This is a genomic window from Caulobacter sp. DMC95 (genome assembly GCF_056313785.1).
In genome coordinates, this window is sequence record NZ_JBQUZP010000008.1 from 54674 (window position 1) to 107565 (window position 52892).

The window sequence follows — 52892 nt, forward strand, 5'->3', positions numbered from 1 at the left end:
ACCGAGGCGCCGTTCTGCGGCGGCCTGCTGGGCGAGAAGAGCCCCGGCGCCTATTGCTGCCGGCTTTGCGGCCTGCCGCTGTTCAAGCACGAGACCAAGTTCGAGAGCGGCACCGGCTGGCCCAGTTTCTACGCGCCGTTCGCCGAGGATCATGTGGTCGGCGTGCGCGACACCTCCTACGGCATGGTCCGCATCGAGACCCGCTGCGCCCGCTGCGACAGTCACCAGGGCCACGTCTTCCCGGACGGCCCCGCGCCGACGCGGCTGCGCTACTGCATTAACTCGGTGTCGCTGCAGTTCGTGAAGGCCGGCGATCCCCTGCCCGACCCGCTGCATCGGGGCGACAAGATCGGCTGACCCAAAGGGAAGTTTGACGACGTCGCCCTTTCGGCATTCCCTCTGCCAAAAGCTCCTCGATGAGCGACGGCGGAGGGAACATGTCCAAAGCGGCTTCAGCGCCCCTGGCCCTGCTGGGCGCGGCGGGATCACCTTACACCCGCAAGATGCTGGCGTTGCTGCGTTTTCGGCGCATCTCGCACGCCATCCACTGGGGCAGCCACCGCAACCCGCCGCCGGGCCTGCCCGCGCCGAAGGTCAAGCTGCTGCCGACCTTTTACTTCCCCGTCGCCGACGGCTTTGAGGCGGTCACCGACTCCACGCCGATCATCCGCCGGCTCGAGCGCGAGCACGCCGGCCGCTCGGTGATCCCCGACGATCCGGTCGTGGCCCTCCTCAACGACCTGATCGAGGACTACGCTGACGAGTGGCTGACCAAGGCCATGTTCCATTTCCGCTGGGCGCACGTGGCCGACATCGAGAACGCCGGGCCGATGCTGATCTACTGGCACGACCCCACCCTGCCCTCCGCCATGGCCGAAGACGCCGCGCGCGAGATTTCCAAGCGCCAGATCGACCGCCTCTATGTGGTGGGCTCCAACCCGATCACCGCCGCCACGATCGAGGCCAGCTACGCCCGCTTCGTTGACGTGCTGGACGGCCTGATCGAACGGCAGGGCTATGTGCTGGGCGCGCGTCCCTCTGCGGCGGACTTCGCCATCCAGGGCCAGCTGTCACAGCTGGCGATCATCGAGCCGACCTCGGCGGCGATCACCGTCCAGCGCTCGCGCCGGGTCCGCGCCTGGCTAGACCGGGTGGAAGACCTGTCGGGCCTGGAGCCCGACGCGACGCACTGGGCTTCGCGCGCGGATCTCACAGACACCCTACGCCCTCTGCTGACCGAGATCGGCCGGGTCTATGCGCCCTTCCTGCTGGCCAACGCCAAGGCTGCGATGAGCGGCGCCGAAACGGTCGAGGCCGAGATCGACGGCCGCCCCTGGACCCAGCCGACCTTCCCCTATCAGGCCAAGTGCCTGATGGCCCTGCGGCAGGCGCACGGAGCGCTGTCAGCCGCCGACCGCGCGGCGGCTGACGGGGTGATGGCGGGGACGGGGTGCGAGGCGTTGTTTGGGGCGGGGTGAGCGCCAGACTAGATGGGCGGTACCCCGGTCTTACTCGGCGACGGCGGAGGGGGCGGGTCAATCCTGCAATAAGGGAAAAAGCAGCCTTCCGATCCGCCGAACGCAATCCAGACCCGAACGCTTTTCTTCTGCTCCAGCGCGACCTTCGCATCCGGTTTGCCCAAGCGAAACTTCGGGATCAAGGTCTGTGCGGCGCGGCGAAAGCCCAAATCCGACGGCTGTTCGCTAAAGGCCTTGCAGTCCCTTAGCGAACCGTTCGGGCGGACGGCGCAATCAAAGCCCACCACGCCCCGCATTGGGCTCTCCGGCTTGACCCGCGCGAGGTCCTGGCGCGTCGGCGCCTTCGCCCACCTGGCTTGGGCAAAGGGTGGAAACAGCCAGGCTACGCCCGTTGTGCCTTCGTCGATCGGTCCTTGCCCCGCGATGACTGCGGCAAGCGCCAAGGCGATCATGCGCCCCTCCACAACTTTGAAGACACTTACACACCAACCGCTAGGCGCGACAAGGCCCCAGGCAGCTCATCAGCTTTCCTTAAATCCTACTCAATTGATATGAATTGAGCACAACCCTCGCCCCGCCCTAGAGATCGCCCATCAGCGCTCAACCTCCGGCGGACCACCATGCCCCTCTCAGACCGAGACGCCACGCCGCCGATCCTGATCGTGCCAGGGCTCTACAATTCAGGGCCGGGTCACTGGCAGTCGCACTGGGAGCGCCCCCTGCCGGGCGCCGAGCGCGTCGAGCAGCAGGACTGGGAACGGCCGCTGCTGGGCGACTGGACGATCAGCCTCGCCGAGGCGGTGCGCCGCCGGCCCGGCGCGATCCTGGTGGCCCATAGCCTTGGCTGCGCCCTGGTCGCCCACTTCGCCCAGGTGACGGGCGGACGGGGCGTCGCCGGGGCCATGCTGGTGGCGCCGGCCGACGTCAATCGCGAGGGGCCGGCGGGTCGCCTCCTGGTCGGCTTCTCGCCGATCCCCCGTCAGCGCCTGCCCTTCCCCAGCCTGGTCGTGGCCAGCCGCAACGATCCCTATGTCGAGATCGAGCGCGCCGAAGCGTTCGCGCGGGGTTGGGGGTCGGAATTCATCGACCTGGGGCGAGCGGGCCATATCAACGTCGCCTCGGGCCACGGCGCGTGGCCGAGGGGGCGCGTCCTGCTGAACCGACTGGTCCGGCGGATTACGGAAGACGCTCAACATAAGGAAAGGAAGTTGGTGCGGGCGGTCGGGGTCGAACCGACACTCCTTTCGGAACCGGATTTTGAGTCCGGCGCGTCTACCAGTTTCACCACGCCCGCACATCTTCGCCGAAGCGAAGGGTGGCCTTCCTAGCAGGCGTTCGCGGCGAATTCCAGAGGCGCGATGGACGGTTTAGCATCGCTCCACACGGAGATTCCCGATGCTGAAGCCTGGCCGCCGCAACCTGATCACCGACGTTCCCGGCCTCAAGGTCGGATGCGTCGAGGACGAAGCCGTCCGCACCGGCGTGACGGTGGTGCTGTGTCCCGAGGCCTGGACGGCTGCGGTCGACGTGCGTGGAGGCGGGCCGGCTGTGCGTGAGACCGATACGCTGCGTCCCGAGAACAGCTTTTCCAAGGCCCATGCGATCTGCCTGTCTGGCGGCTCGGTGTTTGGCCTCGGCGCGGCGGACGGCGTGGCGTCGGTCCTGTCGAACCGCGACGTGGGTCTGCGGATTACCGCCGGCACGCCGGCCATCCCGATCGTGCCCGCCGCCTGCCTGCATGACCTCTCGAACGGCGGCGACAAGGCCTGGGGCCTGACCCCGCCCTATCGCGATCTGGGCATGCGCGCGGTCGAGGCCGCCGCCGAAGACTTTCCGCTGGGCCCGGTCGGCGCGGGGCGCGGGGCGATGGCGGGCCTACGCCCCGGCGGACTGGGCTCGGCCTCGATCGACCTGGGCGGCGGCCTGATCGTGGCGGCCCTGGTGGCGGCCAATCCGGTGGGCTCGGCCTATATGGCCGATGGCGAGACCTTCTGGGCCTGGCCGTTCGAGATCGACGGCGAGTTCGGCGGGCGCCGGCCGGGGACCCTGCCGCCGGCGATCGAGCCGCTTCCGGACGATTCGAAACTGGGCGCGCGTCTTGTGGCGGGCGCCAACACGACCCTGGCCCTGGTGGCCACCACGGCCGACCTGTCCACCGCCGAGGCGCAGCGCATGGCGATGATGGCCCATGACGGCATGGCGCGGGCGGTGCGTCCTATCCACACGCCGTTCGACGGCGATGTCGTCTTTGCTTTGGCGTCAGGCGCTTGCGCTCTGGGAGACGACCCTATGCGCGGCGTGCTGCGGACACGGATCGGATCGGCGGCCGCCGACTGCCTGGCCCGCGCGATCGCCCGGGCGGTCTATGAGGCGAACCGTCGCCCCCTCGTTTAAGGCGGCGTGATGGTCTCGCCGCCGGCCAACTGGATGGCGGCGGTCTCCAGGTGGTCCAGCAGACGCTTGAACGTCGCCACCTCGCTAGGGGCCAGGCCCGCCAGCAGCGTGGCCTCATAGGCCAGGGCCAGGGGCGCGATCTCGGCGAACAGGCGCCGGCCCGCCGCCGTGAGCTCCAGCGTGTGCGAGCGGCGGTCCGACCGAACCGTGGTGCGGGCCACGAGGCGACGCACCACCAGCTCCTGGGCGGCGCGGCTGACGCGGACCTTGTCCATCGCTGTGCGGGTCACGGCCGTGTGCTGGGTCAGCGAACCTTCGGCCAGAACGGACATCAGCCGCCATTGCGGGATCGTTAGCCCGAACCGGTCTTCATAGGCGCGCGCGATCAGGCGGCTGACCGCAGCCGACGCCGTGGCCAGGCGATACGGCACGTAGTCCGAGAGGCTGACGTTAGCCTCGGGCGCCTCGGGCGCGCCAGACGTGATCGGAGAGACCGTTGCGGTCATGTCCCTACCCTTCGTCCTCCCGGGCGCGGCCGCCTTCGGAAGAAGCGACCTTTCGCCAATCCGTTGCGCCCGATCGCGACCGTCGTCAGGTCTCGTGAGCACTGCTTGTTTGGGCTCTGGCGTCGTCGCAGCTCAACGCTCGTCGACTCCAGCGCCTAAGACGCGTCACAATCGCACGTCGCGTGAGCAGAAAACAGTCATCTCGCCTTCCTGAACGGCGATCTGTCAGTGATGAGCGGCGGCGGCCAGCTTGTCCTTGGGCGGCTCCGGCGTGGTCAGCAGCGCCTTTTGGCAGGCGCGCAGCTCGTCCAGGCAGGTCTTGCGGTTCCAGAAGTCGGAGAAGTCGGCGACGGCCAGACGCAGAAGCTGGATATGCTCCTTGTATTCCAGCGGCTTGGGACCGTCGTCGTGGTGATCGTGATCGTCGTGGCCAGGCTTGGCGTCGGTCAGCAGCACCGTCTGCGAACCGACGATCGTCACGTTGCGACTCAGGACCTCGACGCCGGCCTTGGCGGGCGTGGCCTTGGGATCGTCGTGATGACCGCCGCCGGCGTGGTCGTGATCCTTGTCGTGGCCTTTGTGGTCATGACCCTTGCCGTGACCGTGCTTGTCGCCCTTGCCGTGCTCGTCCTTCTTCTCTTCAGGGCGCTCGCCCTTCATGGCCTTGTTGAGCTGTTCGAACGTCTTGCCGCAAGGACCGCCGAACGCCAGCACCGGGCCGATGCGCAGCTTGACCTCGTCGATCAGGTCCTGGGTCTTGGTCACCAGTTCGCCGGAGTGGGCGCTGCTGGCGGCCACACACTTGGCCTTGATGGCCTCGTGGATGATCTTGGGCGTCTCGGCGTGCTTGTCGCCCTTGTCGCCGCGCCCGGTCAGGCGCCCTGCGAAGAAGGCCAGGGCGATGATCGCCAGGCCGGCCAGCACGAGAAGAAAGACCAGCGTCGGATCAAAAACCGGCACCGGTTGATCGACCGGAAATTCTGACTGGTACACCCGACTTCTCCGCCCCACGCGACGCGTCATTTGACGACGCACGCTATGGTTAACGCAACAGCGTTATGGATGCACGGCCAAGGTGGCTAGGACGGGCGAGAAATAATGGCGGAAACCCGAGCGCCTTGCTCGTAGCGCGACGGCCCGCCATAGACAGCGACCTCGCACAGGATGTCGCCGCCCTCGCCTGCGGCCCAGATGTAGCTACGCTCGACCTCGACATGGCGACCTGCGGGGGAGATTCCCTCGAAGGTGTCGCCCCACGGCACGACGCCCTTCAGGTCCTGCCAACGCAGCGTCATAGCGCGCGAAAGCTCGTCGCGCGCCATCGCTTCAAGGTCTGGATCGCTGGTCGACAGAGCCTCAGCCCTCGGCCGTGTCGCGGAAATAGGCCTCGACCTCGCCCTGCAGCTTGATCGTCATCGGATTGCCCTTGCGATCCAGGGTCTTGCCGGCCGCGACCCGCACCCACTTCTCGCTGATGCAGTACTCCTCGACATTGGTCTTTTCGACACCCTTGAAGCGGATGCCGATGCCACGCTCCAGGAGGTCAGCGTCGTAGTGGGGGCTATCCGGATTGACGGAGAGGCGGTCGGGGGGCGTGTCGCTCATGGTCTTCAGCTTTCGGTCTGGGCCGCGCGGCCCGTGTCTTAGCCGGGGGTGATAGCTACGAAACGCGCAAAGTCCAAATTCTCTGGCCCAAAGGGGCTGACATCCTTGCGGACAACCGCCGCGCCCCCTGCTAGCTAGGCTGGGTCACGACATCGGAGTTCGCATGCTGCGTCGCCTCTACGACTGGGTCATGGGCCTGGCCGCTTCCCGTCACGCCTCCAAGAGCCTGTTCGCCGTCTCGTTCGCAGAGAGCTCGTTCTTTCCGATTCCGCCGGACGTGATGCTGGCCCCGATGTGCCTGGCCAAGCCTGAGAAGGCTTGGCATTACGCCACGCTCTGCACCGTGGCGTCGGTGCTGGGCGGCGTGCTCGGCTATGCGATCGGCTTCTTCCTGCAGGATCTGGGCATCTGGATGATGACCGTCACCGGCCACGCCGGCGGGCTGGAAGAGTTCCAGTGCTGGTACGGCAAGTACGGCGTCTGGCTGATCCTGGCCAAGGGCCTGACGCCCATCCCCTACAAGCTCGTGACCATCGCCTCGGGCCTGGCGGCCTTCAGCTTCCCGATGTTCATCGCCGCCTCCGTGATCACCCGGGGCGCGCGGTTCTTCCTGGTGGCGTTCGTGGTCAAGAAGTTCGGCCCGGCTCTGCTGCCGGTCATCGAGCGTCGCCTGGCGCTTTTCGCCGGAATTTTGATCGCGCTCCTTGTCATCGGTCTTGGCGCCAGCCACCTCCTGGGCGGAAGTGGAGACGCGGGAGCCTGCGTGGCATGACGAACGAAACGCCCAAGCTCGAGCCCCTCGACACTGCGGGAGAGGCTCCGACGGCGGCGACACCGGTGCGCGGACCTTCGCCTGTCCAGCCGGTCCAGCCTGTCGAGCGCACGCTCGTCAGCACGGCCTATGATCTCATCACGCGCCACTGGCCGCTCTTCGCGCTGTTGGCCAGCGCGCTGCTGCTCGCGACCGCCCACGCCTTCGAGAAGTTCGGCGGCCTCGCGCCCTGCCACCTGTGCCTGAAGCAGCGCGAGGTCTACTGGGTCGCCGGTACGGTCGGTCTGGTCGGGGTGATCCTGCAGCGCACGCCGCTTTGGCCGCGCCTGCGTATGCCCGTGCTTCTGCTGCTCGGCGCGATCTTCCTCTACGGCGCGGGCTTGGCGGCGTATCACGCGGGCGCCGAGTGGAAATGGTGGCCCGGACCCAAGACCTGCTCGGGCGGCAGCGCAGCGGCGGCCGCAAGCCTGGAAGCGATGCTGAAGGGCGCGGCCGCCATTAAGGCGCCGGCCTGCGACAAGGCCGCCTGGGTGTTCCTGGGCCTGTCGATGGCCGGCTGGAACGTGCTGATCTCGCTCAAGCTCGCCGTCTGGTCCGTCCTGGCGGCGCTGCGTAAGTCGGAGACCCCGGCATGACCCGCCCCGTTCCGCCCCGCCCCGGCTCCGCAGCCTCCAAGGCGCGCCTGGCTGAGATCCTGCGCGTCGATCAGGCCGGCGAGCTGGCGGCCGTCCATATCTATCGCGGTCAGGCGGCGGTGATGCGCGCCGCGCCCGGCCGTGAGCGCATCGCCGACCAGTTGCGCGAGATGGAGGGCCACGAACAGGTCCACCTGACGCGGTTCAACGACCTGCTGACCGAGCGCGGGGTGCGCCCCACCCTGATGTCGCCAATCTGGCGCGCGGCCGCCTTCGCCCTGGGCGCGGGCACCGCCCTGCTGGGCGACAAGGCCGCCCACGCCTGCACCGAGGCCGTCGAGACGGTGATCGAGAAGCACTATGCCGGCCAGATCGAGGAGTTGAAGGACCGTGATCCTGCGCTCGCCGCCGAGCTCAGCCAGTTCCGCGACGACGAGCTGGCCCACCGCGACCTCGCCATCGAGGAAGGCGCGCACGAGGCGACCGCCTACCCGCTTCTGACGGCGGTGATCCAGGCGGGCTGCCGCGCGGCGATCAAGATCAGCGAAAAGATCTGACACGGCGGCGCGCACCGCCGCGCCGACTCCATTTTCGGGGCGGGGCGCTTGGCGCCCGCAGCCTGCGCGCCTACCGATATCCCCTCAGTTACGACCGAGGGGGAGTCGTTCGTTGTCGCGCCGTATCCGCGTTCTCGCCGCCTGCGCGGCTTCCGCCTTGGCGCTGGCCGCCAGTCAGACCTCAGCTCAGGCCCTGAAGACCAGCGCTCTCACCTTCGAGACCGGCGGCGCCATGCCCGCCGAGCAACGGGCGCTGACCTTCGATCATGCCGACCTGAAGCTCAAGATCCTGCCCGAGAAGAAGGCCATAGAGGGCGAGGCCACCCTCACCTTCACAGCCCAGTCGCGACTGGACAGGCTGGTGGTCGACTTCGACCGCGTCTTCACGATCCGCAGACTGATGATCGACGGCAAGGCGCTCAAACCCAGCGCCTGGAGCAATCCCGAAGGCCAGCTCACCATCGCCCTGCCCACGAAGGTGGCCAAGGGCAAGCAGATCACGCTCTCCGTCACCTATGACGGCGCGCCCCACGAGGCCAAGCGCGCGCCGTGGGACGGCGGCTTTGTCTGGGGCAAGACCGAGAGCGGCGAGCCGTGGATCGCCACGGCCGTTCAGGGGGACGGCTGCGACCTTTTCTGGCCCTGCATCGACTATCCCATGGGCGAGCCTAAGCGGGTTGACCTGCACATCACTGTGCCCGCGCCGCTGGTCGCGCCGGCCAATGGCGTCTTCAAGGGCATGACCGAGAAGGACGGCTGGCGCACCTACCACTGGCGGGCGCGTACCCCGAACACCTACGCGATCGCGCTCAACGTGGGCCCGTACGAGGAGCTGAGCGCCACCTACAAGAGCCGGTTCGGCGACAGCATTCCCATGTCGTACTGGCACCTGAAGGGCCGCGCCGAGAAGGCCAAGAGCCTGTTCGCCGAGTTCACGCCGATGGTGGACTTCTTCGAACAGATGATCGGCCCCTACCCGTTCCGGGACGAGAAGATCGGCGTCGTCGAGACCCCGCACCTGGGCATGGAGCACCAGACCATAAACGCCTATGGCAACGAGTACCGGCTCGACGGCTACGGCTTCGACTGGCTGCTGCAGCACGAGTTTGCGCATGAGTGGTTCGGCAACCAGCTCACCAACGCCGACAATGACGACATGTGGCTGCACGAGGGATTCGGCACCTATATGCAGCCGCTCTACTCGCAGTGGCTGCACGGCGACATGGAGTATATGAGCCGGCTGAACACCCAGCGGCTGGCGGTGCGCAACAAGTTCCCGATCGTCTCCGGCCGTCCGCTCAAGGAGGACGCGGTCTACAACGGCGATCGCGGTCCGGGAAACGACATCTACTACAAGGCCTCGAATGTCCTGCACACGCTGCGGACGCTGATCGGCGACGAGGCGTTCTTCAGGATCACGCGGATCGCAGTTTACGGCCGCGACGATCCAAGGCCTGGAAACTTCACGCCGCGCTACCTGGGCACCCAGGACTTTGTGAAGATCGTGGGCCAAGTGACCAGCAAGGATCTCGGCTGGTTCTTCGACGTCTATCTGTACGACGCCGCCGCGCCTGAGCTGATCGAGACACGCGATGGCGGCGACCTCGTGCTGGCCTGGAAGACCGCCAGCAACAAGCCCTTCCCAATGCCGGTGGAGGTGAAGGTCGGGGACCGGATCGTCGCGCTGCCGATGACGGGTGGAACAGGCCGCTTGCCCGTAGGCGACGCCATGCCGATCATCGTCGACCCCGCTTCCAAGGTCTTGCGACGTCAGCCCTATGTCGAGGCTTATCAGGCCTGGCGCGCCGCCGCCGACAAGGCGGCCGCCGAAGCTCGCAAAAAGGCGGCGGAGGAAAAGGCGGCGGCGGAGAAGAAGTAGTCTCCAGAGGCGACGGGGGCTTGGTGATCTCTCGCTAACCCTGTCGCTTTACCGAATGGCGCGATCTTTCCCTCAGGATCAGCAAGTCCCGAGGAGAACGCGTTCTTGCTAAGGCCCACCCACTTCGTCGTCGCCGCCCGCGTCACGCTGGTGCTGGGCGCCCTTGCGGTCGCGGTGCTCGCTTTGGGCCCTTTCCAGGGCGCTGAACGGATCGTCGGCCTCAACGACAAGGCGGCGCATGCGATCGCGTTCGGGGGGCTCCTGGCCGTGTCCTTCCTGGCGTTCCCGCGCATGCGCCGAAACGACCTGGCGATCGCCGCCCTGGTGCTGGGCGCCGGCGTGGAAGTCGCCCAGCTGTTTGGCGGCCGTAGCGCCAGTCTCCTGGACTGGCTGGCGGACGCCGCCGGCGTTGTCACGATCTATGGGGCGAGCATGATCGAGACGGTCCGCAAGCTCGTTCGGGAGCAAGGCGATATGACCTTCGCCGAAATCACCGCCTTGGATCGCCGACAAGGCCGCCGTCGCCCGGTCGTCGCTTTTGCGCCGACCGAGGAGGCGACCTCAAAGGTGCTCCCCGCGCGGCCCAGCTTCGCTCAGCGGGCCGCGCGACACTTCCCGGTCAGGTGATCCGCTTCACGCTGACCGGGTCGCTGCCCGGGAAGCTTTCCTCAAGCCCCTCGTCGAGCAAGGCCTCCTGCCGGCTCTCGGACTTGGCCACCTTGCCGGCCAGCTGATCGTGCTTTTCATCATCGGCCAACGGGCGACGGGCTTCACGCGCATGGGGCGCGTCGAAGTGCTTGTCCTCAGGCCGGATCTCGCCCTCAGCCGCCATGTCGGCGGTTGAAGACGAAGTGCCGTGGGTGAAATGGCGCTTATCGGCGTCGTTCGCGGGGTTCTGGCTCATCTGGGATCTCCGGAGCGGCTACCCAGACAAAACCCCTTCGGAGCAGGTCGGGTTGCATGCTGCGGCGAAGCTTTCCAGACGATCAGGCCTCCAGTTCGACGTCCCAGTAGAGGTAGTCCAGCCAACTGACGTGCAACCGTCCCGGCGGGAACCTTCGCCCACGCTCCTGAAGCTCGTACATCGAAGGACGGCGCGCGGTGTGGAACGTCTGCATGCCCGCCTCGCGAGGCGTGCGTCCGCCCTTGCTGAGATTGCACGGCGCGCAGGCGGTGACGATGTTTTCCCAGGTGGTGCGACCGCCGCGCGAACGGGGGATCACATGGTCAAACGTCAGGTCCTCCGGCGAACCGCAATACTGGCAGCTGAAGCTGTCGCGCAGGAACAGGTTGAAGCGCGTGAACGCCGGCGGGCGCTCCTGAGGCACATACTGTTTGAGCGCCACCACGCTGGGCAGCTTCATCTCGAATGAGGGTGAATGGATGACCTGGTCGTAGCTGGCCACGACGTCGACACGGTCCAGGAACACCGCCTTGACCACCTCCTGCCAAGGCCAGAGGGACAGCGGATAGTAGCTCAGCGGCCTGAAATCGGCGTTCAGGACCAGAGCGGGCATGCCCGAAGGCGGGCGCGTGAGGACCTGCATCAAGTCCTCCTCACGAGGCCAGCAGGGCCTCGGACGATGGGGTACGCGACAGGACTGAAGACGGGCCTCCTTCCTACGCTATTCAGGGAATCGCCATTCATTCCCGAACGCAAAGGAAGGATGATCCGACTCAGCGACAGAACCAAGACATCCTTGGCTCGTTTTCAGAACGGCGCGATTTCGCGTCGTTTGACGGCGCCGTAGCAGGCCCAGAGCAAATGCGCGGCGACGCCCCGATAAGGTCGCCAAAGCTCAGCGCGGGCGTAGGCCTGTTTCTCGGTCGGACGAAGCTCGGCGCCGTCGACCCAGCGCATGGCTTCCTGCAGCGCCACATCGCCGCCGGGGAACAGGTCCAGTCGCCCCTGGGTGAACATCAGGAAGACCTCGGCCGTCCATCGGCCAACGCCCTTGATGGCGGTCAGCGCCGCGATGGCCTCTTCGTCGGGCAGCGCCCGCAAGGCGTCCAAATCACAAGCTCCGGAGAGGTGGGCCTCGGCGATGGCGCGAGCATAGCGGGCCTTGGGTTGCGAGAGACCCAGCGTGCGCAGATAGGCCTCGTCATGAGCGGCGACGATGGCCGGAGTCATCTCAGGCAGCCCCGCCTCGACCCGCGCCCAGATCGCCGCCGCCGAGGCCAGCGAGACCTGCTGCTGCACGATCATCTTCAGGAGACCGGGAAAACCGCCCAGGCCGACCCGCCAGGCGAAGGGCGGGGTCACGGCCTCAATGGCCGCCAAGGCGGGATCAGCGGCGGCCAGCGCCTCGCGCGCGGCCAGGATCGCTTCGGCGGAAGGCGGTTCGAACATTCAAACGTGGTGGCTCTGACGACGCCGGCGCACAACCCGAAACTTGCGCCGCTACGCGATCGCGATGATCTCGATCTCGCCGCCAGGCGCGGCGGACACCTCGCCGACCGCCTTGCCCAGCAAGGCCCGGGCGATCGGGGCGATATAGGAGATGGTGCCCTTGGCGGGATCAGCCTGGTCCTCGCCGACGATGCGGAAGGTCTGCACGCGGCCGTCCTCGCGCTCAAACGTCACGCGATCGCCAAACTGCACGACAGACTTGGAGGGGTCGCGCTCCATCAGTTGCGCCGTCGCCCGCCGCGCAGACCAGTAGCGCAGGTCGCGTGTGGCGCGGGCCATGGCCGTGCGGTCGCCATCGGCGGCGCCGCCAGCGCTCTGGGCGGCGGCGTAGGCGGCGCGGGCGTCGGCCAGTTCACGCTCGATCTCGGCGAGACCATCGGCCGTCACCAGGTTCGGATGGGTGGAAATCGGACGGTCCGGCAGGTCGGCCGCGAAGGCTTCGCTGTCACCTTCCTTGGTGAAGGCGACGCTCATGGCCGGAAGAATTTCTGGATCATTTTAAAGGGCCCGCGACGCGTCGAAACTGAGCGCCTGGGGCAAACGCGTCCCGCTTTGGTTAGCTCCGCCTACGGCGCGGTTCAAGCCTGCGGTGCGGAACGCGGCGGCGGGCGGTCGCAGCGACCAGCCCGCCGATCGCGAGTCATCCGCCTTAGAGAACAACGCCGACGATGGCGGCGGCGACGCCAAGGGCGATGACCAGGAAATAGCCAGCGGCCAGACGGTCGAAGGCGTTTTCAAAGGCGTTCAGCGTGCGGTTCATGATGGTGGTCCCTCTCTGTGGCCTTGTCCCGATCCCCTATGGATCATCAGCCTCGCTTGCGGCGAGCCAATCTGGACAGCGCTTAGATAGCACCAATCTAAACGCCGTCAAGATGGTCTTTACAGCGTTTAGATGAAATTTTAGAAAGCTATGGTTAGAGTGAGCCCGATGAGCACCGCGACCGCCGAATCCCGCCCCTATCACCATGGTGATCTGAGCCGCGCCTTGATCGACGCGGCGCGCAAGATTCTCGAGACCGATGGCCCCGCCGCTCTGTCTCTGCGTGCGGTGGCGCGTGAAGCCGGCGTCAGCCCCGCCGCGCCCTATCACCATTTCAAGGACAAGGCCGAACTGCTCGAGGCGGTCGCCCACGAAGGCTGGCACGAACTGGACGCGGCGCTCTCGAAGGCGCGAGGCGAAAGCAACGCCGCCCGGGACCAGATGACCAACCTCGGCGTCGCCTATGTCTGTTTCGCGCGCGACAATCCGGCCCTCTATCGCGTGATGTACGACCGATCGCGTGACAAGGACGCCCTGCCCGACCAGTTGAAGGACGACGGCGCCTATTGCCAGGTGCGCGACACCATCGGCGAGAACAGCGGCGGACGCGCCACCGAGATCGACCTGGAGCTGGCCACGATCGCCGCATGGTGCGCCGGCCATGGCCTGGCCGAGATGATCAGCTTCAAGCAGTTCGCCCCGCTGAAGGATCTGCTGGGCGGCGAGGAAGCCTTCCTTCGCGCGGTCTTCGAGCATCTGGGCATGTTCGCCAAGGTCATTGACCAGGATCCGGCTTGACGCTCGTCACCCGGTTTGCGCCCTCCCCGACCGGCTACCTTCATCGCGGCCACGCCTATTCCGCGCTGACCGCCTTCGAAGCCGCGCGCACGGCCGATGGGCGCTTCATCCTCCGCATCGAGGACATCGACGCCACGCGCTGCCGGCCCGAGTACGACGCGGCGATCCTTGAGGACCTGGCCTGGCTGGGCCTGCGCGGGGAAGAGCCGATCCGCCGGCAGTCCGAGCACCTCGCCGACTACGAGGCGGCCATCGTAGCGTTGCGCGAGCGTGGCCTCGTCTATCGCTGCTTCAAGACCCGCAAGGAAATCGACATCGGCCGCGCGCCGCACGAGCCCGCCGTCGCTTACGTCGGCGCGCCGCTCAGCGCCGGCGAGGAAGCCGAACGGCTAGCGCACGGCGAGCCCTTCGCCTGGCGGCTGTCTCTGGCTGCGGCGCGAGAAACCCTCGGCGGCTTCGACCACCTCACCTTCGTGGAGGAAGGCTTAGACGGATCATCGCCCCGAACCGTCCAGGCCCGACCCGAGACCGCCGGCGACATCGTGCTGGCCCGCAAGGACGTCGGCGTGGCCTACCACCTTGCGGTCGTGCACGACGACGCCTTGCAAGGGATCACCCATGTGATCCGGGGCGAGGACCTGTTCGAGGCCACGCACATCCAGCGCCTGCTGCAGGCTTTGCTGGGCCTGCCGACGCCGATCTACCGCCATCACAGCCTGCTTACAGGACCGGACGGCAAGCGCTACGCCAAGCGCGACAAGGCCCAGACCTTGCGGGAGTTGCGAGCGTCCGGCGTTAAAGCCGTGGATCTGCGGGCGGCGCTAGGGTTCAGCTAGATCCTCCGGCCTGCTCGACCAACTGGCCCATGGCCTTCAGATAGTTCGAGAAGGCCGCGCGGCCGGTGTCTGTGAGCCGCACCCGGGTCAGGGGCTTGCGGCCCACGAAGCTCTTGTCGATCGACACGTAGCCCGCCTCCTCCAGCTTGCGCAGGTGAATGGAGAGATTGCCCTGGGTGACCTCGAGCACGTCCTTGAGCTCGGTGAAGTCAGCCACCTCGGCGCTGGCGAGATACGCGACGATCCCCAGCCGCACCCGACCATGGATGACGTCGTCCAGCCCGCTGATGTCGAACTTGGGAGCCACGGACGCCTCAGGCCGCCGACCGCATGGCCTGGCGCATCATGTAGAAGCCCGGGGCCGCCATGAAGGCGAAAAGGCCGAAACTGGCGATCAGCAGGTAGAGGTCCGCTCGCTCGATCAGAAGGCCCATGGCCACGCCCGAGACCAGCCAGCCCAGGGCGACGACCAGCATCCACATCCGACGGCGCAGCACATAGATCACCTGCCAAACCGCGCCCTGTAGGATGAACACCACCGCCGGATGGAACAGCCAGTAGTGGAAGTCCTTGTGACGCGCCGCGGCGGCCGCAAAGACGATGATCAGGGCCAGGTTCGCCACGCCGGTCGCCTGGAAGGCGGCGTTGACCGCCCGGTTGGTGACGCCGCGCTGCGGGTTCTTGTGATCCTTGATGATGACGATGATCATCAACACCAGGAAGATCACCGTCGGCGCCCAGGCCAGGATCTGGTTGCCAAGGCTCCCAAGGCCAATCAGCCCGCGCTCCTGAATGACATAGATCAGGGACTGAAGCCCATAAAGCAGCCCGGCCGCGCCGTAGAGCGCGCCGCCGGCGACGCCTAGCCCGCCCCGCTCCTGCGAACCCTCGGCAAGGCCGCGCAGGAAGGCCAGGTCGTCCTGGACGCTCTTCAGGTCTTTGCTCATCTTGGCCCCTCTCAGCGCGGCATCATGGACGGTCACAGGATTCGGCCCAACAGCGGCAGGCGGCGTAGCGCCATGGTCAGGATCCAGCTCAAGACCGTGGCCCCAACAAACACCGCCACGCCCTTGGCCAGTCCGCCCCAGGCCTGGTGCAGCAGCAGCCAGGCCAACCAGGCCGTGAAGACATAGTGGGTCAGGTACATGCCGTAGGCGTTGGCCTGCAGGCTCGCCCCCAGCGGACCGGTCTTCTTCACGAACCGCAGGAAGGTCGCCAGGGCCGCGAACGACAGAGTGGCGCAAGCCAGAGCGAACATCACGCCGCCGCCGATATCCAGCGCCAGACGCGGGGGCGGCTTGGGCGAGAAAGCCATGATCACCACCGCGATCACCCCAATCACGGGCAGGATGGGCGCGGCCTGCCAGGCCCACCAGCGCTTGGCCAGCTTGCCCTCCGCATCGGTCAGTCCTTGGCCCACGCCCGCCGCGCCGACCGCGACACCGGCCAGGAAGTAGACGAAGTAGTGGAGCACGCGCGAGGTCTGCACGGTGAAGGGACCCACCTGCGTCCAGTGCATGAAGGTGAAGGTGGCGCTCATCGGGATGTAGGCCACGGCGCTGGCGATCACGAGCCCCAGGAAGAACAGGCCCGGCTTGCGATCAGCGCCGCGCACCAGCCGCCCGAGGCCCTTGATCATGCCCGGCGCGAGGAGGTTGATCGCCGTGACCGCCGCGCCGAAGACGAGCAGCACCCAAAGGAACCAGGCCGGGCCGCTGGGCCAGGACGGCAGGTCGAGCCAGGCGCTGGCGAAGCCGGCGATGGAGACGTCCCCGCCCGCCTGCAGCCAGGCCGGAAAATAGGCCAGCGGCGCCAACAGGCCGGCGGCGAACACGAACGGAACGCCGAGACGCACGACGCGCCCCGCCAGGAACCCGCCCTCGCCCTTGGCCTTCAAGCCGTCGGCGACGAACAGCCCCGAGATGAAGAACATCAGCGACATGAAGAAGAGGTCGTTGATCAGCGTCAGCAGACCAAACAGCTCGAACTTCTGAGGGTCGCGGACGGGAAAGGCCTGCCAAAGGTACGGCGTCTGGCTGAAGTCGCCGACGGGCGGCGAGTTGGGCGTGTAGGCCAGCACCGTGTGGTGGGCGATCACCAGCAAGGTGATGAAGGCGCGCAAGGCACCGATCGGGGCGTTGCGACCGCCGATCTCGGCGATCGTCGATCGTTCGGTGGCGCTGAGCGGCGCGTGCATGGGCTGGCTCCCCTTCCTCAAGTGGTCGCACCATGGATCAACAAGTTTGTTTTGTAAACTGGTCTATCAAAGCCTGACCTTTCGCACCTTGTCATCCCGGGCGGCGAAGCCGACCAGGGCCCCAGGGGCCAAGCGCAGTGAGGTCGCCCCTGGGTCCCGGCTCTCCGCTTCGCTGCGGCCGGGATGACACGGATTAGTAGTTTGAATTTACAGACGTTCTGGCGCTCAGCGCGCCCAGTAGCGATACCGGTAAGCGGGTTGAAAACCCTCATCGGCATAGAGCGCGATGGCGGGTGCATTGTCGGACTCGACCTGTAGCCAGGCGCGATCGGCTCCCAAGGTCGCCGCCTCGGCCAACAGGGCGCGTAGCACCAGGCGGGCCAAACCCTGGCGACGATGGGCCGGGGCGGTGCGCATGCCGAAGATCCCCGCGAAGCCGCTACTGATGGCGCTGGCGCCGATCGCCGCCGGCGCGCCGTTGACGTCCAGGCGCGCGAACCGTGCGGGCGCCGGGATGCGTCGGAGGGTCTCCAGGCGCTCGCGACCGTCCTCGGGATCCCCGGCGGTGGCGGTGAACACCGTCTCGAACGCGTCGTCGGGCGCCGTCGAGACGACCACGCGATCGCTCCCCTGCCCGCCCGTCGGCCCCAGCATCACCAAGGTCTCCTTGGTCGGCGCATAACCGCGCGCGGCGAGCCGGCGATCGAGGTCCGCCGGCGCGAAGACCCCGTCCGTCAGCTTGAACCGCGGCGGCAGGCCGCGCGCCTGCAGCCAAGCCTCTGCGGCTGCAATCGACGCATCGACGTCACGATCAGGCGCGCCCAGCGGCCAGCAGGCGTTGATGCGCATGGAATGACCCGAAGCCGCGTTCAGCCGCCAGTCGCCCAGAGCGGCCCGCTCGCGCGCGGGCCAGGCGTCGTCGGCCAGCGGCTCCAGCCGCGCCGGATCGATCACTTCTCAGCCAGCAGCTTTTCGACGATCCCCCGCACCTCAGGCGCGGACCAGTCGGCCGGCCCGGCCAGGCGCGCGCGCTCGCGGCCCTGACGGTCATAGATGATCGTGGTCGGATAGCCCTGGGCGCGCGGCTGCAGGTCGAAGGACAGCTTGTAGGACGGGTCGCGATAGGTGACGAGCGGCGGGTTGGCCGCCATCTCTTCGCGGACGAGGTTCAGGTCGCTGTCGCGGTCGACGCTGATCGGCAGCACCGTCACCGGCTGGGTCGCGTAGGCCGACTGCAGCTTGGCCAGAGTGGGCATCTCGGCCTTGCACGGCGCGCACCAGGTCGCCCACAGGTTCATGACCACCACACGCCCCTTGAAATCGGCCACGGTTGCGGGCTTGCCGTCCATCGAGGTGAAGACCGTCGTCGGCGCAGGACGCGGCGTGGCGGGCACGTCCAGCTTCTCGAAGGCGCCCTTCTTGAATTCTGTAAGGTCGGCGGGACCAGAGGGTTTGAACGAAGCCGACGCGATGACGTATAGAACCGCCGCGACGCCCACGAGGATGACGCCCGCCAGCGCCAGTCTCATGGGATTACGCTTCTTGGCTTCCTCGCCGCTTTGACCCGACTGGACTTCGTTCATATGACCGACAACGCCTCCAACACGCCCAAGGCCAACGGCCAGGGCCAAGCTATGTGGGGCGGCCGGTTCTCGGCCAAGCCGGCGGAACTGATGCAGGCGATCAACGTCTCCATCGGTTTCGACAAGCGCCTGTGGGCGCAGGACCTGGCAGGCTCCCGCGCCCACGCCCGGATGTTGATGAACCAGGGCGTGATTTCAAGCCATGACGGGGAGGAAATCCTGGAGGGTCTCGCCCGCGTCGAGGATGAACTGCTGTCGGGAACCTTCCCGTTCCGCGACGAGTACGAAGACATCCACATGAATATCGAGGCGCGGCTGCGCGAACTGATCGGCCCGACGGCCGGCCGGTTGCACACCGCCCGCTCTCGCAACGACCAGGTGGCCGTCGACTTCCGCCTCTGGGTCCGCGACGCCTGTGACCGTACCGTCGGCCAGCTGGAAGCGCTGCAGAAGGCGCTGCTGGCCCAGGCCGAGACCTATGCCAACGCCCTGATGCCGGGCTTCACCCATCTGCAGCCGGCCCAGCCCGTGACCTTCGGCCACCACCTGATGGCCTATGTCGAGATGTTCGGCCGCGACGCCAGCCGTTTCCGTGACGCCCGCGCGCGGATGAACGAGTGCCCGCTGGGCGCGGCGGCCCTGGCCGGCTCGCCCTTCCCGATCGATCGCCACCAGACGGCGACGGCTCTAGGCTTTGATCGCCCGACCGCCAACTCGCTGGACAGCGTCTCCTCGCGCGACTTCGCCCTGGAAGCCCTGTCGGCCGCCTCGATCACCGCCACGCACCTGTCGCGGCTGGCCGAAGAGATCGTGCTGTGGACGACGCCGATGTTCGGTTTCATCAAGCTGACCGACGCCTTCACGACCGGCAGCTCGATCATGCCGCAGAAGAAGAACCCCGACGCGGCCGAGCTGATCCGCGCCAAGGTCGGCCGCATCCTGGGCTCGCTGACCACCCTGACCGTGGTCATGAAGGGCCTGCCGCTGGCCTATTCCAAGGACATGCAGGAGGATAAGGTCCCGACCTTCGAGGCCTTCGACGCCCTGGAACTGAGCCTGCTGGCCATGGCCGGCATGATCGCCGACCTGACCCCGAACACCGAGAACATGGCCAAGGCGGCCGGCGCGGGCTTCTCCACCGCCACTGATCTGGCCGATTGGCTGGTGCGGACGCTGAACATGCCTTTCCGTGACGCCCACCACGTGACAGGCTCCGCCGTAAAGACGGCCGAAGGCTTGGGCGTCGATCTCGCGGATCTTTCACTGGCGCAGTTCCAGGCGATCGAGCCCCGGATCACGAACGACGTCTACGCCGTCCTGACCCCGGCCGCCTCGGCGGCCAGCCGCATGAGCTATGGCGGGACGGCCCCCGCCCAGGTCCGCGCCCAGATCGCGCGTTGGAAGGAACAGCTGGCATGAGCCGCACTCTGACGACCCTCGCCCTGGCCGCCCTGGCCGTCACGGCCGCCGCGTGCGGCAAACAGGGCGCGCTGGAACGCCCCGCCCCGCTGTGGGACGCCCAGAAGAAGGCCGCCTGGGCCGCCGAGCGCCGCATGGCCTCGGCCCAAGCAAACCAGCCGGCGCGCGCCGGCGGCGCCCAGGAGATCCGCGACCCGGCCTCCAGCAACCGCACCATCCGCGCCGCACCCCTGCCCGGCACCCGGGATCCCTTCGGCGGTCCGTCCGCCGCCGGCTTCCCCGGCGCCACGCCCAATTAAGAGACTCCGTTGAACCACTTCGAGTACGGCCCCGAGGGCCTGGCCTGCGAAGGCGTGCCTCTGGCCAAGATCGCGGCCGAGGTCGGCACGCCGGTCTATGTGTACAGCCGCGCCACCCTGGAGCGGCACTTCACCGTGTTCCGCGACGCCCTGGCGGCCGCCGGCGTTGTCGATCCGCTGATCGCCTATGCGGTGAAGGCCAATTCCAACGTCGCGGTGCTGAAGGTCCTCGGCGACCTGGGCGCCGGCGCCGACACGGTGTCCGAGGGCGAGGTCCGCCGCGCTCTGGCCGCCGGCATCCCCGGCGAGCGGATCGTCTTCTCGGGCGTCGGCAAGGCGCGGCGCGAGATCGCCTTCGCGCTGAAGGCCGGCGTCGCCGAGATCAATGTCGAGTCCGAGCCTGAGCTCAACCTGATCGCGGACGTCGCCGCCGAGCTGGGCGTGCGGGCCAAGGTCGCCTTCCGGGTCAATCCGGACGTCGCGGCCGGCGGCCACGCCAAGATCGCCACCGGCAAGTCCGAGAACAAGTTCGGGGTCTCGTTCGCCGAGGCCGCGCGCCTCTACGCCAACGCCAGCAACAACGCCAACCTCCAGCCCGTGGGCGTGGCCTGCCACATCGGCAGCCAGATCACCGATCTGGCCCCCATGCGCGCGGCTTTCACCAAGATGCGGGGCCTCGTGGAGCAGCTGCTGGGCGAAGGCCTGTCGGTCGAGCGCCTCGATCTCGGCGGCGGGCTGGGCGTGCCCTATTTCAACCACCCCGAACCGCCCTCGCCGGCCGAGTTCGCCGCCATGGTCGGCGAGGTCACGCGCGGCCTACCCGTCACCCTAGCCTTTGAGCCCGGCCGGGTGATCGCCGCCAACGCCGGCGTCCTGGTGTCAGAAGTGATCCACGTCCACGAGCGCCCCGAGGGCCGCAAGTTCCTGGTCATCGACGCGGCCATGAACGATCTGGTGCGTCCGGCCATGTACGACGCGTTCCACGACATCCGTCCGGTGACCCAGCGCTCCGGCGAGACGGTCTATGACGTGGTCGGTCCGGTCTGCGAGACCGGCGACACCTTCACCCGCGACCGCGCCCTACCGCCGTTCGCGGCCGGCGACCTCGTGGCCTTCATGTCAGCGGGCGCCTACGGCGCGGCGATGGCCAGCGAGTACAACACCCGCCCGCTGGTCCCTGAGGTGCTGGTCGACGGCGACCGCTATGCGGTGATCCGCAAGCGCCCGACCTATGACGAGATTTTGGCGCGGGATCTGGTGCCGGACTGGGTGTGATCTGAACTTTCCCTCTCCCCTTGCGGGAGAGGGTGGCCCACGCAGTGCATCGGGTGAGGAGTCGCGTGGCCGACGCCAAGACGCCCCTCACCCGTCAGCTTCGCTGAAACCTTCTCCCGGGAGAGGAGAAGGAAGACATCAATCCATCGCGCCGATGTACGGCAGGCCCCGGCTCTTGCCCTCGTCGTCGAGGCCGTAGCCCACGAGATAGCGCGCGGGCGCCTCCCAGGCGACGAAATCGGGGTCCATGCCGCGATCCTTGGGCCAGGGCTTGCGGGCGAAGACGGCGGTCAGCACCTCGCTGGCGCCGGCGTCCTTCACCAGGCGCGCAGCTTCCGACAGCGACAGGCCGGTGTCGAACACGTCGTCGACGACCAGGGCGCGGCGACCGACCAACGGGCGCTGCAGGTCGGCGCGGACCTCGCAGCGGCCCGAGCTCTTGCGCTCGTCGTGATAGGAGGCCAGCCATAGGGCGTCGAAGCGGACGTCGCGTCCGGCCTTCCACAGGGCGCGTGTCAGGTCGGCGGCGAACCACAGGCCGCCCGTCAGCAGGCAAACCACGACGGTGTCATCGTCGATGCGCGGCGCGATCTGTTCGGCCAGTTTCTGAACCCGTTCGGCGATCTCGGCTTCCGAGATCAGGACTTCGGGCTTGGGGAGGTCATTCATGATGGGCGGGTTCGTGAGAGTCTGAAGGGGGCGTTTGGTCCCCGCTCTCATGTCCCGGGGGTTCCTGTCCAGCCGCTTCGTGTGCGACGGGGGCGTCTTGAGCGCCGCGCAGGGCGACTTCCGGCTCACCGGCGTGACCTTCCGGCTTCTTCAGGGCGGCCTTGACCGCCTTGGCCGCGCCCGGCTCGGTCGCGAAGCCGATCTGCAGATCCTTGGCGGTGCGCGGAGGATCCAGGAAGGTGATCGAGAAGTGCCGCACCTCGCCGGGCGGGATCTTGGCGTCCGAGGCGGCGGCCAGTTGCCCGGCGACGCGTTTGTTTTCCTTGCTCAGCAGCTCCACGCGCAAGGGCGGCGCGATGACCTCATGCTCGGTGATGTTGCGGATCGAGCCGGTAATGGTGACGGCGGCGTGGCCGTCCTGCATCGAGGGTTGAGCCTTGATGCTGCCGGCGTCGATCATCAAGCCCACCGTGTTCACCGGCAGGCCGACAGCGGCGTAGGCGCCGGCGGACCCGGGCATGATGCGAACGACATCGATCCGGAAGATCAGGGCGGCGACCACGACCACCGCCATGGCGGCGGCCATGCCCGCCCAGATCACGCCCGTCGCGGTCGCCGCCCGCAAGCGGCGTTCGGCGTCGGCGCGGGCGCGGAACACCTTGGGCAGCTCTTCCCCTGGCAGGGCGCTGACGGGCGGCTCCTCCGCCTCCTCGGCGACAGCTTCCTCCGGCGCGTCGGCCGTCGCGCTCAGGGTCTCGTTTTCGGAAACTTCAGGCTCGTCGAAGAGGTCCAGCGGCTCTTCGAGATGGGCGGTCCAACGGTGTCCGCAGGAGGCGCAACGCACGACACGGCCTTCCGGCCCGACCTTGGAGTCGTCGACGAAATAGCGGCTGGCGCACTCCGGACAGGTCAGTATCATGGCCGCGAATCGAACGAACCCCACATGACTTCATGGGGTCGCTGATTTTAACCCTGATGTCCAGAAAGCCCAGTGACGCGCCTTGCGGATCGACACAGAACAGGGCGATGACGCCCTTCCGGTGGTCCGCTTCGAAGGCGTGTCGATGCGCTATGGGCGGGGGCCGGAAACCCTCAGAGATATAAGCTTTTCCCTGGAGCCGGGGTCGTTTCACTTCCTGACCGGCGCTTCGGGAGCAGGCAAGAGCTCGCTGCTCAAGCTGATCTATCTGGCGCACCGTGCGTCACGGGGTCGCGTGGAGCTGTTCGGCCGCGATGTCAGCCTGACCCACGCCTCGGACCTACCCTTCCTGCGCCGGCGCATCGGCGTGGTCTTCCAGGAGTTCCGGCTCCTGGAGCACCTGTCGGTCTTCGACAACGCCGCCCTGCCCTTGCGGATCCTGGGCCGCAAGCCCGCCACCTATCGCGAGGACGTCGCCGAGCTTTTGAACTGGGTGGGCCTGGGCGAGCGGATGCACGCCCTGCCCGCCACCCTGTCGGGCGGCGAGAAGCAACGCCTGGCCATCGCCCGCGCCGTCGTGGATCGGCCCGACGTGCTGCTGGCTGACGAACCGACCGGCAATGTCGATCCGGCCATGTCGCTGCGTCTGCTGCGCCTGTTCGTCGAGCTGAACCGCCTGGGCACCACCGTGCTGATCGCGACCCACGACGAGGACCTGGTGGCGCGGGCCGCTCGTCCGACCCTGCACCTGGAGCATGGCCGCGTGGTCGATCTGGGAGGCCGGCCATGAGCGAGTTCTTCCAGGTTTCGCGCTGGAAACCCGGCCCACTTCTGCCGCCGCGCGACGCTCGCGACGGGGCCTTGGTGTTCGTCGTCGCGGTCCTGTGCTTCCTGGCCTGCCTCACCGCCTTCGCCGCCCTGGCGGCCAACCGCGCCGCGCACGGTTGGACAGCGCAGCTCAGCGGCTCGGCGACGGTGGTCGTCCGCGCCCGCGTCAATGAGACGCCCGACAGCGCCGCCGCCCGCGCCGCCGAAACCCTGGCCGGGGTGCGCGGCGTGGTCGAGGCCCAGGCCCTGCCGCGCGAGAAGGCCGAGGCGCTGCTCGCGCCCTGGATCGGAACCGAGGCCCTGGTGGATGATCTGCCAACGCCCCGGCTCGTCACGCTCGAGTTGGATCCCAAAGCCCCGCCGACCGCCGCCATCCTGGATCGCGCGCTCCGCGCGGCGGGTATCGACGCCACGGTGGACGATCACAGCCGCTGGATCGCCGATATCGAGCGCGCGGCGGACATCGCCCGGTTCGCGGCGCTGGGCGTCTTCGCCTTGATCGCGGCCGCGACGGCGGCGGTGATCGCCTTCGCCACCCGCGCAGGCCTGGCGGCGCGGCGCGACGTCATCGAGGTGCTGCACTTCTCAGGCGCCGAGGCGCGCTTCATCGCCGGTCTGTTCCAGAACCGGTTCGCGACCATGGGCGCGCTGGCGGGGTTGCTGGGCGGGGCCGGGGCGGCCATCATCGGGGCGCTCGCGCGCTACTTCGGCGGCGGGGCGGGCGTTGTTCCAGTGCTGCCGCTGGCCTGGATCGACCTGCTGGCCGCCCTGCCCGCGCCGATGCTGGCGGCGCTGATCGCCGGCGTCTCGGCCCGTCTGGCGGCGTCGCGCATCGTGGGGGAGATGCCGTGAAGACCTTGGCCGCCTTGCTGATCGCCCTGATGATCTGGGGCCTTGGACTCCTGGCGTTCACCGGGCGGGTCGACCAGTCGACCCCGGCGCCCGAGCCGCCCGTCGCGGACGGCGTGGTGGCCCTGACCGGCGCCTCGACGCTTCGACTGGAGGCCGCGACGCGGCTTCTGGAAGAAGGCAAGGGCCAGCGTCTGCTGATCTCCGGCGTCAATCGCGAGGCCACCCGCGCGGAGATTCAGGCCGTCACCAAGGCGGTGAAGCCGATCTATGACTGTTGCGTCGACCTAGGCTTTTCCGCCGCCAACACGGTGGGCAACGCCCGCGAGACGGCCGAATGGGCGCGCTCCAAGGGCTATAAGAGCCTGATTGTGGTCACCGCTGACTACCACATGCCCCGGTCGATGCTTGAGTTGCGCGCCGCCATGCCGCATGTGGCCCTGCACCCCTATCCGGTGAAGACCGATCTGAACGCCCATCGCTGGTGGAAGACCGGCGTCAGCGCGCGGCGCATGATCGTGGAGTACTGCAAGTACCTGGCGATTCTGGGCCGCGAAGCGTTCCTGGGGCTGGGACCGAAGGACAAGGCCGCCCCGGCGGCGAAGGAAGTGTCTTGATCTATCTGCGTTCGTTTCTCTTCCAGTTGGCGTTCTGGCTGTGGTCGATCGCGTGGGCCGTCGGCATGCTGCTGGTCCTGCCGCTGCCGCGTCGCGTCAATACCTGGTGCCTGACCACCTGGGCCAAGGGCCTCATCGTGGGTCTGCGCCTGCTGGCCGGCGTGAAGGTCGAGGTACGCGGCCAGGAGCACCGCCCGACCGGACCGGCCTTGGTCGCCGCCAAGCACCAGTCGATGTTCGACGTGTTCAGCCAGTTCGCCCTGCTGCCCGACGCCTGCTTCGTGATGAAGAAGGAACTGCTGATGGTGCCGCTGTTTGGCTGGCATGGCTTGAAAGCCGAGATGATCGTCGTGGACCGCGACGGACACTCCACAGCGCTTAAGAAGCTTGTCCGCGACGCCGTCGACCGGATGAAGGAAAGCCGTCAGATCGTGATCTTCCCCGAAGGTACGCGCGGCAAGGTCGGCGAGCCCGGCGACTACAAGCCCGGCATCGCTGCGCTCTATCGCGAACTGAACATGCCGGTTACGCCGCTGGCGCTGAACTGCGGCTCGCACTGGAACAAGAGCTTCCTGATCCAACCCGGCACGATCGTGTTCGAGTACTTGCCTGCCATCCCCGCCGGTCTGAAGCGCGGCGAGTTCATGCGCGAACTGCAGACCCGTATCGACGGCGCAACGAAGGCGCTGGAGGATGCGGGGCTCTAGGCCGCCTCCCGCGCCTCGACCATCTTCAGCAGCTTTTCCATCGCGTGATCGCGCACGCCGTCCTCGTGCAGGTGCATGACGAGGTCGCGCAGGTAATCGATGTTGGGCCCCGACAGGCCCACCGCGCCGGCGATCAGCGCGGCCTGCTCTTCAAGGCTCAGGGCTCCAGCCCATTGGCTGTGCTTCATGTCTGACAGGAAGACCAGGGCGGGCGTGCGAACGCCGGCATCGATCTTCACATCTCGCCAGGTCTCGAAATAGGTCTCGGTCGGCTGTTCGCGCTCGCGCAGATAGGCGTAGACGCCTTCCCACTCAGCGGCGGCGACGCGATAGGCCATGCCGCGCACCGAACCGCCCGGCGCCAGACCCAGCACCAGGCCCGGGCGCTCATAGGTGCCCCGATGATGCACCGAATAGATGCAGAACGCCCGTCGCCGACCGTGGAGCACGGCGGCTCTTCGGTCTATGAACGGGAACCCGGGCCGCCACATGAGCGATCCGTATCCGAACACCCAGCGATCTTCACCGCCCTCTGAACTCATCACCGATCCCGACTGGACGCGCCCTAGAATGACCCATAACGACGCCGCCCCGTCCCGCAAAGCCCCTGCAATGGCGCGACGCAGCCGTCTGTTCGCGCCCTTCATCCTCGCCGCCATTCTGGCGGGCGCCTGGAGCTATGGCTGGATCTGGTTGCGCGGCCAGGCCGAGCAGCGGATGGACGCCCAGGCGGCGGATCTGCGGTCGCGCGGCTATGACCTGTCGTGGAGCGCGCGGACCTTCTCGGGCTTCCCGTTCCGGATGAATATCCAGATGTCCGATGTCCGGGTCGCCGAACCGACGGGCTGGGCGCTGCGACTGCCGCAGTTGAAGGGCGAGGCGGCGGTCTACGACCTCACCCACTGGGTGCTGGTCGCTCCGAACGGCGTGGTGCTGACCCGTCCGGAGGCCGGCGACGTCACCATTGCTGGAGACGCGCTGCGCGCCAGCATCTCGCACGTGACCGAGTATCCGCCGCGCATCTCGATCGAAGGTGCGAAACTGACCTTCGTCCCGGCCCCGAACGCCAAGCCGTTCACCCTGGTGTCGGCCGATCGGATGCAGCTGCACGTGCGCGGCGGCGGTCCGGATGACCAGGGCGCGGTGTTCTTCAAGGCGGACGGAGCCAAGACCGCTTTCCCCGGGCTGCTGGGCCGCATCGCCCAGGACAAGACCGCCTCGATGCTGCTGGAAACGCATCTGACCCATGTTTCTCAGCTACGCGGCCGCAACTGGCAAGCCTCCGTCAAGCGCTGGAGCGAGGCCGGCGGCCAGATCACGGTGAAGCAGAGCCAGATCCTGGCCGGCGACGCCGAGGGCAAGGCCAAGTCCGGCGTGCTGGGCGTCGACGCCGACGGCCGCCTGACGGGCCTGCTGAGCGTCGCGATCAAGGAGCGCGCCGACCTTTCGCAGCCGATCCAAACCCCTGAGCAGGCCCTGGCCGCCGCCGCCCAGGCGATGGGCCAGGAGCCGGTGATCGAGGCGGATTTGCGCTTCGACAACGGCCGAAGCTATCTCGGCGCCATCGACACCGGGCCGGCGCCGACCGTCTACTGATCGAGCAAATCGGAGCGATCACGCAATTTTCTTCCCATGAAGGCTAGCTATTGCGTGTTTGGCGGCAAAGACTATGGTCCGCCCTCCAATTTCGGGGAAGAACATGGGCAGCGACGCGACGGAGGCCACGCCGTCTCTCGAAGAGGTCCGATGGCGGCTGGACGCCATCGACGGTGAACTGCTGAAACTGCTCGACGAGCGCGCCGGCCTGGCCGGCGCCGTCGCGGCGGCCAAGCGCGCCTCGGGCGACACAGGCTTTGGCCTGCGCCCCGGCCGCGAGGCCCAGATCGTCCGCAAACTGCTTGCCTCGCCCCGCAAGGGCGCCAGCGCGGCGCTGGTGATCCGCATCTGGCGTGAGATCATGGCCGACAACCTGGCGCGCCAGGGCCCCTATCATCTGGGCGTGTTCGGCGGCCGCGAGCCGGCTCGAGCGGTCGAACTGACCCGCCTTCGGTTCGGAACCGCGCCTCGCCTGTCGCTGCTGCCGACGGCCCAGGACGCCCTGGCCGTGGCCCGCACGCCCTGGGGCGTGGGCGTCCTGCCGCTCTCGTCCGACACGCCCTGGTGGGGCCGCCTGCTGGCCGAGCCCAAGCTGAAGGTCTTCGCCGCCCTGCCCTGCCTTGCCGCCTGGGGCTCCCAAGCTGCATTGGCCGTAGCCGAGGTCGAGGTCGAGCCCACCGGCGGCGACCAGACCTTCTGGGTCACCGACTCGCCCAAGAGCGCCGGCGCCATTGTCGAGGCCCTCAGTCAGACCGACGTGGCCGCTGAGCTGATCGCCGACGCCGGCGGCCTGAAGCTTTTCTCGCTGTCGGGCTTCTTCCAGGCTGACGACCCGCGCCTGGCGCGCGCGCCGGGCCAACTTACGGGGGTCATCGGGGCTGCACCGGAGCAGTTCGACGTGTAAGAGACGGCCGTCTCACGCAAGACATCCGTCAACCGAGTAGCCCGATGACCACCTCCGCCCCCGACCGCTTCGCCGCGCCGCGTCCCATGCCCAAGTCCGGGATCATGGACATCCACGCCTATGTCGGCGGCAAATCCAAGGTCGAGGGCGTCGCCCATCCGGTCAAACTGTCGAGCAACGAGAACATCCTGGGCAGCAGCGACAAGGCCAAGGAGGCCTATCGCAACGCGGTCGACCGCCTCCACATCTATCCAGACGGCAAGGCGGGCGTCCTGCGCGCCGCCGTGGCCGAGCGCTACAAGCTGGAGCCTGAGCGCCTGACCTTCGGCGACGGCAGCGACGAGATCTTCGCCCTGCTGTGCCAGGTCTATCTCGAGCCGGGCGACAACATCGTCCAGGGTGAGCACGGCTTCGCCGCCTACGCCATCGGCGCCCGCGCCTGCCAGGGCGAGGTGCGCATGGCTAAGGAGGTCAACCACCGCGTCGACGTCGACGAGGTGATCAAGTGCGTCGATGAGCGCACGCGCCTCGTCTTCATCGCCAACCCCGCCAACCCGACCGGCACCTGGCTGACCGGCGAGGAGATCCGCGCCCTGCACGCGGGCCTGCCGCCCTCGGTGGTGCTGGTGCTGGACGGCGCCTACGCCGAGTTCTGCACGGACCCGCGCTTCGAGGACGGGCTGGAGCTGGCCCGCACGGCCGAGAACGTCATCGTCACGCGCACCTTCTCGAAGATTCACGGCCTGGCCGCCCTGCGCGTCGGCTGGGGCTATGCGCCTGAGCACATCATCGCGCCGATCGAACGCATCCGCCCGCCGTTCAACACCTCGATCCCCGCGCAGGAAGCGGCGGTCGCGGCGCTGTTCGACGACGACTTCCAGGACCGCTCGCGCGCCCTGGTCGAGCAGTGGCGCCCGTGGCTGGCCCAGCAGCTGGGCGGGCTTGGCCTGGAAGTGACGCCGTCGGCGGCCAACTTTGTCTTGGCGAGCTTCCCGACCACGCCGGGCAAGACGGCCCCGGAAGCCGAGGCTTTCCTCGCCTCGAAGGGCTACCTCGTCAGGGCCGTTGGCAACTACAACCTGCCCAACGCGATCCGCATCACGATCGGACTGGAAGAGCAGAACCGGGCCGTGGTCGAGCTCCTGTCCCAGTTCATGGGGCGCTAGAGATCCATGCCTAACCCCGGCGTCCTCTACCCCAAGCTCACCGTGATCGGCTGCGGCCTGATCGGCGGCTCGGTCATCCGCGCGGCGCGCCAGCAGGGCGTGGTCGGTGAGATCACCGTCGCCGACGCCAGCGAGGCCCACCGCGCCCGCGTGACTGAGCTTGCCATCGCCGAGCACGTCACCGGCGACATCGCCGAGGCCGTGAAGGACGCCGACCTCGTGGTCATCGCCACGCCCGTGCTATCGGTGCCCGAACTGGCCAGCGTGGTGATCCCAGCTATGAAGCCAGGCGCAACCCTGACCGACGTGGGCTCCACCAAGGGAAATGTGGCCGAGGCCTTCCGGGCCCAGGATCTGTCGAAGATCTTCGCCATCCCGGGCCATCCGATCGCTGGCACCGAGCAGTCGGGTCCCGACGCCGGCTTCGCCGAGCTGTTCGAGAACCGCTGGACGATCCTCACCCCCTTCGAGAGCGACGACGAGCACTACGCCGCCGCCGTCGCCAAGCTGTCGGCCTTCTGGCGCGCCTTTGGGGCCCAGGTCGAGCTGATGGACGAGAAGCACCACGACCTCGTCTTGGCCGTCGTGTCCCACCTGCCCCACCTGATCGCCTACACCATCGTCGGCAGCGCGGCCGACCTTGAGAACGTCACCGAGAACGAGGTCATCAAGTACTCGGCCTCGGGCTTCCGCGACTTCACCCGCATCGCCGCCAGCGATCCCACCATGTGGCGCGACATCTTCGTGGCCAATAAGGACGCGGTGCTGGAGATGCTGGGCCGCTTCACCGAGGACCTGCAGGCCATGAGCCGCGCCATCCGCTGGGGCGACGCCGACACCCTGCACGCCCACTTCACCCGCACCCGCGCCATCCGTCGCGGCATCGTGGCGGCGGGCCAGGAGAGCGCCGAACCCAACTTCGGCCGCGATCGCGGTAAGCACTGACGCCCCGGGCTCTCCGATCTTGGGAGGGCCTCATTTGCGAAACACCGCCGCAACAAAAGAGGCCCACTCACGCCGTCCAGGGACATAGCCCCGGAAGGAATCGCCTCACATGCGCCGCACGCTCTTCGTCGCGCTCGCTTCGCTCACCACCTTGGCCGCTGGCGCCGCCATGGCCCAGCAGGACGGTCCGCCCCCAGGGCCGCCGCGCGGCATGCCTGCGCCGGAAGACGTCTTCAAGCGCTGGGACGCCAATAGCGACGGCGCCGTCGACAAGTCCGAATGGACGGGCGCTGGCCGCCCCGAAGACCGCTTCGCCATGATTGACGGCAACAAGGACGGCAAGATCACGATCGACGAACTGAAGACGGCGTTCGAGACCATGCGCCAGCGCCGGATGCAGCAGGGCGAAGGCCCGCCTCCGGGCCCGCCGCCGGAAGGCGCTCCGCCGCAGAACTAAGCCTCTTCGGCGCAACGTCGAACGCCGCCCGGTCAGCCCACCGGGCGGCGTTCTTCGTTTTCAGTCCAGAACCCGGGCGCGCAACATCGCCAGCGGCAGGGTCCCGGGCCACAGCACGGCGTCGTGGAAGGCCTTCAGGTCGAAGTCCTTGCCCTGGCGACGTCGCGCCGCGGCGCGGAGCTCCACCAATCCCAGCCACAATAGGCCCTGTCCCGCAACGCTTCCTGGCCCGATGGCGGCGCGCTCCACATCCTGAGCGATGGGCGCAAAGACTGGCGGAGGCCCCTGCAGGTCGGTGAACCAGGCCTCGGCCTTGGCCCGGCTCCAGCCCTTGGCGTGCAGGCCCGTGTCGACCACCAGCCGTCCGGCCCGGAACAACATCCACTGGAGATAGCCGAGCTCGACCAGGGGATCGCCCACGAACGCGCCCTCCTCGTCAGCCAGCTGTTCGGCGTAGATCGCCCAGCCCTCGCTGAATCCCGGACACGCGAGGCGCGTGCGCAGCGGATGCGCGCCCGCGCCCTCCTCCATCGGGGTCTGAAGCATGTGGCCTGGAACGCACTCGTGATGCGCGACGCTGGCCAGGGTCCAGCGAGGCCGGCTGCGGATGGCGGCCAGATCGACGAAATAGGTCCCCGGTCGCGCGCCGTCGAAACTGGGCGGGGTGCGATAACCCTGCCGCGCAGCCGCCTCGTCGGCCGCCGACATCCGCGCGACCACAGCCGTCCAAGCCCCCTTCGGGATGGCCCCGAAGGACAGCTGCAGGCGGGTCTTGGCCTTCTCAAGCCAGCCGTTCATGTCGGCCACCAGCTGGTCGCGGCCGGCGTTATCGTCGGCATATAGGTACCGCGGGTCACGTGACAGAGCCGTCAGGCGCGCGCCCACGCTCCCTTTGGTCAGCCCCTGCGCGCGCAGCAGGGCGTCCGCTCGAGCGCTGAACCGACGCGCGGCGTCAAGGCCTCGGGCGTGGGCCTCGGCGGGCGAGATGGCCATGCCTGTGTTCAGTTTCAGCACCAGGGCGTAGTAGAGGTCCGCATCCTTGAAGCGCACGCCCGCGCCGTCGCCCGCCTGCGGCTTGAGCGCGAGAAGCACATCGCTCTGGCGAGCCAGTTCAGCGGCGAGTTCGCCGCTCGCTCCTGTAGCGACCTTGGCGATACTGGCGATGGTCTTGTCGATCACAAAGGCCGGCGGGATCACCCCGAGCGCGGCGTCGGCGCGGATTTTCTGCGTATCGACCTTAAGCCTGGCGGCCAGGACTGATGGCGCGTCCCCTCCGACTCGAAGCGCCTCGGGAACATTCGTCCACCACCCCGCGCGCGGGGTGACCGCATAGGGGGCGGTCGCCGAAGCGCCAAAAGGAAAACGGCGCGCCAGTTCGGCCTCGGTCTCATAGGCTTGAAGGACGGCGTCGCGATCGAGGCGGGCGTTGGCGGACAGCTCCTCGGCAGGAAAAGCCTTCAACACCGCCAGACGGCCGGCCGGCGCTCCCGCGCCCTTGGCTAGCTTGTCGAGCAGCGCCTTCAACGCGGCGTCGCTTGACGCTTGCGCCATGGCCTCGCCTTTCGCCAGGGTCGCCCCGACGGCGGCGGCGCCCGCGAGCGCTTGGCGACGGCTGAGCATGGGATCCTCCCGAAGATCTGTCCCTCCTGTCTATGCCACCTGACACCGGTGTCTAGCCACCTCATGCCTTGCCCCAACCGATACCGCTAACAAAGCTCGTGACAACGCTGTCGCTCCGCCGCTAGCTTGTCGCCAAGGCGCGCGCCGACGCGCCATGGAGGAAGCGTTGATGATCCGCCTGGCCGCCCTTTCGCTTGTCTCGACCCTGGCCCTGGCCAGCGCGGCGCTCGCTGACGACACACCGCGTCCGATCCGGCTCAATCAGACAGGCTTTGAAGCCCAGGGCCCCAAGCGCGCCGTTCTCGCCGCCCCTTCGAAGACCCCGCTGGACTGGCTGCTGCTCGACGCCAGCGGCGCCGCGATCGCCAAGGGCAAGACCGTGGTCTTTGGCGACGACAAGGCCTCGGGCGAGCACGTCCACCAGATCGACCTCTCCGGGTTCCGCAAGGCGGGCGACGGCTACCGCCTCAAGGTCGGCGCCGCCGAGTCGCGCGCCTTCGCCATCAAGGCCAAGCCTGACGGGCGCCTGACCCGGGCGGCGATGTCCTTCTTCTATCAGCAGCGCGCCAGCGTCCCGATCGAGGCCCGTTACGTCGAGCGTCCTGACCTGGCGCGTCCCGCAGGCCACGCCCCAGATAAGGCCACCTGCTTTGACCAGGCCGATGAGCGCGGGCAGGTCTGGCCCGGCTGCGACTATACGCTGGACGCCAGCCGCGGCTGGTACGACGCCGGCGATCACGGCAAGTACGTGGTCAACGGCGGCATCTCGGCTTGGACGCTTCTCAACGCCTGGGAGCGCGCCGCCCTTCTGAAGCGTCCCGCCGCCCTCGCCGCGTTCGGGGACCGCGCCCTGGCCCTGCCCGAGGCCGGCAACGGCGTCCCGGATCTGTTGGACGAGGTCCGCTTCCAGCTCGACTTCCTGCTGGCCATGCAGGTCCCCGAGGGCAAGACCCTGCAGGTTCCGGTGGGCAATCAGCGTCCCGGCGACGGCAAGCTGGCGCTGACCGCCATCGACGCCTCGGGCATGGCGCACCAGAAGTTGGCGGACCGCTACTGGACGGCCCTGCCGACAGCGCCCGCCGACGACAAGCAGGTGCGCTATCTCTACTATCCGACCACCGGCGCGACGCTGAACCTCGCCGCCGTCGCGGCCCAGGCTGCGCGCCTTTGGAAGGACATCGATCCCGGCTTCTCGGCCAAGTGCCTGGACGCCGCCCGCCGCGCCTTCGCCGCCGCCCAGCGCCATCCGAACATCTACGCCATCGGCCCCTTTACAGGCTCCGGCGGCTATGGCGACGGAGACCTGACCGATGAGGTCTACTGGGCGGCCGCCGAACTCTACGCCACCACCGGCGAGACGGCCTACGAGACGGCCCTGCGGGCCTCGCCGCTGTTCCTGGCCTCGCCCAGCGAAGGAACACGTCCGACCGGCGACATCGGCTGGAACAGCGTCGGCGCGCTGGGGACCATCACCCTGGCCCTCGTGCCGAACGGCCTGAAGCCCGCCGAGACCGCCAAGGCCCGCGCCAATCTGGTGGCCACAGCAGGCAAGCACCTGTCCGACGACGTCAGCCAGGGTTACGCCCTGCCCTACGCCGCGCCCGGCTACCCTTGGGGTTCGAATTCGTCGGTGCTGAACCGCGCGCTGGTGCTGGGCCTGGCCCACGACTTCACGGGCGAGGCCGCCTATCGCTACGGCGCGGTCGACGCGATGGACTATGTGCTGGGCCGCAACCCGCTGGACCAGTCTTATGTCACCGGCTTTGGCGCCCGACCGATGCGCCACCCGCACCACCGCTTCTGGGCCAAGCAGGCCGATCCCGCCTATCCCGCCCCGCCGTCGGGCGTGCTCTCGGGCGGTCCCAACTCGACCAACATGAGCGACCCCGTAGCCAGCGAAATGAAGGGCAAGTGCCGACCGCAGACCTGCTGGATCGACGACTACCGCTCGTTCACCCAGAACGAAGTCGCCATCAACTGGAACGCACCGCTGGTCTGGGTCTCGGCCTTCCTCGACGACACCGCCCGCTGATCGCGTTTGGAGCAAGGGATAGTCGCTTGAGTACCAGGACGTCCCGGGCTAAACGGGGCGTCCTCTGAGCGGGCGTAGTTCAGAGGTAGAACGTCAGCTTCCCAAGCTGAATGTCAGGGGTTCGATTCCCCTCGCCCGCTCCAGCCGCTTCCCACAATCAATCGCTGATGGGCTCTCCCCACATCGCGCGCGATCGCGCATGCTGGAGGCATGACCAAGTACCTGATCTCTTTCCCGAGCGCCGCCATGCAGGTTTCGCCCGAGGACCTACCCGCCGTCGGAGACGCCGCCCGCGCGGTGATCGCCGAAGCCAAGGCGGCCGGGGTCTATGTGTTTGGCGGCGGGATCCATGAGGGGGTCGCGCCTGTGCGGGTGTCGGCGGATGGCGCGGTTTCGCTGGACGTCTACCCGGGAAGCCATCTGGACGGCGGCTTCACCATCTTGGAGCTGCCCTCTCGCGACGCCGCGATCGCCTGGGCGAGCAAGCTGGCCGCCGCCTGCCAGTGCGATCAGGAACTCCGCGAGTTCATGTACGATCCGGCCAGCTAGAGCATCGTGCGGAAAAGTGGGGACAGGTTTTCCGCAAAAACGACGCGAAAATAGAAACCTAGAGCGAGACGCGATTCATGAATTGCGCATTTTGCTCTAGGACCACGAAAAAGCCCGCCCGGACAAACCGGGCGGGCTCCTTCGATCTGGATCAGCCCAGATCTACTTCACGCGCTCGGCCTTGATCCCGAGCTTGGCCAGTTGGGCCTGGACGCTTTCGCCGCCCACCAGGTGGCCCGAGCCGACCGCGACGAAACTGACGCCCGAACCGTCGAGCTTGGTCTTCAGCTGGTTGGCCCAGTCGACGTTGCGCTTGACCAGCAGCAGCTCATAGAGATCCGGATACTGGGTCTTCATCTCGGTGATGAACTGCGCTTCCAGGGCCGCGACGTCGCCCGAGGCCCAGGCCGCGACCATCTTGTCGAGCTTCTCGGCGCCGCCCTCGGCGTCCTTCAGGCTCGACTTGAGGAACGCGATCTCGGTGGCCGAGGGCAGGTCCGCGAAGAAGCGGATCTGCTGCTCGGGGGTCTCCAGGCCGGCGATCGGCTTGTTGGCGGCCTTGACCTCGCGGGTCAGAACGCCTTCGACGCCGCTCTTGGGATCGTAGCCAGCCTTGACCATCGGAGCCATCGCCAGCGACACCGCGGCCAGCCACGGACGCATCATCTCCAGGGCCTGAGGCGGCATGCCGGCCGACTGGCCGATGTCGCTGGCGCGCTTGAAGTCCTCGGCGCCGATCTTGGCCGACAGCTTGTTGGCCTGGTCTAGGCCATAGCGCATCACGAGCGGCTGCATGACCGCCGGATCGTCGGCGCCGACCAGCTCCAGGGTCAGGTCGCCGCTGTCGGCCAGCGCCTTGTCGATCTTGGCCGAGCGCCACTGGGTGTCGGGCTTCAGCACGTGGACGGTGCCGAACAGATAGATAGTCGAGTCCTTGTCCTTGATCGCCCAGAGGGCCGGTTCGGCCAGGGCGGTCCCGGCGAAGCCGAGCGCGACGACGGAGACCATGCCGGCCAGCAGGCGACGGGCCGAGCGATTGAAGGTGTTGAACATGAGAAACCCCAATGGTTGGTGTGAAAGACGTGGAGAGGGTCAAGCGCCAGCGCAAGGCTCGAAGCGACCCACGGTTGATTTTTAAGGAACGCTACTTGAGGAAGTCAGCGACCGCCTGGGCGAAGGTCTGCGGCTGGTCGAGCATGATGAAGTGGCGGGCGTCGTCGACCCGACGGGCCGTCAGGCCCGACAGACCGGCGTAGGCGTCGACGAAGAGCTTGTCGGCGGCGGCCGGCGGCGTGCCCATGGCGGCGTCATAGGCGTAGAGCAGCGTGGTCGGCGCCTTGACCTTGGCCAGGTCGCCGCGCGCGTCGGTGACCAAGAGGTCGTACATGGCCCGCCCGACCACCGAGGGCGACGAGGCGCCGCCCCAGGCGATGACCTGCTTCTGCCCCTCGGCGGACTTCACGAAGCGCGGCGCGCCCATGGCCTGCTGGCCGGCGAAGGCTTCGGCGCTCATCGCGACCGTGGCGTCGCGCATCTGTACGGCCTGCGGACGCACCATCTCCGGCGTCGCCGCCGGGGAGAACAGCAGCGAGAAGAACGGCAGGCTGTCGACGATCATCAAGCGTCCGATCGACTCCGGATGGCGCTGGGCCAGCAAGAGCCCCGTGAACCCGCCGAGCGAGTGGCCGATGACGGCGGGCGACTTTAGGCCCTTGGCCTTGATGTAGGCGTCGACCGCCTCGACCAGCGGGTCCACCACCGCGCCGTCGGCGTTGCCAGCGACCGGCGCGCCGGCGAAGCCCGCCACCTGGACGACATGGACGCGATGCGTGGCCGACAGTTGCTTGACCGTGGCGTCCCAGACGGCGCCCGAGGAAGCGAGACCCGGGATCAGGATCACGTCCGCTCCCTGGCCAGTGACCGACACGGTGATACGGTCAGTGGCGGGGCTGGCGGCGGGGCTGGCCGCCGCAGACGCCAAAGGCGCGGAATGGGCGTGCTCTCCGCCGAAAACGCCAGTGGCCGCAAGGATGGCCAGCAGGATGGCCGGCGCGCCGAGCGAGACGCAGCGGGGGCAAGGTGATTTCGAGATCATGGTGCAAGTCCTGAGACGGAGGCGCGCGAAAGGGTTCGGCGTCGCGCGCCGGCGAAAGTGAAGGGTTGGGACCTGGCGGGCCTTGCGGCGCGCCGTTGTGGTCGAAGGCGGTTAGGCGCCTAGCTGGCGAGGCCCCGGCGCCAGGTGATGGCCATCCCGATCACCAGGTAGGCGGCCATCATGACGCTGGTAGCGTCCCACAGTGTGAGGGCTGGCAGCAGCCCCAGCTTCTCGCCGGCGGCCCAGAGGAAGAGCAGCCCCTGGAGGATCGCGAAGCTGACGGCTGCGATCTCGGCCATGGCCCGGCGCATCAGCTCGTCGCTGCGCATCCAGATGGCGATGTTGCCCGCCGTCTGGACCAGGAACAGCGCGATCAGGCCCGCCATCGCCGACGAGGCGACCATCGGCGAGATCGGCGCGAAGAGAAGCGGCGCCAGGACCGGGATCGCCATCATCACGCCGGCGAGCAGCAGGACGAGGCCGTTCTGGGCGTAGAAGACCGCTTGGGCGGGCGTCGCCGGTCGCACCTCTTCCGGATTGATCTGCCGCCCCAAAGCGCGGCGGCTGAGACTCATGGCCAGGGTGATCAGACCGGTCGTCGCCATCATGGCAGCCGACAGCAGGGCCAGGACGTCGGACCATGTCAGGTCCACGCCGGTGGCGAGGCCGGCCTTTTCCAGCGAGACCAGATATCCGCCGAACAGGTAGCCCAGGGGCGCGGCGATCACAGCGCCGACCAGCGCCTGCAGCGCGCGATGGCGACGGGGCTTGGGAGACTTCGCAACGAGGTTCATGACGATTTCCTCAATCGGGACGGCCGCTCAGGCCTCGTCCTGGAAGATGGTTTCGATGGGCTGCCCGAACAGGCGGGCGATCTTGAAGGCCAGCGGCAAGCTGGGATCGTATTTGCCGGTCTCCAGCGCGTTGATGGTCTGGCGGGAGACCTCCAGCCGATCGGCCAGATCCGCCTGGCTCCAGTCGCGCTCGGCGCGCAGCACCTTGAGGCGGTTCTTCACTTGTACCTCCAGCGGACCAGAGGTTGCGCCAGGCCGAACGCGCCGCAGAACACCGGGAAGGCCAGATAGGTCGGCATGTGGGCGACCAGGCCGAAGTTCTCGAGAAAGCCCCAGACCGTCGCCGCGGCCAGCGTGATCCCCATGCCCCACAGCAGGGCCTGAGCGGACATGCCGCGCTGGAACTCGTCGGTCTCCTCCAAGAGGTAGAGACCCATGATGGCGATCACCGCGACGATCGGCAGCGCGGGCGCCACGGCTATGGCCCACAGCAAAGGGCCGGTCGGTCGCAGATGCTCGAAGGTCAGGATCGAGCCGGTCAGAACCACCACATAGGCCAGCATCGCAGGGATGAAGCGGCGCATGTAGCGGCGCATGGCGGGGGACATTTTCTGAGCCATGATCTTCTCCTCTTCGCCCCGGGACTAGCGCTGACGCCACCACCACACCGCCCAGACCAGGACGTAGGCGGTGAGTTGGAAAACCAGCAGGCTGAACACGCCGATCGCGAACCACTCCGAGGGCGAATGCTGGCCGGCCATCGCCGTCAGGCGTTCGTCGCCGATCAGCATGGCCAGCGGCGCGGCGAGCAGGACCGATCCCGAGCCGCCCCAGAACCAGGCGAACTTGTGGGCTTCGCGCGCCGCCTCGTCGATATTGCGCCAGTAGATGACGGACGCCACGATCATCAGCGGGGCCAGCGCCAGCAGGGCGTAGCCCAGGAAGCCGGAGGGCGGGGTGATCCCGATCTCCTTCAGGAGCGTGAGCCCCGCCCCACCGACTGCGCCCAGAAGGGCGCTGGCGACAAGGAGGCGCAGGGCGATCGCCTGACGGCGAGCCTGGTTTCCGGTGCGTTCGCTCATTGTGAAAGCCTTGCTCTGGATGGGGCGACTAGAGGGCGGCCAGCGCTTCGACGGCGCCGTCCTGCTCGGTCGCTGCGGGCGTCTTGGTGTTCTTGGAAGGGCGCTCACGAAGAGCCAGGAACAGGATCGCCCAGAACGTCGCCAAGCCTAGAGCCAGACCGACCACCAAGAGCGGACCGCCCAGCTGGTGCGCGGCGCTGGTCGCCACCACGAGCGAACCCGAGCTGGCGGCCATGCCGATCGCCAGCTTCTGGGCGCGGGTGGCGGGGGTGCGTTGAGCGATCTTCTTCATGACAAGCCTCCTCGTCGAAATGACAAGGATGTTTGTCATGCATTCTCGCAGACATGTCAAGCGTGGTTGTCATTTTGTCGTGCAAGCAAGACTAAATGACGGATCTGCTTGATGTTTTAGGCGGCGCGGCGCCCCAGGAAGGGATCTTCCCGCAGGGTGTCGCCCAGCAAACCGCGCCAGTGGATCGCAACGAGTCGTCGCCGCGCCAAGGCGCGCCCCAGGACGCCGGTGGGCGGGAGGGCCATCACCTCCCAGCCGTAGCGCGAGAAGCGATCGCCGAAATCAGACCAGCGGATCACCCGCCCCTCGGCGTCCTGCCGCCAGACGGACTTGTCGCAGCCAGGAATCCGCGCGCACCGCTCCCAGGCCTCGACGCGACCTTGAAGGATCAGAAACGGATCATGAGCGATGCGGGCCAAGAAGGGCCTCCGTAGCAACCTGCGCCATCCTCCGCTTGGAACAGGACTGAGTCGCGCCCCAGGAGAACGACGACTAGATTTTGTGTAACCGCACAGACTGTCCACTAGATGCGGTTGCGGCGCGTTGCCGCGCGACACCCCCTGCGACAGGTCGGCGAGGACAGCGCGCGCTCGCGCGCCCGTGGACTAGGCCCCTGGGCTACGACGGCCAATCGGTTCGGAACATCACGAAACATCGCGGCTAGGCCCGTGTAAAAGCACGCGCCCAGCAAACCGCATCTCGGTTACCCGGCCCGTAACCCGGGCCGCGACCTATCGCCCCAAGTCAGAGGACTTCAGCGCCAAGCCTTGAAGTGCTTGGACAATTTTAGCCCTTGCCGCTGGTAGTGCGACCCGCCTTCGCCATACAGCCGCGCGGGACGGGCGGTCAGCGGCTCGTAGACAAGACGCGCGACGGTCTGGCCGTCCTCCAGCAGGAACGGCGTTTCGTGGCTGCGCACCTCCAGCACGCCCTTGGAGCCGACGGCCGCCGCCTCCTCGGTGCCAAAGCCCGGATCAAAGAAGCCGGCGTAGTGGACCCGGAACTCGCCGACCGACGGATCGATCGGGGTCATCTCGGCCGCCTCCATGACCGGGATCTCGATGTCATCCTTGCTGGCCAGGATGTAGAACTCGCCAGGATCCAGCAGCAGTTCGCCGTGGCGCGCCTCCAGCGGCTCCCAGTAGTCGCGCGGATCGTGGCCGTCCTCGTGGTCCAGATCGACCACCCCGGCGTGGCGGCGGCCGCGGAAGCCGACGACCCCGGTGTCGGACAGCAGGTCCACGCCCACGCTGCGAGTGGCCAGCTTGGCGGGCTCGCCGCGCTTCAGGCGCAGCTGGTTCAGGCGCGTGCCAGCCCGGACCAGCACCGAGAAGGTCTGTGGCGCGATCTCGATATAGAGCGGCCCCGTATAGCCCGCGTCCACGTCATCGAAGGCGCGGCTATGGTCGGTGAGCAGGCGCACGAAGACATCCACCCGCCCGGTCGAACTCTTGGGATTGCCCCGCGCTGACACGGTCATCGGCAGGGCCAGACGCTCCTGGATCTCGGCGATATACACGCAGCCCTTCTCCAACACCGCGCCCTTGGTCAGGTCCAGCTCGTGCATCGCGACGTCTTTCAGTCGCTCTGGCACCTTGCGGTGCAAGCCCGGCAGGAACGAGGCGCGGATCCGCCAGGCGCGCGCGCCCAGGCGCAGATCGAGGCTGGCGGGCTGCACCTGATCGACGTCAAACGGCGTGGCGGAGGTGATAGCCTCCTGGGCGATCAGCTCTTCGATGGTCTGGCAGGGCAGAATCCCTGCGGCGTGGGCGTCGGTCATCGGCGCGACACTCGCCAAACCCAGCCGCAAACGCAAGGCGCGAGCGAATGGCGCTCGCCTGGGACATCACACTTTTCCCCTATGACAATTCTCTGACGCGCTGGCAGGCGTTCTGGCTTGACCCCGCCCCCTCCCCCGCTCCTTATGCGCGCGTTTTTGCGTAGGAGGCGGGGCCGTGGCCGAGAACCCGAAGGACTGGGACGTCGCGACGAAATTGATCCGGGGAGGGATCGCGCGCTCGCAGTTCATGGAGACCGCCGAGGCGCTCTACCTGACCCAGGGCTTCACCTACGACAGCGCCGAGGGCGCTGACCGCCGCTTCGCCGGCGAGGATCCGGGCTTTGTCTATTCGCGGTTCAACAATCCTACCGTGAAGATGTTCGAGGACCGCCTGGCGCTGCTGGAAGGCGCTGAGGTCTGCCGCGCTCAGGCCACAGGCATGGCCTCGATCCACGCAGCCCTGATGGGCCTGGTTCGCGCGGGCGACCACGTGGTGGCCGGCCGCGCCCTGTTTGGCTCCTGCCGCTGGATCGTCAGCGAGTGGCTGCCGCGCTTTGGTGTCGAGACCACCTTCGTCGACGCAACCGACCCCAAGGCCTGGGAAGCGGCGATGCGACCCAACACCAAGGCGGTGCTGGTCGAAACGCCGTCCAACCCGGTGCTCGAGATCACCGACATCCGCGCCGTCTCGGAACTGGCCCACGCGGTCGGCGCCAAGGTGATTGTCGACAACGTCTTCGCCACCCCGATCTTCCAGAAGCCGCTGGAGCTGGGCGCCGACGTCGTCGTCTATTCGGCCACCAAGCACATCGACGGCCAGGGCCGGGTGCTGGGCGGGGCGATCCTGACCAGCGAGGCGATCAACGAGGAGTTCTATCGCGACAGCCTGCGCCACACCGGCCCGTCGCTGTCGCCGTTCAACGCCTGGGTGATGCTCAAGGGTCTCGAGACGCTGGACCTGCGCGTGCGCCGCCAAGCCGACAGCGCGTTGGCCCTGGCCAACGTGATCGCCGAGCACAAGAAGGTGCAGACGGTCCTCTATCCGTTCCGCCCCGATCACCCCGGCCACAACGTCGCCAAGGCTCAGATGACCGGCGGCGGCACCGTGATCGCCCTGAACCTCGGCAGTCGCGAAGCCGCCTTCAAGTTCCTGAACGCGCTGGAGATCGTCGACATTTCCAACAACCTCGGCGACGCCAAGTCGATGGCGACCCACCCGCCGACCACCACGCACCGCTCGGTGCCCGAGGCCGAACGCCCGTCGCTGGGCGTCACCGAAGGCGGCGTGCGCTTGTCGGTGGGCTTGGAAAGCGTCGAGGACCTCAAGAGGGATGTGATCCGTGCGCTCGATCAGGCGTGAGACGTCCCCGCCCATGCAACGCATGAGACGCCGCCGCAACGGCGATAGCGCCGCCTACGAGGCCCACACCCGCGACATCGTCGTGCGGGTGTTTCCCGCCTATGCGGCGGAAGAGTCTTCGCCGGAACAGGGCCTGTATCTGTGGTCCTATACCGTGGAGATCGAAAACCACGGGCAGGAGACCGTGACACTGATCGCCCGGCGCTGGACGATCACCGACGCCTTCAATCGCGTCAACGAGGTCGAGGGCAGCGGCGTGGTCGGCGAGCAGCCCGAACTGAAGCCGCGCGAAGCGTTCCGCTACATCTCCAATTGCCCCCTGCCCACACCGTCGGGCGCGATGCGGGGCAGCTACCAGATGGTCACCGACCAGGGTGACCTCTTCGATGTCGAGATCCCTGAATTCTCGCTCCACCTGCCGGGCGCGGCGATGAAGCTGAATTAAAAAAGCCGGCGCTGATGGCGCCGGCTTTCTCATAGGTCGGACGTGTCGTCAGGCCGCGGCCGGGGGCTCCAGCTTGTAAGTCCGCGAGCAGTACTCGCAGGTCACGTGGACCTTGCCGTCGGGCTCGATCATCTCGGCGACTTCCTCCGCCGAGAACGAGTCCATCACCACGCCGATACGGTCTTCCGAACAACGGCAGAAGGCCCTCAGCGGCTTTTCGTCCAGCAAGCGCACGCCGTCTTCGTTGAACAGACGCCACAGCAGCGTCGGGGTCGAAACGGTGGGATCGACCAGCTCGTCTTCACCGATCGTCTCGAAGAACGCCTGCACGTGCGTCCATGCGTCCTGAGTTTCGCCCCGCGTCTGATCGCCGGCGATGACCTGGATCAGCATGCCGCCAGCGCGCCAGCTAGGCCCCTCGCCGGTGTCAACCTGAGCGACCGCCAAGCGGACACGGGTCGGCGTCTGCTCCGACTGGGCGAAGTACTGCTCAGCGCAAAGGGCCAGGGTCTCGCCCTCGATCGGCGTCACGCCTTGGTAGCGATCCATGTCCGGCCCTTGATCCAGGGTCATGATGAACACGCCGCCGCCCAGCAGGGTCTTGGCGCCGGGTCGCGAGAAACCTTCCGAGACCGCAGCCACTTCCTCCGGGTCGAACCGGCAATAGCCGCGCAGGCCGCCGCTGGTGTCGTAATCGACCACGACATAGCGCACAGGACCGTCGCCCTGGGCTTGGACGATCAGGCGTCCCTCGAACTTCAGGCTCGAGCCGACCAGGGCGGCCAAGGCGCAGGCCTCGCCGAGCAGGTTGGCCACCGGCTCGGGATAGTCATGGCGCGTCAGTACCTCGTCGATCGCGGCGCCAAGGCGCACGACCCGGCCACGGACGGGGAGGTTTTCGATCTGGAACGCGGAAACGACGTCGTCGAGGACGCCGGTGTCGGGAGCGATGTCGGTCATGGGGAGGCTAGATAGGCGGTTCTGACGAAATTGCGAGCCCGATCGCGATCTCGCCGCCTCAGAGCTCGACTATCCCGAGAACGGGTGCATGCGACCGAACGCCTCGTTGCGAGAATAAGGGATTCGGACTCATCTGGGTCCGCCGCCGCTTTTGCCCATACGCGACGGCGACACCGGCCAGCGTTTACCAACCGGCGCTGGCCGGTAACCCTATCCGATCGCGCCGAAGCACCAGGCCAAGACGGATTTCTGGGCGTGAATGCGGTTTTCGGCTTCGTCCCAGACCAGCGAGCGCGGGCCGTCCAGCACGGCGTCGGTGACCTCTTCGCCGCGGTGCGCCGGCAGGCAGTGCAGGAAGACGCCGTTGTCGGCCGCCAGATCCATTAGCTTGTCGTCGACCTGGTAGGGCTCAAGCGCCGCCAGACGCTCATCGTGGTCGGTGTCGCCCATCGAAACCCAGGTATCGGCCACGACCACGTCGGCGCCGCTGACCGCAGCCTTGGGGTCGGTGGTCATACTGACCCGACCCTGCAGGCCCTCGGCGCGGGCCAGGTCATGCAGGTCGGCGTGATAGACCGCCGGGCAGGCGATCTTCAGCTCAAAGCCCAGCAGCGGCGCAGCGTGGATGAAGCTGGAGCAGACATTGTTGCCGTCGCCCACCCAGGCGATCGTCTTGCCGGCGATCGGGCCGCGATGCTCCTCGATGGTAAGGATGTCGGCCATGATCTGGCAGGGATGGCTCTTGTCCGTCAGGCCGTTGATCACCGGCACGCTCGAGACCTGGGCGAAACGCTCGACGTCGGCGTGGCTGTTGGCGCGGATCATCACCGCGTCGACCATGCGCGAGAGCACCTTGGCGGTGTCCTCGATGGTCTCGCCGCGGCCCAACTGCATGTCGTTGGACGTCGAGATGATCGCGCTGCCGCCCAGCTGGCGCATGGCGGCGTCGAACGAGAAGCGGGTGCGGGTCGAGTTCTTCTGGAAGATCATCGACAGGACGCGATCCTTGGCCGGCGCGTCGGCGTCGACCTTGCCCTGGGGCCAGCCCTTGCGGGCCGCCTTACGAGCGTGGGCGTCGTCCAGCAGCAGTCGCAGCGTGGCGCCGTCCAGCTTCCACAGGTCGATGAAGTGGCGGGGTTGAGTCATCGGACTATCCCTAGTCCCGCCTCCCCGGCGAAGGCCGGGGCCCAGATCTATCCTGGGAAAAAGCGGGCTTGATCTGGGTCCCGACCTTCGCCGGGAAGGTCGGAAAAGTTGGGTTCTTACGCGGCGGCCTTGGCGCGAGCAGCCTCGCAAGCTTTCTCAAGCTTGGCGATCGCTTCGCTGGCTTCCTCGATGGTCAGGTTCAGCGGCGGCAGCAGGCGTACGCAGTTGTCCCCGCCGCCGGCGATCAGCAGCTTCTGATCACGCGCCAGGACCATGAACTCGCGATTGTTGGGGATCAGCTTGATCCCGATCAGCATGCCCTTGCCACGCACGTCGACGATGATGTCGGGGAAGCGGTCCTTCAGGCCGTTCAACTGCTGGGTGAAGAAGCCCGAGACGGTCTTCACATTGTCCAGCGTTTCAGGCGACTTGATGATGTCCAGCGCCGCCTTGCCGACGGCCATGGCCAGCGGGTTGCCGCCGAAGGTCGAGCCGTGCGCCGCGACCGTCATGCCCTTGGCCGCCTCGGTGGTGGCCAGGCACGCGCCGATCGGGAAACCGCCGCCCAGGGCCTTGGCCACCGCCATGATGTGCGGCTCGCCGCCTTCCGCCCACTCGTAGGCGAAGAGCTTGCCGGTCCGGCCCATGCCGCACTGGACTTCGTCATAGATCAGCAGCACGCCGTGCTCGTCGCACATCTGACGAAGGCCCACGAGGCACTGGGTCGGGATCGAGCGCGCGCCGCCCTCGCCCTGCACCGGCTCGACGATGATCGCCGCCGTAGTCGGGCTGGCGATCGCGGCCTTGATGGCGTCGTGATCGCCGAAGGTCAGCTGGCTGTAGCCCGGCAGACGCGGACCAAAGCCGTCGACATAGCTCGGGTTACCCGACGCATTGACCGCCGCGTAGGTGCGGCCGTGGAACGAGCCGTCGAAGCCGTAGATGTCGATCCGCTCGGGCTGGCCGTTGGCTGAGTGGTACTTGCGCGCCGTCTTCAGCGCGCATTCCACCGCTTCCGTGCCCGAGTTGGTGAAGAACACCACGTCGGCGAACGAGTTGGCGCACAGGGCGTCAGCGAGGACTTCCTGCTCGGGGATCCGATAGATGTTGGAGACGTGCCAGAGCTTTTCGGCCTGGGCCTTCAGGACCTCGACCAGGGCCGGATGGGCATGACCCAGACCGTTGGTGGCGATGCCCGCCACGCAATCCAGGTACTCCTCTCCTTCGGTCGAGATCAGGCGCGCGCCTCGGCCTCGCTCGAACGCCAGCGGAGCGCGATTATACACGCCCATGATGTGTTGTTGCGAGGTGGTGGACGACGTCGCGGTGCTCAAGACCGGCCTCCCTAAAAGGAAACAAGCCCCCGCGCTGGTCGCGCGGGGACTGGAAGGCCGCAGGTTGTCGCCGTGGAACACCGTCGTGTCAATGAAAGCCCCGTCAAAAAGGCCCTGAAACGCCAGCGAATTTCCGGGTTATTGCGCCGGCGCCTCAGCTCTTGAGACGGTAACCGGTGACGAAGAGCCTCCAGCACCACAGGAACAAGGCCACGGTGAGCAGACCGGTGGTCACGACGCCGATCGCGATCGAGCCGTCGGCATGGCCGATGAAGCCGTAGCGGAAGCCATCGATCAGATAGAAGAACGGGTTGAAATGGCTGGCCGAGCGGAAGGGCTCGGGCAGCTTGTCGACCAGGTAGAAGGTGCCCGACAGGAAGGTCATCGGCATGATCAGGAAGTTGGTCACCGCCGCCAGCTGGTCGAACTTCTCAGCCCAGAGCCCCGCCAGAACGCCCGCCAGACCCAGGATGAGCGAGGCCGTCAGGCCAAAATAGAGCACCGCCCAGAGGTGCGCGACCGATAGGCCCGCGCCGGGCAGGACGCCGATGACGACCGCCGTGACCGCGCCCACGACGACGCCACGCGTGGCGGCGCCCAGCGTGAACGCCGAGACCTGCTCCAGCGCCGACAGCGGCGGAGTCAGGAAGTCTGGCGTCAGGCCCATCATCTTGGCTTGGATGAGCGAGGACGAGGAGTTTGCGAAGGCGTTGTTGAGGATCGCCATCATGATCAGGCCCGGGGCCACGAAATGGCCGAAGGTCACGCCCCCCACCGCCGGCCGGCTGGCGCCGACGGCGACCACGAAGACCAGCATGTAGAGCAGCGTCGTGACCACCGGCGCGGCGACCGTCTGGGTGCCGACCTTCCAGAACCGGCGGATTTCCCGCTGGTAAAGGGTGACGAAGCCGGACCAGTTCCAGCCGCGATAGTCGCGAGGCTGCGGCGGAATGACGCTCTCGGCCATGTCTCTCATCGGCTCAAACCCTTGTTCTGCTTGGCCATGTGCGCCTTGAGGACCCTTTTCGCAAGCGTGGGCTTGCCGGAATCAACATCTTGTTTCTGTGGACAGAGTCGATGGCGCCCATTGTGCGTTTTAACGCATTCTTTACGATATGTTGTAGGACAACCGCCGGCGGGGCGGTTTGATCACCATATATAGGGTGACGGGCGTGGGGACGCCCCCACCCTCTCTCGAATGGCGGAGACGGGTAATGAGCTGGACCGACGAACGGGTTTCCACCCTGAAGAAGCTCTGGTTGGACGGCCTTTCGGCCAGCCAGATCGCCAAGCAGCTGGGCGGCGTGACGCGCAACGCCGTGATCGGCAAGGTGCACCGCCTGGGCCTTTCGGGCCGCGCGGCCCCCTCGCAGCCGGCGCGTCCGGCCTTCAAGGCGCCGCGCCCCGCGCGTCCAGCCGCGCAGGCCATGCCGTCGGCCCCGCGTCGCGTGACGCCGGTCGAGGCCCCTTCGGCGGTTCCGGTCGCCGCGGCCCCGGCGCCCCTGCCGGCCTTCCGTCACGAAGAGCCGGGCTCAGCCACGGTGCTGACCCTGGGCGCGCACATGTGCAAGTGGCCGATCGGCGATCCGTCGTCGGAAGGCTTCACCTTCTGCGGTCGTCGCTCTTCGGAAGGCCCCTACTGCGTCGAGCACGCGCGGGTGGCCTACCAGCCGCAGCAGACCAAGAAGAAGAGCGGCGGCGCCGAACTGGCCCGCTCGCTTCGCCGCTACATCTAAGAAGAACAATAGTCTCTCAGAGCGGCGGATCCCGGATGGCCAAAAGGCCGTCCGGGATTTCTCATTTCTGGAGGTCGGCCTAGATAGAGACCATGAGCGACCTGCCGCCCTCCGATTCCAACGCGCCGCCCTATTCGGTTTCCGAGCTGGCCTTCGCCCTGAAGCGCACGCTGGAGGACCGCTACGGCTTCGTGCGGCTGCGCGGGGAGCTTTCCAAGGTCACGCACCATTCCAACGGCCACGTCTATCTGACCCTCAAGGACGACAAGTCCGCGATCGACGGCGTGGTGTGGAAGGGCAATGTCCGGGGCCTCGGCGTGCGGCCCGAGCATGGCCTTGAGGTCATTGTCACCGGCAAGATCACCACCTATCCGGCCGGCTCGCGCTACCAGATCGTCATCGACAGCATGGAGGCCGCCGGCGTCGGCGCCCTGCTCGCCCAGCTGGAGCGCCTGAAGGCCAAACTGGCGGCCGAGGGCCTGTTCGCGCCCGAGCGCAAGCGTCCCCTGCCCTCGATGCCCGCCGTGGTTGGAGTGATCACCAGCCCGACGGGCGCGGTGATCCGTGACATTCTCCATCGCATCCGCGACCGCTGGCCGTGCCAGGTGCTGGTCTGGCCCTGTGTTGTGCAAGGCGACGCCGCCGCCGGCCAGGTCAGCGCCGCGATCAGGGGCTTCAACGCGATCCAGCCGGGCGGCCCGGTGCCGCGTCCCGACATCCTGATCGTCGCGCGGGGCGGCGGCTCGGTGGAAGACCTGTGGGCCTTCAACGATGAAGGCCTGGCCCGCACCGTCGCCGAGGGCACCATCCCGCTGATCTCGGCCGTCGGTCACGAGACCGACACCACCCTGATCGACTTCGTCTCGGACCGCCGCGCGCCCACCCCGACGGCGGCCGCCGAGATGGCGACGCCGGTGCTGGCCGAACTGCGCGCGCTGATCTCCGATTTCGATCGCCGCCTGAACCGCTGCGGGTCGCGCACGATCGAGGAGCGACGCACCCGCCTGGTCAGCGCCGCGCGCGGCCTGCCGCGTCCAAACGATCTGCTGGCGTTGGCCCAGCAGCGGTTCGACATCGCCTCGGGCCGCTTGGATGCCGCCTTGCAGCGCAATACTGCCGTCCATTCGCAGGACCTCTTGAAGGTCACGGCTCGCCTGACCCCCGAGGCCTTGGGCCGACAGCGGGCGGTCAAGGCTGAGCGCTTGACCGATCTCTCCCGCCGCCTGGACCTCGCCGCGCGGCGCGTCCCTGATCGCGTCGCCCAGCACGCCCGACTGCCCGCGCTCTGGGACCGTCTGAACGCCGCCGGGCGCCGCCGCCTGCAGCAGGACGCCGATCGTCTGGCCAATCTTGAAAAGCTCCGCCAATCCTTGAACCCGGAGCGTCCCCTCGAACTGGGCTTCGCCCTGGTGCGAAAGGCGGATCAAACCATCGCCCGTTCGGCGGCCGACCTCGTGTCCGGCGAGCGCGTGAGCCTGAAATTCAAGAGCGGCGAGCGTGACGCGGTCATCGATGGCGAAGGCGGCCTTGTCCCGACGCCCGCCTCGTCGCCGGCATCGCCCAAGCCACGCCCCAAACCCGCCGCACCGCCTGCCGGTCAAGGCGACCTATTCTGAAACGGCGGCTTGGCGTAGAATGGCCTCATGAACGCTTTCGATCGTGATCTCGGCAAGTCCGACGGCATCGCCGTCCTGCACTATGGCGACGGCGAGTACGCCGTCCTCAGCCCCGGCCGCTTCGTGCTTTGCGCCGTGAGCAACAAGCAGATCCCCCTGGAGGCTCTGCGCTACTGGAGCCCCGAGCACCAGGAAGCCTATGCTGGTCCCGCCGAGGCCCTGAAGCGTTGGCAAGGGGCCTGAGCCGCCGCGCGGTTCTAGCCGCGCTTCCCCTGACGATGGGCCTGCCCGCCTTGGCGCAGGCCGCCGCGCCGGGCCTGTCCCTCTCGGGAAAGTTCGTCCAAGGCGGCTACGCCGTGGGCCGCACGTCGCCCCGCGCCACGATCGATCTCGATGGCCAGGTGCTGACCACGGCTTCGGCTGACGGATGGTTCGTCATCGGCTTTGACCGTGACGCGCCCGCGAGTTCGGTCCTGACCGTGACCACGGCGGACGGCTCCGCGATAGACCAGCGCGCCGTCGCTCCCGGCGACTTCGATATCCAGCGGATCGACGGCCTGCCGCCCGAGCAGGTGACGCCGACCGATCCGGTGTTGCTGGAGCGCTTGGCCGCCGAGAACGCGCGCAAGCTGGCCGGCTTCGCCAGTCAGGCCGACATCGAAGGCTTCCGCGAGGGGTTCATACTTCCGGTTGTGGGCGCGCGCCGCTCCGCGCGTTTCGGAGGCCAGCGCATTCTCAACGGCGAACCCAAGCGTCCCCATTTTGGGGTCGATCTGGCGACGCCCGTCGGCACGCCAGTGCGCGCGCCGGCGTCCGCAATCGTCGCTTTCGCCGAGACCGGATTGCACTTCGAGGGCGGCCTACTGCTCCTGGATCACGGCCAAGGCCTGGTCACAGCCTATCTCCACCTGTCAAAAATCCTCGTCTCGCCCGGCACTTACGTGAGGAAGAGCGAACTGGTCGCGCAGACTGGCAAGGAAGGTCGGGCGACGGGTCCCCACCTATGCTGGCGCATGAAGTGGCGTGGCCGGAACATGGACCCGTCCCTGCTGGTCGGCCCGGCTCCACTTGCCGGCTGACACCCAGCCCAATTCGCCCCTAGCGCGAGTTTCAATCATTCGTTAGCTATGCCGCCGATATCGAGACATGAGGTCGCCGGGGGGCGATCATCGGTCTTGGTCTCCCCGCGAGATCCTTGAGGAGACGGCTCCCGCATGTCTGCGGCGCTTGAAAAGCTGCGCTTTTTGTTGGTGGACGACAACCAGCACATCCGCGCCATCGTTTCCACAATCCTCAAGGGCGTGGGTGTTCGGCATATTCGCGAGGCGATGGACGGCGCTGAGGCTCTGCAAATCCTGCGCGACTGGCAGACCGATATCGCCATCGTCGACTTCAAGATGAGCCCGTTGGACGGGGTGATGTTCACCCAGCTGGTGCGCAACTCACCCGACAGCGTCGACCCGTACCTGCCGATTATTATGCTGACCGGCTTCGCCGAGCGTCACCGGGTTTTCGAGGCCCGAGATGCGGGCGTGACGGAGATCGTCGTGAAGCCCGTGACAGCGCGGTCGCTTCTGGACCGCATCAACACCGTGATCTTTCACCAACGGCCATTCATCCGGTCGCCGGACTACTTCGGCCCATGCCGCCGACGTCGGGTCGACCCGCAGTATCACGGTCCCTTCCGCCGCAATGGCGAGAAGGACTCGACCACCGAAGCGATCGAAATCTAGTCAGCGGCGATGTCTGCGCGCTCGCGCTCCGCAAGGGCCGCATAGGCCTCATTGGGCCAGCGCCGGTGAACCCAGAACCACTCGGCCGGGCGCTCCCGAATACGGTCTTCCATGAAGGCGTTGATCATCCGCACGCCGGCCTCGATGTCCGCCGTCCGATCGCCCGTCTTCGGCGGAACGATCGGATCGTGGACCACCGCCCGGAAGCGCGCGCCCTTCAGACGCTGAACCGACATCGGCTGCAGCACCGTGCCAAAGCGGATCGCCAAGCGCGTCGGCCCCGGCGCGGTGTGCGCGAGGTGGCCAAAAAACGGCGCGGCCACGCCGCTGTTGAACTTCTGATCGTTCATCAGGGCCACTGACTTGCCCTGCTTCATGCCTTCGAGCAGTTCACGCGCGCCGTCACCGCCCTTGGGCGCGAACAGCCGCACGCCATAGCGGAAGCGGCTCTCCTTGATCCGCTTGTCGACATAGGGGTTGTTGGCCGCGCGATAGGTCATCTCGCAGACCACGCCGCTGTCGACGATAGCCGCCGGCATCACTTCCCAGTTCGACAGGTGTCCCGAAACGAACACTACCGGGATCCTGTTCTCGGCGATCTCAAGGAGACGCTCCTTATTCACCACCTCGACCCGGCCGGTGGACGGCAGGATCTTGTCCATAAGCGGGAATTCGGCGAACGAGCGGCCAAGGCCATCCCACTGCTCGCGCAGGATCTGTTCGTGCCAGGCGGCGTCCTTTTCCGGAAAGGCCAGCTTCAGGTTACGGGTCGCGACCTTGTGCGCCCCGCTCATCGGCCCAAAGGTGCGGCCCAGCCAGCCGCCGAAATCCGAGGCCCGGTCCACGCCCATCAGGCGCACCGCGCCGATAAACAGGTCGAAGCCCAGGGCTTCCAACCGCCACAACAGGTCCTGAACCCAAGGCTGACGCTTTTCAGACATGGGCCCTTAGTAGGCTCCCGCGCACGTCTCGCGCAACGGAGTCTCGCCCGGCACGCGACTTGCGGCTGTGAAGCCAGACCGTTCCGTTTCGGGACGGGTCGGGAGAAACAAGGGGGCATGGCTTCCATGGGCAACGACATCGACGTTCACCTGGGCAAGCGCCTGCGTCGCCGCCGTCGTCTGCTGGGTCTCACCCAGCAGCAACTGGCTGGCACGGTCGGCGTGCGCTTTCAGCAGATCCAAAAGTATGAGTGCGGCGCCAACCGCATCTCGGCCGCGCGGCTGTGGCAGCTGTCCGAAGCGCTCGAGGTTCC

63 protein-coding genes, 2 tRNA genes and 3 pseudogenes (2 of these 68 running past the window's edge) are annotated in these 52892 nt (G+C 67.5%); 34 read left to right on the forward strand and 34 right to left on the reverse strand.

Annotated elements, in window-relative coordinates; all coding sequences use genetic code 11:
- Positions 1-357, forward strand: partial view of a peptide-methionine (R)-S-oxide reductase MsrB gene (gene msrB, locus ACT53N_RS17215; RefSeq protein WP_476065026.1) — the 3' portion only. It extends 123 nt beyond the left edge of the window; the window shows 357 of its 480 coding nt (coding positions 124-480); its start codon lies off the left edge, out of view; its stop codon occupies positions 355-357.
- Between the two features lie 59 nt (positions 358-416).
- On the forward strand, positions 417-1478 hold the full coding sequence (locus ACT53N_RS17220; protein WP_476065027.1) for a glutathione S-transferase N-terminal domain-containing protein: 1062 nt from the start codon (positions 417-419) through the stop codon (positions 1476-1478).
- A gap of 8 nt (positions 1479-1486) precedes the next feature.
- Here ACT53N_RS17220 and ACT53N_RS17225 read toward each other — a convergent pair whose 3' ends face one another.
- Positions 1487-1930, reverse strand: a complete 444-nt coding sequence (locus ACT53N_RS17225) for a hypothetical protein (protein ID WP_476065028.1) — start codon at positions 1928-1930, stop codon at positions 1487-1489.
- 168 nt (positions 1931-2098) lie between these two features.
- Here ACT53N_RS17225 and ACT53N_RS17230 point away from each other — a divergent pair.
- Positions 2099-2683: pseudogene (locus ACT53N_RS17230) on the forward strand (alpha/beta hydrolase); the annotation flags it as partial.
- A 4-nt stretch (positions 2684-2687) separates the two neighbouring features.
- Here the strand turns inward: ACT53N_RS17230 and ACT53N_RS17235 are convergent.
- Positions 2688-2772: transfer RNA gene (locus ACT53N_RS17235), tRNA-Leu, on the reverse strand.
- A gap of 101 nt (positions 2773-2873) precedes the next feature.
- Between ACT53N_RS17235 and ACT53N_RS17240 the strand changes: the two genes are divergently transcribed.
- On the forward strand, positions 2874-3872 hold the full coding sequence (locus tag ACT53N_RS17240) for a P1 family peptidase (protein WP_476065029.1): 999 nt from the start codon (positions 2874-2876) through the stop codon (positions 3870-3872).
- Here ACT53N_RS17240 and ACT53N_RS17245 read toward each other — a convergent pair.
- The 4 genes from ACT53N_RS17245 to ACT53N_RS17260 form a co-directional block, all read right to left on the reverse strand.
- A complete protein-coding gene (locus tag ACT53N_RS17245) occupies positions 3869-4378 on the reverse strand; it encodes a MarR family winged helix-turn-helix transcriptional regulator (RefSeq protein ID WP_476065030.1) in 510 nt (169 codons plus the stop codon). The two genes, ACT53N_RS17240 and ACT53N_RS17245, sit on opposite strands and share 4 nt — an antisense overlap.
- A 225-nt stretch (positions 4379-4603) precedes the next feature.
- Positions 4604-5389 carry a hypothetical protein gene (locus ACT53N_RS17250; RefSeq protein WP_476065031.1) on the reverse strand — a complete coding sequence of 262 codons (786 nt, stop codon included), beginning with the start codon at positions 5387-5389 and terminating at the stop codon, positions 4604-4606.
- Between the two features lie 68 nt (positions 5390-5457).
- Positions 5458-5700 carry a hypothetical protein gene (locus ACT53N_RS17255; RefSeq protein WP_476065032.1) on the reverse strand — a complete coding sequence of 81 codons (243 nt, stop codon included), beginning with the start codon at positions 5698-5700 and terminating at the stop codon, positions 5458-5460.
- A 34-nt stretch (positions 5701-5734) separates the two neighbouring features.
- Positions 5735-5983, reverse strand: a complete 249-nt coding sequence (locus tag ACT53N_RS17260; RefSeq protein WP_310001084.1) for a DUF3297 family protein — start codon at positions 5981-5983, stop codon at positions 5735-5737.
- 163 nt (positions 5984-6146) lie between these two features.
- Here ACT53N_RS17260 and ACT53N_RS17265 point away from each other — a divergent pair, with 163 nt between their 5' ends.
- The 5 genes from ACT53N_RS17265 to ACT53N_RS17285 all read left to right on the forward strand — a co-directional run bounded on the left by ACT53N_RS17265 (position 6147) and on the right by ACT53N_RS17285 (position 10453).
- Entirely contained in the window at positions 6147-6755 is a 609-nt protein-coding gene (locus ACT53N_RS17265; RefSeq protein WP_476065033.1) for a YqaA family protein, read from the forward strand.
- On the forward strand, positions 6752-7390 hold the full coding sequence (locus ACT53N_RS17270) for a disulfide bond formation protein B (RefSeq protein ID WP_476065034.1): 639 nt from the start codon (positions 6752-6754) through the stop codon (positions 7388-7390). Before ACT53N_RS17265 ends, ACT53N_RS17270 begins: the two co-directional genes overlap by 4 nt.
- Positions 7387-7947, forward strand: coding sequence for a demethoxyubiquinone hydroxylase family protein (locus tag ACT53N_RS17275; RefSeq protein ID WP_476065035.1), 561 nt, complete (start codon positions 7387-7389; stop codon positions 7945-7947). Before ACT53N_RS17270 ends, ACT53N_RS17275 begins: the two co-directional genes overlap by 4 nt.
- Before the next feature lie 76 nt (positions 7948-8023).
- On the forward strand, positions 8024-9826 hold the full coding sequence (locus ACT53N_RS17280) for a M1 family metallopeptidase (RefSeq protein ID WP_476065140.1): 1803 nt from the start codon (positions 8024-8026) through the stop codon (positions 9824-9826).
- Between the two features lie 105 nt (positions 9827-9931).
- Positions 9932-10453, forward strand: coding sequence for a VanZ family protein (locus ACT53N_RS17285; protein ID WP_476065036.1), 522 nt, complete (start codon positions 9932-9934; stop codon positions 10451-10453).
- Here ACT53N_RS17285 and ACT53N_RS17290 read toward each other — a convergent pair.
- The 5 genes from ACT53N_RS17290 to ACT53N_RS17310 form a co-directional block, all read right to left on the reverse strand.
- Positions 10446-10730, reverse strand: a complete 285-nt coding sequence (locus ACT53N_RS17290; RefSeq protein ID WP_310212206.1) for a hypothetical protein — start codon at positions 10728-10730, stop codon at positions 10446-10448. The genes ACT53N_RS17285 and ACT53N_RS17290 overlap by 8 nt on opposite strands.
- Before the next feature lie 82 nt (positions 10731-10812).
- Positions 10813-11376 (reverse strand): HNH endonuclease, encoded by a 564-nt coding sequence (locus ACT53N_RS17295; protein ID WP_476065037.1) that lies wholly within the window; start codon positions 11374-11376, stop codon positions 10813-10815.
- Positions 11377-11537: 161 nt separating this feature from the next.
- Positions 11538-12179, reverse strand: coding sequence for a DNA-3-methyladenine glycosylase family protein (locus tag ACT53N_RS17300; protein WP_476065038.1), 642 nt, complete (start codon positions 12177-12179; stop codon positions 11538-11540).
- Between the two features lie 51 nt (positions 12180-12230).
- Entirely contained in the window at positions 12231-12713 is a 483-nt protein-coding gene (gene greA, locus ACT53N_RS17305) for a transcription elongation factor GreA (RefSeq protein WP_476065039.1), read from the reverse strand.
- Between the two features lie 175 nt (positions 12714-12888).
- Positions 12889-12999, reverse strand: a complete 111-nt coding sequence (locus tag ACT53N_RS17310) for a hypothetical protein (protein WP_310212216.1) — start codon at positions 12997-12999, stop codon at positions 12889-12891.
- Between the two features lie 168 nt (positions 13000-13167).
- Here ACT53N_RS17310 and ACT53N_RS17315 point away from each other — a divergent pair, with 168 nt between their 5' ends.
- A complete protein-coding gene (locus tag ACT53N_RS17315) occupies positions 13168-13797 on the forward strand; it encodes a TetR/AcrR family transcriptional regulator (protein ID WP_476065040.1) in 630 nt (209 codons plus the stop codon).
- A complete protein-coding gene (gluQRS, locus tag ACT53N_RS17320) occupies positions 13794-14633 on the forward strand; it encodes a tRNA glutamyl-Q(34) synthetase GluQRS (protein WP_476065041.1) in 840 nt (279 codons plus the stop codon). The genes ACT53N_RS17315 and gluQRS overlap by 4 nt, the downstream gene beginning before the upstream one ends.
- Here the strand turns inward: gluQRS and ACT53N_RS17325 are convergent.
- From ACT53N_RS17325 to ACT53N_RS17345, 5 genes are all read right to left on the reverse strand, one after another.
- On the reverse strand, positions 14626-14940 hold the full coding sequence (locus ACT53N_RS17325; protein ID WP_476065042.1) for a winged helix-turn-helix domain-containing protein: 315 nt from the start codon (positions 14938-14940) through the stop codon (positions 14626-14628). The two genes, gluQRS and ACT53N_RS17325, sit on opposite strands and share 8 nt — an antisense overlap.
- Positions 14941-14947: 7 nt before the next feature.
- Positions 14948-15595: a hypothetical protein gene (locus ACT53N_RS17330; protein ID WP_476065141.1), complete on the reverse strand. Its 648-nt coding sequence runs from the start codon at positions 15593-15595 to the stop codon at positions 14948-14950.
- A 17-nt stretch (positions 15596-15612) separates the two neighbouring features.
- A complete protein-coding gene (locus ACT53N_RS17335) occupies positions 15613-16851 on the reverse strand; it encodes an acyltransferase family protein (RefSeq protein ID WP_476065043.1) in 1239 nt (412 codons plus the stop codon).
- 204 nt (positions 16852-17055) lie between these two features.
- Complete coding sequence (locus ACT53N_RS17340; RefSeq protein WP_476065044.1) at positions 17056-17784, reverse strand: GNAT family N-acetyltransferase; 729 nt, start codon at positions 17782-17784, stop codon at positions 17056-17058.
- The gene (locus ACT53N_RS17345; protein WP_476065045.1) at positions 17781-18413 is read right to left on the reverse strand and encodes a TlpA family protein disulfide reductase; all 633 of its coding nucleotides are present in this window, start codon (positions 18411-18413) and stop codon (positions 17781-17783) included. The genes ACT53N_RS17340 and ACT53N_RS17345 overlap by 4 nt, the downstream gene beginning before the upstream one ends.
- Here ACT53N_RS17345 and argH point away from each other — a divergent pair, their 5' ends adjacent.
- The 3 genes from argH to lysA are packed head-to-tail and all read left to right on the forward strand — an operon-like array spanning position 18414 to position 21406.
- A complete protein-coding gene (argH, locus tag ACT53N_RS17350; RefSeq protein ID WP_476065046.1) occupies positions 18414-19832 on the forward strand; it encodes an argininosuccinate lyase in 1419 nt (472 codons plus the stop codon).
- Positions 19811-20131, forward strand: coding sequence for a hypothetical protein (locus ACT53N_RS17355; RefSeq protein WP_268068023.1), 321 nt, complete (start codon positions 19811-19813; stop codon positions 20129-20131). The genes argH and ACT53N_RS17355 overlap by 22 nt, the downstream gene beginning before the upstream one ends.
- Before the next feature lie 9 nt (positions 20132-20140).
- The gene (gene lysA, locus ACT53N_RS17360) at positions 20141-21406 is read left to right on the forward strand and encodes a diaminopimelate decarboxylase (protein WP_476065047.1); all 1266 of its coding nucleotides are present in this window, start codon (positions 20141-20143) and stop codon (positions 21404-21406) included.
- 138 nt (positions 21407-21544) lie between these two features.
- On the opposite strand, the gene ACT53N_RS17365 is transcribed toward lysA, so the two are convergent.
- Both ACT53N_RS17365 and ACT53N_RS17370 read right to left on the reverse strand, forming a co-directional pair.
- The gene (locus ACT53N_RS17365; protein ID WP_310212240.1) at positions 21545-22126 is read right to left on the reverse strand and encodes a phosphoribosyltransferase; all 582 of its coding nucleotides are present in this window, start codon (positions 22124-22126) and stop codon (positions 21545-21547) included.
- Positions 22068-23018, reverse strand: a complete 951-nt coding sequence (locus ACT53N_RS17370; protein ID WP_476065048.1) for an MJ0042-type zinc finger domain-containing protein — start codon at positions 23016-23018, stop codon at positions 22068-22070. The genes ACT53N_RS17365 and ACT53N_RS17370 overlap by 59 nt, the downstream gene beginning before the upstream one ends.
- Positions 23019-23076: 58 nt before the next feature.
- Here ACT53N_RS17370 and ftsE point away from each other — a divergent pair, with 58 nt between their 5' ends.
- Genes ftsE through ACT53N_RS17390 form a run of 4 tightly spaced genes read left to right on the forward strand, consistent with a single transcriptional unit; the run spans position 23077 to position 25995 of the window.
- The gene (ftsE, locus tag ACT53N_RS17375; RefSeq protein WP_476065049.1) at positions 23077-23784 is read left to right on the forward strand and encodes a cell division ATP-binding protein FtsE; all 708 of its coding nucleotides are present in this window, start codon (positions 23077-23079) and stop codon (positions 23782-23784) included.
- Complete coding sequence (locus ACT53N_RS17380; RefSeq protein WP_476065050.1) at positions 23781-24674, forward strand: cell division protein FtsX; 894 nt, start codon at positions 23781-23783, stop codon at positions 24672-24674. The genes ftsE and ACT53N_RS17380 overlap by 4 nt, the downstream gene beginning before the upstream one ends.
- Positions 24671-25288 carry a YdcF family protein gene (locus tag ACT53N_RS17385; protein ID WP_476065051.1) on the forward strand — a complete coding sequence of 206 codons (618 nt, stop codon included), beginning with the start codon at positions 24671-24673 and terminating at the stop codon, positions 25286-25288. The genes ACT53N_RS17380 and ACT53N_RS17385 overlap by 4 nt, the downstream gene beginning before the upstream one ends.
- A complete protein-coding gene (locus ACT53N_RS17390) occupies positions 25285-25995 on the forward strand; it encodes a lysophospholipid acyltransferase family protein (protein WP_476065052.1) in 711 nt (236 codons plus the stop codon). Before ACT53N_RS17385 ends, ACT53N_RS17390 begins: the two co-directional genes overlap by 4 nt.
- On the opposite strand, the gene ACT53N_RS17395 is transcribed toward ACT53N_RS17390, so the two are convergent.
- A complete protein-coding gene (locus tag ACT53N_RS17395) occupies positions 25992-26537 on the reverse strand; it encodes a gamma-glutamylcyclotransferase (RefSeq protein ID WP_476065053.1) in 546 nt (181 codons plus the stop codon). The two genes, ACT53N_RS17390 and ACT53N_RS17395, sit on opposite strands and share 4 nt — an antisense overlap.
- Before the next feature lie 28 nt (positions 26538-26565).
- Between ACT53N_RS17395 and ACT53N_RS17400 the strand changes: the two genes are divergently transcribed.
- The 5 genes from ACT53N_RS17400 to ACT53N_RS17420 all read left to right on the forward strand — a co-directional run bounded on the left by ACT53N_RS17400 (position 26566) and on the right by ACT53N_RS17420 (position 31063).
- The gene (locus ACT53N_RS17400) at positions 26566-27591 is read left to right on the forward strand and encodes a DUF2125 domain-containing protein (protein ID WP_476065054.1); all 1026 of its coding nucleotides are present in this window, start codon (positions 26566-26568) and stop codon (positions 27589-27591) included.
- Positions 27592-27694: 103 nt separating this feature from the next.
- Complete coding sequence (locus ACT53N_RS17405; protein WP_476065055.1) at positions 27695-28495, forward strand: chorismate mutase; 801 nt, start codon at positions 27695-27697, stop codon at positions 28493-28495.
- A gap of 44 nt (positions 28496-28539) precedes the next feature.
- Positions 28540-29661: a histidinol-phosphate transaminase gene (hisC, locus tag ACT53N_RS17410; protein ID WP_476065056.1), complete on the forward strand. Its 1122-nt coding sequence runs from the start codon at positions 28540-28542 to the stop codon at positions 29659-29661.
- Positions 29662-29667: 6 nt separating this feature from the next.
- A complete protein-coding gene (locus ACT53N_RS17415) occupies positions 29668-30606 on the forward strand; it encodes a prephenate/arogenate dehydrogenase family protein (protein ID WP_476065057.1) in 939 nt (312 codons plus the stop codon).
- Between the two features lie 109 nt (positions 30607-30715).
- Entirely contained in the window at positions 30716-31063 is a 348-nt protein-coding gene (locus ACT53N_RS17420; protein ID WP_476065058.1) for an EF-hand domain-containing protein, read from the forward strand.
- Positions 31064-31123: 60 nt separating this feature from the next.
- On the opposite strand, the gene ACT53N_RS17425 is transcribed toward ACT53N_RS17420, so the two are convergent.
- Positions 31124-32683 carry a DUF885 domain-containing protein gene (locus ACT53N_RS17425; protein WP_476065059.1) on the reverse strand — a complete coding sequence of 520 codons (1560 nt, stop codon included), beginning with the start codon at positions 32681-32683 and terminating at the stop codon, positions 31124-31126.
- A 154-nt stretch (positions 32684-32837) separates the two neighbouring features.
- Between ACT53N_RS17425 and ACT53N_RS17430 the strand changes: the two genes are divergently transcribed.
- From ACT53N_RS17430 to ACT53N_RS17440, 3 genes are all read left to right on the forward strand, one after another.
- Positions 32838-34715, forward strand: a complete 1878-nt coding sequence (locus tag ACT53N_RS17430) for a glycoside hydrolase family 9 protein (protein ID WP_476065060.1) — start codon at positions 32838-32840, stop codon at positions 34713-34715.
- A gap of 68 nt (positions 34716-34783) precedes the next feature.
- A tRNA-Gly gene (locus ACT53N_RS17435) sits at positions 34784-34858 on the forward strand.
- A gap of 67 nt (positions 34859-34925) precedes the next feature.
- Positions 34926-35264: a YciI family protein gene (locus tag ACT53N_RS17440; RefSeq protein WP_476065061.1), complete on the forward strand. Its 339-nt coding sequence runs from the start codon at positions 34926-34928 to the stop codon at positions 35262-35264.
- A 162-nt stretch (positions 35265-35426) separates the two neighbouring features.
- Here ACT53N_RS17440 and ACT53N_RS17445 read toward each other — a convergent pair whose 3' ends face one another.
- The 9 genes and pseudogenes from ACT53N_RS17445 to ACT53N_RS17485 all read right to left on the reverse strand — a co-directional run bounded on the left by ACT53N_RS17445 (position 35427) and on the right by ACT53N_RS17485 (position 41307).
- Positions 35427-36317, reverse strand: a complete 891-nt coding sequence (locus ACT53N_RS17445) for a TraB/GumN family protein (RefSeq protein WP_476065062.1) — start codon at positions 36315-36317, stop codon at positions 35427-35429.
- A gap of 91 nt (positions 36318-36408) precedes the next feature.
- Positions 36409-37359 (reverse strand): alpha/beta fold hydrolase, encoded by a 951-nt coding sequence (locus ACT53N_RS17450; protein ID WP_476065063.1) that lies wholly within the window; start codon positions 37357-37359, stop codon positions 36409-36411.
- A 119-nt stretch (positions 37360-37478) separates the two neighbouring features.
- Positions 37479-38153, reverse strand: coding sequence for a hypothetical protein (locus ACT53N_RS17455; protein ID WP_476065064.1), 675 nt, complete (start codon positions 38151-38153; stop codon positions 37479-37481).
- A gap of 27 nt (positions 38154-38180) precedes the next feature.
- On the reverse strand, positions 38181-38375 hold the full coding sequence (locus ACT53N_RS17460; protein ID WP_476065065.1) for a helix-turn-helix transcriptional regulator: 195 nt from the start codon (positions 38373-38375) through the stop codon (positions 38181-38183).
- Positions 38372-38888: pseudogene (locus ACT53N_RS17465) on the reverse strand (hypothetical protein). Before ACT53N_RS17465 ends, ACT53N_RS17460 begins: the two are co-directional and overlap by 4 nt.
- On the reverse strand, positions 38798-39235 hold the full coding sequence (locus ACT53N_RS17470) for a hypothetical protein (RefSeq protein WP_476065066.1): 438 nt from the start codon (positions 39233-39235) through the stop codon (positions 38798-38800). The pseudogene ACT53N_RS17465 and the gene ACT53N_RS17470 overlap by 91 nt, the downstream one beginning before the upstream one ends.
- A gap of 28 nt (positions 39236-39263) precedes the next feature.
- Entirely contained in the window at positions 39264-39527 is a 264-nt protein-coding gene (locus tag ACT53N_RS17475; protein WP_476065067.1) for a hypothetical protein, read from the reverse strand.
- Between the two features lie 116 nt (positions 39528-39643).
- Positions 39644-40120 (reverse strand): annotated as a pseudogene (locus ACT53N_RS17480) (hypothetical protein); the annotation flags it as partial.
- A 161-nt stretch (positions 40121-40281) separates the two neighbouring features.
- On the reverse strand, positions 40282-41307 hold the full coding sequence (locus ACT53N_RS17485) for a 2'-deoxycytidine 5'-triphosphate deaminase (protein WP_476065068.1): 1026 nt from the start codon (positions 41305-41307) through the stop codon (positions 40282-40284).
- Between the two features lie 175 nt (positions 41308-41482).
- On the opposite strand from ACT53N_RS17485, the gene metZ reads away from it, so the two are divergent.
- Together metZ and apaG are read left to right on the forward strand one after the other, a co-directional pair.
- Complete coding sequence (metZ, locus tag ACT53N_RS17490) at positions 41483-42667, forward strand: O-succinylhomoserine sulfhydrylase (RefSeq protein WP_476065069.1); 1185 nt, start codon at positions 41483-41485, stop codon at positions 42665-42667.
- A complete protein-coding gene (gene apaG / locus ACT53N_RS17495) occupies positions 42648-43112 on the forward strand; it encodes a Co2+/Mg2+ efflux protein ApaG (RefSeq protein WP_476065070.1) in 465 nt (154 codons plus the stop codon). Before metZ ends, apaG begins: the two co-directional genes overlap by 20 nt.
- A 48-nt stretch (positions 43113-43160) precedes the next feature.
- Here the strand turns inward: apaG and ACT53N_RS17500 are convergent, their stop codons facing one another.
- The 4 genes from ACT53N_RS17500 to ACT53N_RS17515 all read right to left on the reverse strand — a co-directional run bounded on the left by ACT53N_RS17500 (position 43161) and on the right by ACT53N_RS17515 (position 47528).
- On the reverse strand, positions 43161-44072 hold the full coding sequence (locus tag ACT53N_RS17500) for an Hsp33 family molecular chaperone (RefSeq protein WP_476065071.1): 912 nt from the start codon (positions 44070-44072) through the stop codon (positions 43161-43163).
- 210 nt (positions 44073-44282) lie between these two features.
- Positions 44283-45218 (reverse strand): ornithine carbamoyltransferase, encoded by a 936-nt coding sequence (argF, locus tag ACT53N_RS17505; protein WP_476065072.1) that lies wholly within the window; start codon positions 45216-45218, stop codon positions 44283-44285.
- A 116-nt stretch (positions 45219-45334) separates the two neighbouring features.
- Positions 45335-46552, reverse strand: coding sequence for an acetylornithine transaminase (locus ACT53N_RS17510; RefSeq protein ID WP_476065073.1), 1218 nt, complete (start codon positions 46550-46552; stop codon positions 45335-45337).
- Between the two features lie 154 nt (positions 46553-46706).
- Positions 46707-47528, reverse strand: coding sequence for an ABC transporter permease (locus ACT53N_RS17515; protein ID WP_476065074.1), 822 nt, complete (start codon positions 47526-47528; stop codon positions 46707-46709).
- A gap of 238 nt (positions 47529-47766) precedes the next feature.
- Here ACT53N_RS17515 and gcrA point away from each other — a divergent pair, with 238 nt between their 5' ends.
- From gcrA to ACT53N_RS17540, 5 genes are all read left to right on the forward strand, one after another.
- The gene (gene gcrA / locus ACT53N_RS17520) at positions 47767-48288 is read left to right on the forward strand and encodes a cell cycle sigma 70 cofactor GcrA (protein WP_062095482.1); all 522 of its coding nucleotides are present in this window, start codon (positions 47767-47769) and stop codon (positions 48286-48288) included.
- A gap of 92 nt (positions 48289-48380) precedes the next feature.
- On the forward strand, positions 48381-49904 hold the full coding sequence (gene xseA, locus ACT53N_RS17525; RefSeq protein WP_476065075.1) for an exodeoxyribonuclease VII large subunit: 1524 nt from the start codon (positions 48381-48383) through the stop codon (positions 49902-49904).
- A gap of 27 nt (positions 49905-49931) precedes the next feature.
- Positions 49932-50147 carry a DUF2093 domain-containing protein gene (locus ACT53N_RS17530; RefSeq protein ID WP_476065076.1) on the forward strand — a complete coding sequence of 72 codons (216 nt, stop codon included), beginning with the start codon at positions 49932-49934 and terminating at the stop codon, positions 50145-50147.
- Positions 50132-50983: a M23 family metallopeptidase gene (locus tag ACT53N_RS17535; RefSeq protein WP_476065077.1), complete on the forward strand. Its 852-nt coding sequence runs from the start codon at positions 50132-50134 to the stop codon at positions 50981-50983. The genes ACT53N_RS17530 and ACT53N_RS17535 overlap by 16 nt, the downstream gene beginning before the upstream one ends.
- Before the next feature lie 135 nt (positions 50984-51118).
- A complete protein-coding gene (locus tag ACT53N_RS17540; protein WP_476065078.1) occupies positions 51119-51637 on the forward strand; it encodes a response regulator in 519 nt (172 codons plus the stop codon).
- On the opposite strand, the gene ACT53N_RS17545 is transcribed toward ACT53N_RS17540, so the two are convergent.
- On the reverse strand, positions 51634-52578 hold the full coding sequence (locus ACT53N_RS17545) for a lysophospholipid acyltransferase family protein (RefSeq protein WP_476065079.1): 945 nt from the start codon (positions 52576-52578) through the stop codon (positions 51634-51636). The two genes, ACT53N_RS17540 and ACT53N_RS17545, sit on opposite strands and share 4 nt — an antisense overlap.
- Before the next feature lie 117 nt (positions 52579-52695).
- On the opposite strand from ACT53N_RS17545, the gene ACT53N_RS17550 reads away from it, so the two are divergent.
- Positions 52696-52892, forward strand: the beginning of a protein-coding gene (locus ACT53N_RS17550) for a helix-turn-helix domain-containing protein (RefSeq protein WP_010920112.1). Its footprint extends 199 nt past the window's final position; only the first 197 of its 396 coding nucleotides appear in the window; it begins with the start codon at positions 52696-52698; its stop codon lies off the right edge, out of view.

What these genes read in the sequence shown, in the direction of transcription:
- ACT53N_RS17220 (WP_476065027.1), top strand. Translation starts at nt 417, where the DNA reads ATGAGCGACGGCGGAGGGAACATGTCCAAAGCGGCTTCAGCGCCCCTG.
- ACT53N_RS17225 (WP_476065028.1), bottom strand. Translation starts at nt 1,930, where the DNA reads ATGATCGCCTTGGCGCTTGCCGCAGTCATCGCGGGGCAAGGACCGATC.
- ACT53N_RS17240 (WP_476065029.1), top strand. Translation starts at nt 2,874, where the DNA reads ATGCTGAAGCCTGGCCGCCGCAACCTGATCACCGACGTTCCCGGCCTC.
- ACT53N_RS17245 (WP_476065030.1), bottom strand. Translation starts at nt 4,378, where the DNA reads ATGACCGCAACGGTCTCTCCGATCACGTCTGGCGCGCCCGAGGCGCCC.
- ACT53N_RS17255 (WP_476065032.1), bottom strand. Translation starts at nt 5,700, where the DNA reads ATGGCGCGCGACGAGCTTTCGCGCGCTATGACGCTGCGTTGGCAGGAC.
- ACT53N_RS17260 (WP_310001084.1), bottom strand. Translation starts at nt 5,983, where the DNA reads ATGAGCGACACGCCCCCCGACCGCCTCTCCGTCAATCCGGATAGCCCC.
- ACT53N_RS17265 (WP_476065033.1), top strand. Translation starts at nt 6,147, where the DNA reads ATGCTGCGTCGCCTCTACGACTGGGTCATGGGCCTGGCCGCTTCCCGT.
- ACT53N_RS17270 (WP_476065034.1), top strand. Translation starts at nt 6,752, where the DNA reads ATGACGAACGAAACGCCCAAGCTCGAGCCCCTCGACACTGCGGGAGAG.
- ACT53N_RS17275 (WP_476065035.1), top strand. Translation starts at nt 7,387, where the DNA reads ATGACCCGCCCCGTTCCGCCCCGCCCCGGCTCCGCAGCCTCCAAGGCG.
- ACT53N_RS17290 (WP_310212206.1), bottom strand. Translation starts at nt 10,730, where the DNA reads ATGAGCCAGAACCCCGCGAACGACGCCGATAAGCGCCATTTCACCCAC.
- ACT53N_RS17300 (WP_476065038.1), bottom strand. Translation starts at nt 12,179, where the DNA reads ATGTTCGAACCGCCTTCCGCCGAAGCGATCCTGGCCGCGCGCGAGGCG.
- greA (WP_476065039.1), bottom strand. Translation starts at nt 12,713, where the DNA reads ATGAGCGTCGCCTTCACCAAGGAAGGTGACAGCGAAGCCTTCGCGGCC.
- ACT53N_RS17310 (WP_310212216.1), bottom strand. Translation starts at nt 12,999, where the DNA reads ATGAACCGCACGCTGAACGCCTTTGAAAACGCCTTCGACCGTCTGGCC.
- ACT53N_RS17315 (WP_476065040.1), top strand. Translation starts at nt 13,168, where the DNA reads ATGAGCACCGCGACCGCCGAATCCCGCCCCTATCACCATGGTGATCTG.
- ACT53N_RS17345 (WP_476065045.1), bottom strand. Translation starts at nt 18,413, where the DNA reads ATGAACGAAGTCCAGTCGGGTCAAAGCGGCGAGGAAGCCAAGAAGCGT.
- argH (WP_476065046.1), top strand. Translation starts at nt 18,414, where the DNA reads ATGACCGACAACGCCTCCAACACGCCCAAGGCCAACGGCCAGGGCCAA.
- ACT53N_RS17365 (WP_310212240.1), bottom strand. Translation starts at nt 22,126, where the DNA reads ATGAGAGCGGGGACCAAACGCCCCCTTCAGACTCTCACGAACCCGCCC.
- ACT53N_RS17380 (WP_476065050.1), top strand. Translation starts at nt 23,781, where the DNA reads ATGAGCGAGTTCTTCCAGGTTTCGCGCTGGAAACCCGGCCCACTTCTG.
- ACT53N_RS17395 (WP_476065053.1), bottom strand. Translation starts at nt 26,537, where the DNA reads ATGAGTTCAGAGGGCGGTGAAGATCGCTGGGTGTTCGGATACGGATCG.
- ACT53N_RS17400 (WP_476065054.1), top strand. Translation starts at nt 26,566, where the DNA reads ATGACCCATAACGACGCCGCCCCGTCCCGCAAAGCCCCTGCAATGGCG.
- ACT53N_RS17405 (WP_476065055.1), top strand. Translation starts at nt 27,695, where the DNA reads ATGGGCAGCGACGCGACGGAGGCCACGCCGTCTCTCGAAGAGGTCCGA.
- hisC (WP_476065056.1), top strand. Translation starts at nt 28,540, where the DNA reads ATGACCACCTCCGCCCCCGACCGCTTCGCCGCGCCGCGTCCCATGCCC.
- ACT53N_RS17415 (WP_476065057.1), top strand. Translation starts at nt 29,668, where the DNA reads ATGCCTAACCCCGGCGTCCTCTACCCCAAGCTCACCGTGATCGGCTGC.
- ACT53N_RS17420 (WP_476065058.1), top strand. Translation starts at nt 30,716, where the DNA reads ATGCGCCGCACGCTCTTCGTCGCGCTCGCTTCGCTCACCACCTTGGCC.
- ACT53N_RS17425 (WP_476065059.1), bottom strand. Translation starts at nt 32,683, where the DNA reads ATGCTCAGCCGTCGCCAAGCGCTCGCGGGCGCCGCCGCCGTCGGGGCG.
- ACT53N_RS17430 (WP_476065060.1), top strand. Translation starts at nt 32,838, where the DNA reads ATGGAGGAAGCGTTGATGATCCGCCTGGCCGCCCTTTCGCTTGTCTCG.
- ACT53N_RS17440 (WP_476065061.1), top strand. Translation starts at nt 34,926, where the DNA reads ATGACCAAGTACCTGATCTCTTTCCCGAGCGCCGCCATGCAGGTTTCG.
- ACT53N_RS17445 (WP_476065062.1), bottom strand. Translation starts at nt 36,317, where the DNA reads ATGTTCAACACCTTCAATCGCTCGGCCCGTCGCCTGCTGGCCGGCATG.
- ACT53N_RS17450 (WP_476065063.1), bottom strand. Translation starts at nt 37,359, where the DNA reads ATGATCTCGAAATCACCTTGCCCCCGCTGCGTCTCGCTCGGCGCGCCG.
- ACT53N_RS17455 (WP_476065064.1), bottom strand. Translation starts at nt 38,153, where the DNA reads ATGAACCTCGTTGCGAAGTCTCCCAAGCCCCGTCGCCATCGCGCGCTG.
- ACT53N_RS17470 (WP_476065066.1), bottom strand. Translation starts at nt 39,235, where the DNA reads ATGAGCGAACGCACCGGAAACCAGGCTCGCCGTCAGGCGATCGCCCTG.
- ACT53N_RS17475 (WP_476065067.1), bottom strand. Translation starts at nt 39,527, where the DNA reads ATGAAGAAGATCGCTCAACGCACCCCCGCCACCCGCGCCCAGAAGCTG.
- ACT53N_RS17485 (WP_476065068.1), bottom strand. Translation starts at nt 41,307, where the DNA reads ATGACCGACGCCCACGCCGCAGGGATTCTGCCCTGCCAGACCATCGAA.
- ACT53N_RS17500 (WP_476065071.1), bottom strand. Translation starts at nt 44,072, where the DNA reads ATGACCGACATCGCTCCCGACACCGGCGTCCTCGACGACGTCGTTTCC.
- argF (WP_476065072.1), bottom strand. Translation starts at nt 45,218, where the DNA reads ATGACTCAACCCCGCCACTTCATCGACCTGTGGAAGCTGGACGGCGCC.
- ACT53N_RS17515 (WP_476065074.1), bottom strand. Translation starts at nt 47,528, where the DNA reads ATGAGAGACATGGCCGAGAGCGTCATTCCGCCGCAGCCTCGCGACTAT.
- gcrA (WP_062095482.1), top strand. Translation starts at nt 47,767, where the DNA reads ATGAGCTGGACCGACGAACGGGTTTCCACCCTGAAGAAGCTCTGGTTG.
- xseA (WP_476065075.1), top strand. Translation starts at nt 48,381, where the DNA reads ATGAGCGACCTGCCGCCCTCCGATTCCAACGCGCCGCCCTATTCGGTT.
- ACT53N_RS17530 (WP_476065076.1), top strand. Translation starts at nt 49,932, where the DNA reads ATGAACGCTTTCGATCGTGATCTCGGCAAGTCCGACGGCATCGCCGTC.
- ACT53N_RS17540 (WP_476065078.1), top strand. Translation starts at nt 51,119, where the DNA reads ATGTCTGCGGCGCTTGAAAAGCTGCGCTTTTTGTTGGTGGACGACAAC.
- ACT53N_RS17545 (WP_476065079.1), bottom strand. Translation starts at nt 52,578, where the DNA reads ATGTCTGAAAAGCGTCAGCCTTGGGTTCAGGACCTGTTGTGGCGGTTG.